Source organism: Flavicella sp., from assembly GCF_037132785.1.
Taxonomy (GTDB): domain Bacteria; phylum Bacteroidota; class Bacteroidia; order Flavobacteriales; family Flavobacteriaceae; genus Flavicella.
This window is the reverse complement of sequence record NZ_JBAHZZ010000055.1, coordinates 1-48,306: the sequence shown is the minus strand read 5'-3', so window position 1 is coordinate 48,306 and position 48,306 is coordinate 1. Positions and strand designations below refer to the sequence as shown.

At 33.1% G+C, this 48,306-nt stretch carries 52 protein-coding genes; 40 read left to right on the top strand and 12 right to left on the bottom strand.

From position 1 onward, the window contains the following. Nucleotides 1–135: 135 nt before the first annotated feature. The 6 genes from V5787_RS03570 to V5787_RS03545 all read right to left on the bottom strand — a co-directional run bounded on the left by V5787_RS03570 (nt 136) and on the right by V5787_RS03545 (nt 8,000). A complete protein-coding gene (locus tag V5787_RS03570) occupies nt 136–324 on the bottom strand; it encodes a hypothetical protein (RefSeq protein ID WP_336891902.1) in 189 nt (62 codons plus the stop codon). 268 nt (nt 325–592) lie between these two features. Further along, nucleotides 593–1,390, bottom strand: a complete 798-nt coding sequence (locus tag V5787_RS03565; protein ID WP_336891901.1) for a formate/nitrite transporter family protein — start codon at nt 1,388–1,390, stop codon at nt 593–595. A 26-nt stretch (nt 1,391–1,416) separates the two neighbouring features. Beyond that, nucleotides 1,417–2,166 carry a pyruvate formate-lyase-activating protein gene (gene pflA, locus V5787_RS03560; protein ID WP_336891903.1) on the bottom strand — a complete coding sequence of 250 codons (750 nt, stop codon included), beginning with the start codon at nt 2,164–2,166 and terminating at the stop codon, nt 1,417–1,419. 61 nt (nt 2,167–2,227) lie between these two features. After that, nucleotides 2,228–4,453, bottom strand: a complete 2,226-nt coding sequence (pflB, locus tag V5787_RS03555; protein WP_336891900.1) for a formate C-acetyltransferase — start codon at nt 4,451–4,453, stop codon at nt 2,228–2,230. Nucleotides 4,454–4,752: 299 nt separating this feature from the next. Further along, on the bottom strand, nt 4,753–7,113 hold the full coding sequence (gldG, locus tag V5787_RS03550; protein WP_336891899.1) for a gliding motility-associated ABC transporter substrate-binding protein GldG: 2,361 nt from the start codon (nt 7,111–7,113) through the stop codon (nt 4,753–4,755). Nucleotides 7,114–7,154: 41 nt separating this feature from the next. Next, on the bottom strand, nt 7,155–8,000 hold the full coding sequence (locus tag V5787_RS03545; RefSeq protein ID WP_336891898.1) for an SAM-dependent chlorinase/fluorinase: 846 nt from the start codon (nt 7,998–8,000) through the stop codon (nt 7,155–7,157). A gap of 143 nt (nt 8,001–8,143) precedes the next feature. On the opposite strand from V5787_RS03545, the gene V5787_RS03540 reads away from it, so the two are divergent. Further along, nucleotides 8,144–9,091: a PhoH family protein gene (locus V5787_RS03540; RefSeq protein ID WP_336891897.1), complete on the top strand. Its 948-nt coding sequence runs from the start codon at nt 8,144–8,146 to the stop codon at nt 9,089–9,091. Between the two features lie 103 nt (nt 9,092–9,194). Beyond that, a complete protein-coding gene (locus tag V5787_RS03535) occupies nt 9,195–10,148 on the top strand; it encodes a phosphoribosylaminoimidazolesuccinocarboxamide synthase (protein WP_336891896.1) in 954 nt (317 codons plus the stop codon). Between the two features lie 150 nt (nt 10,149–10,298). On the opposite strand, the gene rlmB is transcribed toward V5787_RS03535, so the two are convergent. The 4 genes from rlmB to V5787_RS03515 form a co-directional block, all read right to left on the bottom strand. Beyond that, complete coding sequence (gene rlmB / locus V5787_RS03530; protein ID WP_336891895.1) at nt 10,299–11,039, bottom strand: 23S rRNA (guanosine(2251)-2'-O)-methyltransferase RlmB; 741 nt, start codon at nt 11,037–11,039, stop codon at nt 10,299–10,301. A gap of 362 nt (nt 11,040–11,401) precedes the next feature. After that, the gene (locus V5787_RS03525; protein WP_336891894.1) at nt 11,402–12,832 is read right to left on the bottom strand and encodes a RagB/SusD family nutrient uptake outer membrane protein; all 1,431 of its coding nucleotides are present in this window, start codon (nt 12,830–12,832) and stop codon (nt 11,402–11,404) included. 8 nt (nt 12,833–12,840) lie between these two features. Beyond that, nucleotides 12,841–15,963, bottom strand: coding sequence for a TonB-dependent receptor (locus V5787_RS03520; protein WP_336891893.1), 3,123 nt, complete (start codon nt 15,961–15,963; stop codon nt 12,841–12,843). A gap of 181 nt (nt 15,964–16,144) precedes the next feature. Then, the gene (locus tag V5787_RS03515; protein WP_336891892.1) at nt 16,145–17,728 is read right to left on the bottom strand and encodes a POTRA domain-containing protein; all 1,584 of its coding nucleotides are present in this window, start codon (nt 17,726–17,728) and stop codon (nt 16,145–16,147) included. Between the two features lie 300 nt (nt 17,729–18,028). Here V5787_RS03515 and rpsL point away from each other — a divergent pair, with 300 nt between their 5' ends. From rpsL to V5787_RS03335, 36 genes are all read left to right on the top strand, one after another. Further along, entirely contained in the window at nt 18,029–18,403 is a 375-nt protein-coding gene (gene rpsL / locus V5787_RS03510) for a 30S ribosomal protein S12 (RefSeq protein WP_336891891.1), read from the top strand. Between the two features lie 64 nt (nt 18,404–18,467). Continuing rightward, entirely contained in the window at nt 18,468–18,944 is a 477-nt protein-coding gene (gene rpsG / locus V5787_RS03505; RefSeq protein WP_336891890.1) for a 30S ribosomal protein S7, read from the top strand. 3 nt (nt 18,945–18,947) lie between these two features. After that, nucleotides 18,948–21,071: an elongation factor G gene (fusA, locus tag V5787_RS03500; protein WP_336891889.1), complete on the top strand. Its 2,124-nt coding sequence runs from the start codon at nt 18,948–18,950 to the stop codon at nt 21,069–21,071. Nucleotides 21,072–21,086: 15 nt separating this feature from the next. Next, nucleotides 21,087–21,392 carry a 30S ribosomal protein S10 gene (gene rpsJ, locus V5787_RS03495; protein WP_336891888.1) on the top strand — a complete coding sequence of 102 codons (306 nt, stop codon included), beginning with the start codon at nt 21,087–21,089 and terminating at the stop codon, nt 21,390–21,392. A gap of 364 nt (nt 21,393–21,756) precedes the next feature. Next, nucleotides 21,757–22,374 carry a 50S ribosomal protein L3 gene (gene rplC / locus V5787_RS03490; RefSeq protein WP_336891887.1) on the top strand — a complete coding sequence of 206 codons (618 nt, stop codon included), beginning with the start codon at nt 21,757–21,759 and terminating at the stop codon, nt 22,372–22,374. Continuing rightward, a complete protein-coding gene (gene rplD, locus V5787_RS03485; RefSeq protein ID WP_336891886.1) occupies nt 22,374–23,003 on the top strand; it encodes a 50S ribosomal protein L4 in 630 nt (209 codons plus the stop codon). The genes rplC and rplD overlap by 1 nt, the downstream gene beginning before the upstream one ends. Before the next feature lie 7 nt (nt 23,004–23,010). Next, on the top strand, nt 23,011–23,301 hold the full coding sequence (gene rplW, locus V5787_RS03480) for a 50S ribosomal protein L23 (RefSeq protein ID WP_336891885.1): 291 nt from the start codon (nt 23,011–23,013) through the stop codon (nt 23,299–23,301). Between the two features lie 8 nt (nt 23,302–23,309). Continuing rightward, entirely contained in the window at nt 23,310–24,134 is an 825-nt protein-coding gene (rplB, locus tag V5787_RS03475; protein ID WP_336891884.1) for a 50S ribosomal protein L2, read from the top strand. 6 nt (nt 24,135–24,140) lie between these two features. Further along, nucleotides 24,141–24,422 carry a 30S ribosomal protein S19 gene (gene rpsS / locus V5787_RS03470; protein ID WP_336891883.1) on the top strand — a complete coding sequence of 94 codons (282 nt, stop codon included), beginning with the start codon at nt 24,141–24,143 and terminating at the stop codon, nt 24,420–24,422. Nucleotides 24,423–24,427: 5 nt separating this feature from the next. Beyond that, nucleotides 24,428–24,835, top strand: coding sequence for a 50S ribosomal protein L22 (gene rplV, locus V5787_RS03465; protein WP_336891882.1), 408 nt, complete (start codon nt 24,428–24,430; stop codon nt 24,833–24,835). A 12-nt stretch (nt 24,836–24,847) separates the two neighbouring features. Further along, nucleotides 24,848–25,564, top strand: coding sequence for a 30S ribosomal protein S3 (rpsC, locus tag V5787_RS03460; protein ID WP_336891881.1), 717 nt, complete (start codon nt 24,848–24,850; stop codon nt 25,562–25,564). A gap of 10 nt (nt 25,565–25,574) precedes the next feature. After that, nucleotides 25,575–26,003 carry a 50S ribosomal protein L16 gene (gene rplP, locus V5787_RS03455; RefSeq protein ID WP_336891880.1) on the top strand — a complete coding sequence of 143 codons (429 nt, stop codon included), beginning with the start codon at nt 25,575–25,577 and terminating at the stop codon, nt 26,001–26,003. A gap of 12 nt (nt 26,004–26,015) precedes the next feature. Continuing rightward, nucleotides 26,016–26,204 (top strand): 50S ribosomal protein L29, encoded by a 189-nt coding sequence (gene rpmC / locus V5787_RS03450; protein ID WP_336891879.1) that lies wholly within the window; start codon nt 26,016–26,018, stop codon nt 26,202–26,204. A gap of 12 nt (nt 26,205–26,216) precedes the next feature. After that, nucleotides 26,217–26,474: a 30S ribosomal protein S17 gene (rpsQ, locus tag V5787_RS03445; RefSeq protein ID WP_152285516.1), complete on the top strand. Its 258-nt coding sequence runs from the start codon at nt 26,217–26,219 to the stop codon at nt 26,472–26,474. Nucleotide 26,475: 1 nt separating this feature from the next. Continuing rightward, nucleotides 26,476–26,844, top strand: a complete 369-nt coding sequence (gene rplN / locus V5787_RS03440; RefSeq protein WP_336891878.1) for a 50S ribosomal protein L14 — start codon at nt 26,476–26,478, stop codon at nt 26,842–26,844. 11 nt (nt 26,845–26,855) lie between these two features. Beyond that, the gene (rplX, locus tag V5787_RS03435; RefSeq protein WP_336891877.1) at nt 26,856–27,164 is read left to right on the top strand and encodes a 50S ribosomal protein L24; all 309 of its coding nucleotides are present in this window, start codon (nt 26,856–26,858) and stop codon (nt 27,162–27,164) included. Nucleotide 27,165: 1 nt separating this feature from the next. Then, nucleotides 27,166–27,717 (top strand): 50S ribosomal protein L5, encoded by a 552-nt coding sequence (gene rplE / locus V5787_RS03430; protein WP_336891876.1) that lies wholly within the window; start codon nt 27,166–27,168, stop codon nt 27,715–27,717. 3 nt (nt 27,718–27,720) lie between these two features. Continuing rightward, on the top strand, nt 27,721–27,990 hold the full coding sequence (rpsN, locus tag V5787_RS03425) for a 30S ribosomal protein S14 (protein ID WP_336891875.1): 270 nt from the start codon (nt 27,721–27,723) through the stop codon (nt 27,988–27,990). A gap of 250 nt (nt 27,991–28,240) precedes the next feature. After that, nucleotides 28,241–28,639, top strand: coding sequence for a 30S ribosomal protein S8 (rpsH, locus tag V5787_RS03420; RefSeq protein ID WP_336891874.1), 399 nt, complete (start codon nt 28,241–28,243; stop codon nt 28,637–28,639). A gap of 15 nt (nt 28,640–28,654) precedes the next feature. After that, complete coding sequence (rplF, locus tag V5787_RS03415; RefSeq protein WP_336891873.1) at nt 28,655–29,200, top strand: 50S ribosomal protein L6; 546 nt, start codon at nt 28,655–28,657, stop codon at nt 29,198–29,200. A 17-nt stretch (nt 29,201–29,217) separates the two neighbouring features. After that, a complete protein-coding gene (gene rplR, locus V5787_RS03410) occupies nt 29,218–29,571 on the top strand; it encodes a 50S ribosomal protein L18 (protein WP_336891872.1) in 354 nt (117 codons plus the stop codon). A gap of 10 nt (nt 29,572–29,581) precedes the next feature. Then, nucleotides 29,582–30,106, top strand: coding sequence for a 30S ribosomal protein S5 (rpsE, locus tag V5787_RS03405; protein WP_336891871.1), 525 nt, complete (start codon nt 29,582–29,584; stop codon nt 30,104–30,106). Between the two features lie 11 nt (nt 30,107–30,117). After that, nucleotides 30,118–30,300: a 50S ribosomal protein L30 gene (rpmD, locus tag V5787_RS03400; RefSeq protein WP_336891870.1), complete on the top strand. Its 183-nt coding sequence runs from the start codon at nt 30,118–30,120 to the stop codon at nt 30,298–30,300. A gap of 14 nt (nt 30,301–30,314) precedes the next feature. Further along, nucleotides 30,315–30,764: a 50S ribosomal protein L15 gene (gene rplO, locus V5787_RS03395; protein ID WP_336891869.1), complete on the top strand. Its 450-nt coding sequence runs from the start codon at nt 30,315–30,317 to the stop codon at nt 30,762–30,764. Between the two features lie 14 nt (nt 30,765–30,778). Continuing rightward, entirely contained in the window at nt 30,779–32,122 is a 1,344-nt protein-coding gene (secY, locus tag V5787_RS03390) for a preprotein translocase subunit SecY (protein WP_336891868.1), read from the top strand. A 1-nt stretch (nt 32,123) separates the two neighbouring features. After that, nucleotides 32,124–32,339: a translation initiation factor IF-1 gene (gene infA, locus V5787_RS03385; RefSeq protein WP_093668881.1), complete on the top strand. Its 216-nt coding sequence runs from the start codon at nt 32,124–32,126 to the stop codon at nt 32,337–32,339. A gap of 11 nt (nt 32,340–32,350) precedes the next feature. Beyond that, entirely contained in the window at nt 32,351–32,467 is a 117-nt protein-coding gene (ykgO, locus tag V5787_RS03380) for a type B 50S ribosomal protein L36 (RefSeq protein WP_013621733.1), read from the top strand. 3 nt (nt 32,468–32,470) lie between these two features. Continuing rightward, nucleotides 32,471–32,845, top strand: a complete 375-nt coding sequence (gene rpsM / locus V5787_RS03375) for a 30S ribosomal protein S13 (RefSeq protein ID WP_336891867.1) — start codon at nt 32,471–32,473, stop codon at nt 32,843–32,845. Between the two features lie 12 nt (nt 32,846–32,857). After that, on the top strand, nt 32,858–33,241 hold the full coding sequence (gene rpsK, locus V5787_RS03370; RefSeq protein ID WP_336891866.1) for a 30S ribosomal protein S11: 384 nt from the start codon (nt 32,858–32,860) through the stop codon (nt 33,239–33,241). An 81-nt stretch (nt 33,242–33,322) separates the two neighbouring features. Next, nucleotides 33,323–33,928: a 30S ribosomal protein S4 gene (rpsD, locus tag V5787_RS03365; RefSeq protein WP_336891865.1), complete on the top strand. Its 606-nt coding sequence runs from the start codon at nt 33,323–33,325 to the stop codon at nt 33,926–33,928. A 20-nt stretch (nt 33,929–33,948) separates the two neighbouring features. Beyond that, on the top strand, nt 33,949–34,941 hold the full coding sequence (locus V5787_RS03360) for a DNA-directed RNA polymerase subunit alpha (RefSeq protein ID WP_336891864.1): 993 nt from the start codon (nt 33,949–33,951) through the stop codon (nt 34,939–34,941). Nucleotides 34,942–35,001: 60 nt separating this feature from the next. Then, a complete protein-coding gene (gene rplQ, locus V5787_RS03355) occupies nt 35,002–35,481 on the top strand; it encodes a 50S ribosomal protein L17 (protein WP_336891863.1) in 480 nt (159 codons plus the stop codon). A 168-nt stretch (nt 35,482–35,649) separates the two neighbouring features. Beyond that, nucleotides 35,650–36,747, top strand: coding sequence for a glutamine-hydrolyzing carbamoyl-phosphate synthase small subunit (gene carA, locus V5787_RS03350; RefSeq protein WP_336891862.1), 1,098 nt, complete (start codon nt 35,650–35,652; stop codon nt 36,745–36,747). 159 nt (nt 36,748–36,906) lie between these two features. Beyond that, on the top strand, nt 36,907–38,196 hold the full coding sequence (gene eno, locus V5787_RS03345) for a phosphopyruvate hydratase (RefSeq protein WP_336891861.1): 1,290 nt from the start codon (nt 36,907–36,909) through the stop codon (nt 38,194–38,196). Nucleotides 38,197–38,495: 299 nt separating this feature from the next. Then, nucleotides 38,496–39,782 carry a citrate synthase gene (locus V5787_RS03340; RefSeq protein WP_336891860.1) on the top strand — a complete coding sequence of 429 codons (1,287 nt, stop codon included), beginning with the start codon at nt 38,496–38,498 and terminating at the stop codon, nt 39,780–39,782. A 55-nt stretch (nt 39,783–39,837) separates the two neighbouring features. Next, complete coding sequence (locus V5787_RS03335; RefSeq protein WP_336891859.1) at nt 39,838–40,686, top strand: arginine deiminase-related protein; 849 nt, start codon at nt 39,838–39,840, stop codon at nt 40,684–40,686. Nucleotides 40,687–40,717: 31 nt separating this feature from the next. Here the strand turns inward: V5787_RS03335 and V5787_RS03330 are convergent, their stop codons facing one another. Further along, nucleotides 40,718–43,258: an ATP-dependent Clp protease ATP-binding subunit gene (locus V5787_RS03330; protein ID WP_336891858.1), complete on the bottom strand. Its 2,541-nt coding sequence runs from the start codon at nt 43,256–43,258 to the stop codon at nt 40,718–40,720. 259 nt (nt 43,259–43,517) lie between these two features. On the opposite strand from V5787_RS03330, the gene gyrA reads away from it, so the two are divergent. Further along, complete coding sequence (gyrA, locus tag V5787_RS03325) at nt 43,518–46,058, top strand: DNA gyrase subunit A (protein ID WP_336891857.1); 2,541 nt, start codon at nt 43,518–43,520, stop codon at nt 46,056–46,058. A 17-nt stretch (nt 46,059–46,075) separates the two neighbouring features. Continuing rightward, nucleotides 46,076–47,329: a tetratricopeptide repeat protein gene (locus tag V5787_RS03320; protein ID WP_336891856.1), complete on the top strand. Its 1,254-nt coding sequence runs from the start codon at nt 46,076–46,078 to the stop codon at nt 47,327–47,329. Between the two features lie 113 nt (nt 47,330–47,442). Here the strand turns inward: V5787_RS03320 and V5787_RS03315 are convergent, their stop codons facing one another. After that, nucleotides 47,443–47,985, bottom strand: coding sequence for a DUF4494 domain-containing protein (locus V5787_RS03315; protein ID WP_336891855.1), 543 nt, complete (start codon nt 47,983–47,985; stop codon nt 47,443–47,445). Between the last annotated feature and the right edge of the window lie 321 nt (nt 47,986–48,306).

Genomic DNA, 48,306 nt, shown 5'->3' with positions numbered 1-48,306 from the left:
AAACTAAAGGAAAATGAACCAAAAAATAGATCCATAACTAACATAAACAATGAAAATAAGAAAAAAAAATATAAATTTTAGATTTAAAAAGTCAAAATTGAAATCTAAAAATGAAAAGAGCATTATGCAACGGTCTTAATTTATCTCTAAAATAGCTTGCAAGTTTCTTTTGAGATAAATTTCATTTTCACTTTGTTCTTTTTGAATGTCTAGTTTTAAAAAAGAACCAAGGTTTTTAATAGAAATAATTTTATTGGAAGGAATACTTTGGGCGTAAGTAAACGAACTAAATAATACGCCAACTAGTATTAAGGAGAGTCTCATATTCCTGAATTTTTAATATAATGGTTTATAATTTTCGTGGGTAACCAAGGTAGTAAAAAACCAAACGAGTAAATTGAGAAAGAGGCTGAATTTTAGTGCAACCAGTGAGTTTTGTTCTAGGATGCTTTCATTGTAATTTTATAGATTGTTTGTTTTAAAATTTTATTGGTTTTCCTAGCTGTAGTTTTTTTAGTAAAAAACAAAATAGATCAAAATTTATATTTTAAGTTGTTGAGCATTAGTAAAAAAAATAGTTCAACTTAACCTTCTAGTTCGATTGTCTTATTCTGTTGGTTTTTCCAAAGAGATATCCATAAGGAAGTCCAACAAATATGGCTCCTCCAACTATATTTCCTAAGGTAGCAGGAATCAGATTGTCTATTAAAAAAGACATCCAAGTAATGTCAGCACCTTCAAAAATAGCCAATGGAATGAAAAACATATTTGCTATACTGTGTTCGAAACCTATGGTTACAAAAGCCATTACAGGTAGCCAAATTGCAATTATTTTACCAGTAACATCTTTTGCTGCCATTCCTTGCCAAACAGCAAGACAAACGAGCCAGTTGGCTCCTATTCCTTTGATAAATGTAACTAAAAATGAATGACTTGTTTTGCCTATTGCAATGTTGTAAACGGTATCTATATAAGGAGAACTGTTAACAATATGTGTTAAATAAGTGATCACATATGCGACAAAAATAGCTCCAATAAAATTTCCAAAATAGACTAAACTCCAGTTTTTAAGTACAGATTGTATACGCAGGGTTTTGGATAATACATTAGGGATGAAATATGCATTGTTTCCAGTAAAAAGCTCAGCACCTACGGTTACAACCAAAATTAGTCCGATTGGAAATGTAGCTCCAAAAAGGAATTTTGTGATTCCTGGATTACTTACAGCTATATCAGGTGACCCTCCTGCAACAATTATAGCTAGTAAACCTCCAAAAGCAATGTAAGCACCTGCTAAAACAGCAAGAACTATTGTTTTTTTTATTGGATATTTCCCTTTGAGTATTGTTATTTCATTGACAATATTTATAACTTCTTTTGGACTGTTCATTGTTGTATTTAGTTTCAGAAGACTTACTAATTGACTTTTACTTCTTTGAAGTATTCCTTCAAAATAGTTGCAGCCTCGTTAAGTTCTTCTTCAGTATTTTCTTTGATGTTATTTAATTGATACTCCCAACCTAAAGCGTCCCACTTGTGAACTCCTAATTTATGATAAGGTTGTAATTCTATTTTTTCTATTGTTTTGTAGTTTTTAAAATACTGACCCATAGCGTGTAATAATTCGGGTTTGTTTGTGATCCCTGGAATTAAGACATAACGCAGCCACATTTTTTTACCTGAAGCTTCTCTATATGCAGCAAACTTGAAAGTAGTTTCTTTGTTTTTTGCACCAGTCAAATACTGATAACCTTCTTCGGTCATATGTTTTATATCTAACATAACCAAATCGGCATAGTCATCTAAAAGTTTTTTTGTAAAATGATTTAGGATTCTTCCGTTTGTGTCAATATTGGTATTGATACCTTCTTCTTTCAAACGTTGAAAAAAATGAATCAATTCTTTAGATTGCAATAAAGGTTCGCCACCAGAGACGGTAACTCCTCCTTTTTTTCCAAAATAAGATTTCATGTGAATAGCACGGTTGACCAAATCTTCAATATTTTGTTCTTGTCCTCCATGCGTATCAATTGAATCTGGATTGTGACAATACAAACATTTTAATTTACAACCTTGTAGAAAAACGACCATTCTAATTCCTGGTCCATCATGAGTTCCAAAGGATTCAACGGAATGAACTCTTAATGTGTTTTCTTTTGTTTTGATAGTATATAATTATAATGAAGCTATTCGGTTGGGGTAGTAACCGAATAGCTAATTGATTGATTTACATAGATTCGTGGAACGATCTAGTAATAACTTCCATTTGTTGCTCTTTTGTCAATCGGATAAAGTTAACAGCGTAACCTGATACACGAATTGTTAATTGAGGATATTCTTCTGGATTTTCCATTGCATCTAACAAGGTTTCTTTGTCAAGTACATTTACGTTTAAGTGTTGTGCACCTTTATCAAAATAACCATCTAAAGTAGTTGCTAAATTATCAATTCTTTCTTCCTCTGTCGCTCCTAATGATTTAGGAACAATAGAGAATGTATTTGAAATTCCATCTTGAGAATCTTCGTAGTTAATTTTTGCTACTGAATTCAGAGATGCAATAGCTCCATTAGAATCACGTCCATGCATTGGGTTTGCACCTGGAGCAAAAGGAACTCCTTTTGCTCTACCATCTGGAGTTGCTCCTGTTTTTTTACCATAAACAACATTAGATGTAATAGTTAATACAGACATAGTAACAGCAGCTTCTTTGTAAACAGATAATTGTTTTAATTCGTTATTAAAATCAGCTACGGCATTTACAGCAAAAATATCAACTCTATCGTCATCATTTCCATATTTCGGAAACTCTCCTTCAATACTAAAGTCAACAGTTAAGCCCTCTTCGTTTCTAATAGGTTTTACTTTTGCGTATTTAATAGCAGATAAAGAATCGGCAACAATGGATAAACCAGCAATACCATATGCAATATTGATTATTGGATTGGTATCAATCAAAGCCATTTGAGCTTTTTCATAATAATATTTATCATGCATAAAGTGAATAATATTCATAGAGTCGTTATAAACCCTTGCAACTTCTTTCATGGCAATTTTAAAGTTAGCCATTGTTTTGTCAAAGTCTAAATATTCATCTTCACAAGTTTCTATTCCATCAACCATTTGAGTGCCTGAATTTTCACAACGACCACCATTGATTGCTAACAATAACGTTTTAGCTAAGTTGGTTCGAGCTCCAAAGAATTGAATTTGTTTTCCGATTTCTTGGAAAGAAACACAACAAGCAATTCCATAATCGTCAGAATTACGTGAGACTCTCATCAATTCATCATTTTCAAATTGAATTGAAGAGGTGTCGATAGATACTTTAGCACAATAATTTTTGAAATTTTGGGGCAATCCGTAAGACCATAGAACTGTAATATTTGGTTCTGGTGATGGGCCTAAGTTGTATAAAGTATGTAGGAAACGGAAAGAAGTTTTTGTGACTTTTGTACGTCCATCAGTAAACATTCCACCAATAGCTTCTGTTACCCAAGTTGGGTCTCCAGCAAATATTTCGTCATAAGCGGCCATACGTAAGTGACGCACCATTCTTAGTTTCATTACAAATTGATCGATATATTCTTGTGCATCCTCTTCAGTAATAGTACCTGCTTCTAAATCTCTATTGATATAGATATCTAAGAAAGAAGAAACATTACCTAAAGACATTGCAGCACCATCCTGTTCTTTAACGGCAGCTAAATAAGCCATATAAGTCCATTGTACGGCTTCTTGTGAGTTTTGAGCAGGGCGAGACAAATCAAGACCGTATTGGTTTCCCATGTTGATCATCGCTTTTAATGCTCCGATTTGCTCAGCTACTTCTTCTCTTAAGCGAATCACACTGTCACTCATTGGACCTGTGATGTTTTCTAAGTCAGCTTTTTTGTTTTCAATTAAGGTTGCGATTCCATATAATGCGATTCTACGATAATCTCCGATAACACGTCCACGAGCATAGTTGTCTGGCAGTCCCGTTAAAAAACCTAAAGATCTAAATTTTTTGATTTCTGATGTATATGCAGAAAAGACACCATCATTATGAGTTTTTACATATTTGGTAAACAATTCATTTACAGCATCACTCGGTGCAAGACCGTGTTCAGATAAAGCTTTTTGAACTACTTTATAGCCACCAAAAGGCTTCATAGCTCTTTTTAAGAGTTCATTGGTTTGCAATCCAACAATAGTTTCGTTTTCTTTATCGATGTATCCTGCTTCAAAAGAATCAACACCAGAAATAGTTTCTGTATCTACAGATCGTAATCCGTTATTTGACCTTTCCTCTTGAATTGCTGCCTTACAAATGTCCCAAAGTTTTTGAGTTTTTGTTGAAGGTCCCACTAAAAAATCGTGATTCCCAAAATAAGGACTAATGTTTTTAGATACAAAATCTTTGACCTTGATTTCTTTGTCCCAAATACCACTTTTAAATTCTATAACTTTCATATCAAATGTTTTTTAAGTCTATAAATTCACCTTTAATTATAGGTTAAAAGTACAACAAATACACATTAAACACAATTTGGTTTTTTTAGAAAAAGAGTAAATAGTATTCTTTATGTATTGATATTTTAAAGTAATGATTAAAAGACTGATACTATAGAGATGAATAAAACAATTGTTTCATTTCTTGAGATATTTTTGTCATATTTTGTGAGTTTTTGATAAAAAGACACATTTGACAACTTTTCTACCATTACAGGGTTTAAACCTGTGTTTTAGCAGGAAAACTAAAGCCTTAGCTGCTATAAAAGTGGTTTTCCGTAGATTTTTTTTCGGTAGTATAGGTATATGCCTCCGACAACAAATACAAATAAAAGAGGTAAGAGTAAATTTAGTATTTGCCAATATGTTTTATCTTGTGATATTTTGTTTTTGTCTAAGGTTTTAAGACTTATTTTTTTAGATCGAATAGAAATTAATCCAGTGTCATCTAAAAGGTATTCAATTGAGTTTAATAAAAATTCTTTATTTCCAAAGTATTCTTGAGTCCACTTATCGTGTCCTAGATCTAACGGCTTTCCTTTATGAACTTGATTCTTGCCAATATCTCCATCCGAGATTATAATCATTTTGGAAGGAATTCCAATTTCTTTTGGGTTTTCAATTTTTATGGGTTTAATCCTGTCTTTATAGGCTGAGGTAAAAGAACCTTCTAACAAAAGTCCAAGGATTTTATTTCCGTTTCTATAAGTTTTTGGGTCTGGATTTTCTATTACCGTATTCAACTCAATAATCGCTGGAATTTGAATTTCTTTTGAAAGTACGGAGCTTTGTAAAAGAACTGTTTTTTTGATGTTGTTTTGTAAAGTATCAATAGATGAAACAAAAGAAAATTTGACTGGACTGATATTATGAACTATCGGGTGGTTACTTATTGGAGTTACCAAAGGAGCGTAAAACCATAAAAAGTTTTCATAGTTTGTTTTGTTGCCTGTATTTCCTGTTGCCAGAGCTATTTTAGAGGCGTATAGGTCTTTTATTAGGTTTTGGTTGACTCTTGCCCCGTATCTAAAAAAAAAATCATCTAAATTAAGGTCTCTAGTGTAAGCAAGTGTTTTTCCGTTGCTGCGTAGGCTGTCCATTTCAGCATGTATGTTGTCGAGCATCCAAATTGACTTTCCTCCATTTAGTGTATATTGATCCAAAGCATATTTTTCTTCTTCAGAAAAAGCTTGGGTCGGTTTTGCAATTATCGCTAAGTTGTATGAATTTAAATATTCGATTGATTTTTTAGGACTCGTTTTTATGGAGTCTAAAGTGAATTTTGCTAAATGGTAATTTGTACTCAAATTTTCGAGTAGGCTATATAGGTAAATATCTTCTAGTTCACCGTTTCCAGTTAAAATAACGATGCTTTTCTCTTTTTTTGAACTTACTTTTTTTAAAGCACTTACAAATGCATATTCTAAATTTTGTATTGAATTTTCTAATTGTTTTTCTTGAGATTCTTTCATGTTGCTGTTTTTCAGCAAACTGATATTTTTTGTTTTGTTTTTATAAGTAACAGTAGCCCATGGAAGAATAATACTTTCAGAAATAACCCCGTTTTCTTCAATCGTAAGACGACTTGGTGCAAGTCCTTTTTTTATCAATTCAGGTAAATTGTCTTTTGGGTCAACAAAAAACACTTTTAAATTTTTATTAATCGCTTTAAGTTCTTCTAATAGTTGTTTGGCTTCAATTTGTAATCTTTTAAATTCAGGAGGAAAATCACCTTCTAAATATATTTTTAAGACTGCGGTTTCGTCTATTTTCTCTATAATGTCAATGGAAGCATTGGAGATAGTATATTTTTTATCTTCTGTAAGGTCAATTCTGTAAAGTAGTGTGGAACTCGCGACATTGACTATTGAAACAATGAGTATACTATAAAATAACCTATTCTTGTTTTTTTTCGTTGAAATACTAAAATAAGTAAGGTTTAAAAATAAAAAGGAAACAAGTACGAAAAATATGATGTCTCGTACATCAATAACACCTCTGGTAATACTGGTAAAATGTGTTAGCAGTGCAAGTGATTCTATATTATAAGAAGGGAGTAGAGCTGCGAATTCTTGAATTCCTGAGAATAAGAGAAATGAAAAGCAGATTGCCACTAGCAAGGCAATCAAAATACTTTTAGAGAGAGATGATACCCAAAGACCGATAGAGGTAAAGGCTGCTGCTAAAAACAATAATCCTATATAGGATCCAATTAGACTTCCAAATTCAATATTTCCAACAGGTGTTGCTAAATTATAAAGACTGTAAACATAAAATAAAGTAGGTAATAGCATTATAATAATGATAAAAACGGTAGCGAAGAATTTACCTAAAATTAGTTCCCAATCTGAAATTGGTTTTGTTTTAAGGATTTCTATGGTGCCTGTCTGAAATTCATCAGAAAATGCTTTCATAGTCAATGCAGGCACAACTAGTATAAACAGCCAAGCAGTGCTGTAAAAAAATTGACTGAGGTCTGCAAAGCCACTGTTAAAAATATTAGAATCGGTTTTTAGCGCCCATAACCATAACCAATTTAAGGTGAGAAACCCTGTAATAATTAGATAACCTACAAAGGATCCGAAAAATAAACGAAGTTCTTTTTTAAATAGGGCTAACATAAGATCTTATTTAGGTATTAGATTAGAGAACGAAAAAATGTTTAATTTATTCCTTCCTTATGGAATTCTATAGTAATGGAATCTCTATAGCTCAACCCAAGTAAGCTAGACGCTCCTCCTACCGTGGTTAAATTACTCTTATAAATGGCAATTTCTATAAAGCCAGCGGAGTTAAAAATGGCTAATTTATTTCCTTCATTTTGACGAAATTTAGAATCTTGGTTAAAGTCAACAATATCACAGTATTTATAATTTATTTTATTGAAAGAATACCGACTTGCGTTTAATTTAAATTCTCGTCCTTTTCCGATTTCTTTAAATAATTTTTCTGAAATATTGCTAATTACGTTTCCATAGTTATCAATATAAATAATATTTCCAGAGATAATTGATAAGTCTCTGGATACTTTTGGTTGCATTTCGAAAATTTTTTTATAGTTTTCCAATGGTTTTCCAATTACTTCTAAAGTTCCGCCACGAGCAAGATGAGCTGCAACTTGTACAAAAACATCCAATACAGAGAAATTAGATTCCAAACGATCGTGAATATTAATTTCTACAATCTTAGTTGGGATTATTTCTGAAGTAATCATTGATATCAAACCATTATCGGGACATACAAAATAATGACCATTTAACAATAAGGCAATATGTTTATTATCTTCGTTTAATTCAGAATCTACTCCAACAATATGGATGGTTCCTTCAGGGAAATTTTTATATGCGTTCTTTAAAATATATGCTGTTTCGGTAATGTTAAAAGGTGATATTTCGTGAGAAATATCAACAATTTTAGCATCTGAAATCATCGAATAAATAGCCCCTTTAACCGCACCTACAAAGTGATCTTTCGTTCCGAAATCTGTAGTTAAAGTTATTATGGACATTTATTCTGTGCTTGCTTTTTAAATTGAGTAATGTTTTGGAACTTCCTCTGAAAGTCTTAAACAAATTTATACAATTTTACAGGAATTAATAGTATTTTTAGAGATGAAAAATACAGGAGATATAAACATTAAATTACCAGCAATTGAACGAACGCATTATTAGTCTTTTAGAGATTGACCCATTGGAGTTTTTCGGTCATCAAGAGACAACGATTAAACAGTTAAGAGCTTATTATCCAAAACTTAAAATTGTGGTTAGAGGAGCCGAGATAAAAGCTTATGGAGAACCGATTATCTTAGATGAATTTGAGAAACGACTGGAAATGCTTGTGAAGTATTTTGAGAAATACAATAAGATTGATGAAAACACGATTGAACAAATACTGACCAATACAGGGAGAAAAGAAATTATTTCTTTAAAAGCAGACAGGGTATTGGTACATGGAGTAGGAGGGAAATTAATTAAAGCTCAAACGGAAAATCAACGAAAGATGGTATTAAAAACGGAAACAAATGATATGTTGTTTGCCATTGGTCCTGCGGGTACAGGAAAAACTTATACTGCTGTAGCCTTAGCAGTTAAAGCATTGAAGGATAAAGAAGTTAAAAGAATTATCCTAACGAGACCTGCCGTGGAATCCGGGGAGAATTTAGGTTTTTTACCAGGAGGAGTAAAAGATAAACTGGATCCATATATGCAGCCTTTATATGATGCCTTGAAAGATATGATTCCCTTTGAAAAATTAGATTCCTATTTAGACAAAGGTGTAATAGAAATAGCGCCATTGGCATTTATGCGAGGAAGAACTTTAGACAATGCTTTTGTGATTTTAGATGAGGCGCAAAATACAACTGCTGGTCAGATGAAAATGTTCCTTACAAGAATGGGGAAGAGAGCAAAATTTATCATAACGGGTGATCCTGGTCAAGTAGATTTACCTAGGAAACAGGTCTCAGGTTTAAAAACGTCTTTATTAGCTTTAAAAGAAGTAAAAGGAATCGCTCATGTCTTTTTAGACGAGAAGGATGTAATTCGTCATAGATTGGTAAAAGATATTATCAAAGCGTATAAAAATATTGAAACAGAATAATTAATACGGAAGAAAGTAAATAATTAGCTACGATTACTCGCTTAGAATTCTTTATTTTTGCCGCAAAATAAATTGATTTAATAGTATTAAGTAAATTACAATTATGATAACGACAATCAACGATACCAATTATAATTTCCCAGGTCAGAAAATGATCTATAAAGGAAAAGTAAGAGAAGTTTATACTGTAAATAATGACTTATTAGTGATGATTGTAACTGATAGATTGTCTGCTTTTGATGTAGTTATGTCCAAACAAATTCCTTATAAGGGACAGATATTAAATCAAATTGCTGCTAAAATGTTGGAAGCAACCAAAGATATTGTGCCAAACTGGGTAGTTTCTATACCAGATCCTAACGTAACAATTGGACATTCTTGTAAAACATTTAAAGTGGAAATGGTTATCCGAGGATATTTAACTGGGCATGCGTGGAGAGAATATAAATCTGGGAAAAGAGTTTTGTGTGGGGTTCCGATGTCAGAAGGAATGATTGAAAACCAGAAATTTGAAAATCCAATAATTACTCCCTCAACGAAAGCGGATCTTGGAGAGCATGATGAAGATATTTCAAGAGACGATATTTTAGCAAAAGGAATTGTTCCAGAATCTGACTACATGCAACTTGAGGCCTATACTTTTGCATTGTTTGCAAGAGGTACTGAAATAGCTGAGAATCAAGGTTTGATTTTAGTAGATACAAAATATGAGTTTGGTAAAACAGCTTCAGGAAAGATTGTTGTTATTGATGAGATTCATACACCAGATTCTTCTCGTTATTTCTACGCAGATAGATATGAAGAAATTCAAGCCAAAGATCAAAAGCAAAAACAACTTTCCAAAGAGTTTGTAAGAGAGTGGTTGCTAGAAAACGGATTTCAAGGAAAAGAGGGACAAGTTGTACCTGAATTGACTGAAGATAAAATTGAAGAAATTTCTAATAGATATATAGAATTGTACGAGAAGATAATAGGAGAAACTTTTGTTAAAGCAGATATTACTGATGTGACAGCTAGAATTGATAGCAATGTAAAGACTTATCTACATTCTATTTAACAATTGAAACTAAGTCATAAAAAAAACTCTAATAAAATTTAGAGTTTTTTTATTTTGTGATAGGTTCTTACTCTGCCAATTTTATTTTTATGTGAAATATGAATGAAAAAGAAATGAATTTAATACGTCATTTAAATGTTAAAAATGGTATTAAATACGTTGTCTTACTACCTCGTATAAAAAAGCACCACAGGCAACAGAAACATTTAAAGATCCAATAGTTCCTTTTAAAGGTAATTTAGCTTTTGCATCTACCATTTTTAATATAGAAGGGTTGATTCCTCTATCTTCTGATCCCATAATAATGGCAGTGGGTTTTTTGAGGTCTATGTCAAACAATAAGTCTTCTGTTTTTTCAGTTGCAGCGACTACTTGTATTTCTGCAGCTTGTAAAATAAATAAGGCATCTTTGATATGGTTTACTTTACAAATAGGAATATTAAAAGCCGCTCCTGCTGAGGTTTTTACCGTTTCAGCATTTACAGGTGCATTTCCTTGGTTTTGAATTATTATACCATGAACTCCTGTACATTCAGCAGTTCTAATAATTGCACCAAAGTTTCTTACGTCTGAAACTTGATCTAATAAGAGAAATAATGGACTTTCTTCTTTCTCTAAAGTCGCTTCTACCAATGCATCTAAATCATAGAAGTTAATCGGTGCAATTTGTGCTACTGCTCCTTGGTGATTTCCGTATTTAGATAGTTTGTCTAGTTTTTCAACGGGGACATAACTAAATGCGATACTGTTTGTTCTAATTTTCGTCATCAATTCATTCATCAAATGCCCAGAAATGTCTTTCTGAATAAACACTTTATCTATTGAGCTTTCGCTATTTATAGCTTCGATAACTGCTCTGAGTCCGAATATTTTTGACGTTTTTATTTCCATGACGCAAATGTACTGCTATTATTTGTAAAAAAAACCATCTTGCAAGGCTGCAAGATGGTTTATATATGTCACTTTATTTTGTATTCTATTGAAAATCTTCTGGAAATCCAGTATATCTATAACCACTTATTACATAAGTTTCATCTGCTGTTATGGTACTGTCTTAAGTAACAGAAGTTAAAGCTATAATCAAACTCTGCTTCTCCTGGTATTGTCCAACTATCTTCGTCAGTTTGGTAACTTGTAAAAGTTACTTTGCCACTATATAAAGTAATTTTAAATTTAAAACTGTTTAGTTGTTAAAAAAAATCTCCAAGACTAGTTATCTTGGAGATTTTAAACGTATTATTTATTAGAGGATATTATCTGTCAGTATTTATACTGTCATCTATATAGTCGTTTGCATCAATTTCTGCTTGTGGAATTTTTAAAAATAATTTTTTGTCATCTGCTTCTAAATCAGATTCAATTAACCTATGATTACCCGTTCTAGGAATAGCTCTTCTGAGACGCTTAGCATCAAACCATTCGACTCCAATTTCGCCATAAAGTTCTTTTCTTCTTTCTATAAGAATTTCATTTAATAACGCATCCCCGGTATTTGTTGATTTAACTGCTGAACTATCTCTGTTTAACTGAAGCGCATATAATAGGTTGTGCGCTTGGTCTTCGTTTGAATTTAACAGCGCCTCCGATTCAATTAAAATCATTTCTGATGTTCTCATTAGCGGCATGTCAGAATCAAATGCAAAAATAAACTTGGTTGTAGTTAAATACGTATAATCAGTAGGAGTGGTATTTTCGTATGTGTGTACAAATAAATTTCGAACATCAGTTTCTGAAAATAAATCAGCAAAATCTACGTTTATATATGTTCCAAAATAAGCTGGACTGTAATGATCAGTAAATGCATGTGGAGCAAGATAGTAATAATTGGACTGGTCGGAAGACTGAGGGCTGCCCCATATCCATTCAGAATTAGTAATGTCATCAAAACCGTTTCCATAACTAGCGGCATCCAAAACAGAATTTACATCACCTCCATATGCCATATTTGCAGCGTTAGCCGCACCTGTCATATTTCCTGTAACTAGGTAAACTCTTGCTAGTATTCCAGATGCTACACTTTGGTTTACATAAGACTTACCTAATCTGGTATCGTTTAAATTTGTAACGGCACTTGTTAAGTCCGAAATGATTAAATCATACATCTCAGTAAGTGTGCTCATTGGGTTACCTTCTAAAGATAGTTCAGTATAGATCGGTGGAGCCGGCAATGTAGCATCAAAGCTATAAGTATGTTGGAATTCCATTGCTAATTGGAAATAGAAAAATGCCCTAATTGTTTTTCCTTGTGCTGTTAATTCAGCTTTATCAGTATCAGGTAGTTCACTTAAAGTTACTCCATTAATTAAGCTATTTGCTTGATTAATCATAAAGTACGGATAATCCCAAGTAAAACCAACTCTACTATAAGTGGGCTCTCTATTGTCATTACTATAATCATAAAGGAACCAAGTAGGACCTTGAATAAGATCATTTCCTTTTACGGATCTAGCGAAATACATTGAGTAAATACCTCCGCAATCGGTTCTTTGATATCTTTCAAATTGAGTTCTGAAACTTCTTTGTATTCCAGAAAGAAAAGCCTCTGCTCCAACTCTTGTGCTGAATATCACTTCTTCGGTAACCGAACTTGTGGGTTTAGGGTCGTTTAAGAAATCATCACTACATCCAATTGTTAAAAGAGTAATGAAAATTAATATATTTGTTTGTTTAAAGTTAAATTTCATGTTTTTTTTTAAAATTTAATGTTAAGTCCCATAGAAATTATTCTTTGGTTGTAAGAACGATAGTTTGTTATACCAGAAACACTTTGTTCTGGGTCTATACCTTTATGACTTTGAAATGTTAGCAAATTGTCGCCTTGAAAGAATAGTCTTAAATTATTTATGCCGTATTTTTCAATTGCTGTTGTTGGTATGCTATATCCAATAGTTAAGGCCTTTAGCCTTAGGTAGTTGTTTTTGAACAAAAACCGATCAGAAGTTGAATTAAAATCATTTTGGGATGCTAAAAGTAATGGTATATCTGTTACGTCTCCTGGGTTTTGCCAACGAGTTGAAATGTCTGATGATGCTGTTTCACCAGGTCTATCAAACCCCCCCATTAAAGCTGCGTAATTTGAGTCGTAAATATAAGAGCCGACACTAAAATTTAATAGTAAGTTAAAATCAAAATCCTTATAAGTTAGGGAGTTTGAGAAGCCTCCTATGAAATCGGGTAAAGATGATTGTTCATTGTAGTTTCTAGTAGCATCAGTATAATTTGTAGTCGTTTCTTGTTTACCAGTTGGATTACCGTTATCATCTAAAATGTCTTTATACCACATGCCGTAACCAGTATCTGGGTCTACACCAGCCCACTCTCTAATGTAAAATTCATATAATGATTTACCTACTTCCCATCTTTTGGTGCCATTAATAAAAGATTCTTGAGTAAGTTCTGTAATCTCATTATTATCAAAGGACATATTTAAATCAGTAGTCCATATAAAATCTTTTTTATTAATTATAGTGACACCTAAAGATACTTCAATACCATAATTTTTAAGAGCTCCAACATTTGTTTTAATAGATTCATTACCTGTAGAAGGAGGAAGAGGTTGGTCGTAAATTAAGTCAATAGATTCTTTACTATAATAATCAATAGATCCTTTCAGTATATTGTTAAAGAATCCAAAATCAACTCCAATATTAGAAGAAACTACTTTCTCCCATGTTAAAAATTGATCGGCTACTTCTCCAAGAATTACACCAGTATTATCTAGTTCGTTATATCCTGTTTCATAAAGTGAAAGATAAGGGAAATAACCAATTCCTCTATTGTTACCTAATTCTCCATAAGATGCTCTTAGCTTAAGTAAATTAATATTGTCAATATCAGAGAAGAAATTTTCCTTTGAAATCATCCAAGAAGCTCCAACAGCATAAAAATCACCCCATCTAACATCTTCGGCAAACCTACTAGATCCATCAGTTCTAAAGGAAGCTTCAGCGAAGTATTTACTATCATAATTATAAGTAACCCTTCCTAGATAGGATTCTAAGGTTTCGTCTGTGAAGGAACCAGTCACCGCTTCAGGGGTGGTGCTTCCGTCTAATACAGATACATCTGGTAAGTAACCTACTCCTTGAGCCCCTAAATCATCATTATTTCTTTCGTATGCTTCATGAATCAAATCAACACTTATGTTATGTACTTCATTGAAAGTTTTAAGATAGTTAAGTGAGTTGATAATATTCTTAGTAGTTACAAAGTTTCTGTTTTGGGAAACCCTCCCACCAACAGATGAGGCATAACCGTATTCATTATGGATATACTCATAAGTATCAAAAATGTATTTCTCATAAGAAATTTGTGTTTTAAAACTTAAATCTTGTGTGAAGTTAATTTGTGCATATCCATTTAATGAAATATTGTCCCTGTTTTCTAAAATATCATAATTATAAAGCGAACCAACGATGTTTTCATTTGAGTATAAAGGCCTTGATCCATTCACTGATTGTTGATTATTTCCATAATCATAAATTTTATTTCCAGATGAGTCTAAAATTAACGATCCCGAAGCATCTCTTCTGTATAATGGGTAGTAAGAAGAAACATTGTTAATCCATTGGATAGTACTAGTGTAAGTCGTACCACTTTGAGTTGGAACAGTTGAACTAGAGGTTGAGTAGAATGAACTTAGACCTAGTTTTAACCAGTCATTTACTTGTGAGTCAATACTTAATCGAGTTGTAGTACGTTCAAAAGAAGATGTTTGAATAGATCCTTCTTGGTCTAAATAGTTTGCTGAGAAAAAATATGAAGTATTGTCATTACCCCCAGAAACACTTAAACTATGGTCTGTTCTTATTGCTGAGTCATTAAATAAATAATCTTGCCAATCCGTATCCCATAATTTGTCTGTTGTAAGAAGTTTACCATCTGTTCCAACAGGTGTTCCATTTCCATATGGGTCATATCCTAATTCTGTAACTAGCTCATTAGTGGCGTCTTGAGCAGCATCAGCAGCACTCATATCATTTACATAAAGATTAGAGTTTCTCATTGCTTCCCATGTAAATTCAGTAAATGTATCAGTATCTACTAGTTGATGATTATCAACAGCTTGATTTGCAAATCCAATTGAAGACCTAATATTTACTGTTGTAGGAGTGCTTAATTTTCCTCTTTTTGTATTTATAAGAATAACCCCATTTGATCCACGTGAACCATAAAGAGAAGTAGAAGAAGCATCTTTTAATACTGTCATTGATGCTATTTGATCGCTACTAATTGTATTCAAATTTCCATTAAAAGGAGACCCATCTACAATAATTAGCGGTTCAGCAGATGCGTTGATTGATCCGATACCACGAATTCTTATTACTGGGTTGTTCCCTGGCTGACCTCCTGCCTGAATAATATTAACACCTGATACGTTTCCTTGAAGAGCACTTACAACAGAAACAGCTTGTTGATTTTCAATCATATCTGATCCAATAGTAGATATTGCTCCTACAATTGCCTCTTTCCTCTGAACTCCGAAGGCAACCACAACGACTTCGTCTAAATTTTGCCTGTCTTCCTCCATTGTAATGATCATTGGGCTAGAGTTTTGTACTGTTTTTAGAACAGAGATCATTCCGATATAGCTAAATTCTAAGACTGTTCCAGTCCTAGCTTCTAGCGAGAAAAACCCATCAAAATTAGTTTGGGTTCCTGTGCTTGTGTTTTTAACAACAACAACAACCCCTGGTAATGGTCCTGTGTGGTCAGAAACAGTTCCTGTTACTGTGACTTTATTGTTTTGTGAATAAGAAAATTGAAGAACGAGCATAAATAAAAGCAACGTTATTCGGTGTAGTTTTTTTTTCATTTGATTGAATTTTTTTAAATTTTTAACATAAGTATAACTTTTTTATGATAAACTCCTTAAAAAACTATGTTTTGTTTTGTTTATAACTCATTTATTAACTTATGTTTTCTTAAAGGTAGTAATTATATGTCAAATGGTGGCTTTTTTTATGTAAAAAGCGTGTTTGGAGAAAAAATTGGTATTAAAACCAAGATGTGAGTTTGATGTGAAATATTCCTTGATTGAAGTCGAAAGGATTCTTGTTTGTTTTTCCAAAGGCATAATTTAAGTTGATAAAACCTCCTTTTGTTTTGTAGGCATATCCAAGTCCAAAACTGTATAATCTGTCAAATATATCGGTGTCATTGTTTTCTGTGATTGCAAAGTCGGTAAAAGTGTAGATGTATGATTCGTTTGATGTTAATAGGCGGTATTCTAAATTAGTGAAATTATAGGATGAGCTAAAGATACTTTGTTCGTAAAAACCTCGAATTGTATTAGCTCCGCCTATTTGAAAAAGTTCGTTGAGTAATAATTCATTTCCTTTTAAAAACTCTGTTCTATTACGTAAGTAGATACTGCTTTTTCTAGTAAGTGCCTCTGATAAACTTAGATCTAAATATAAATAATACTGTTGTGATGAGGTGTTCTGTGAATTTTTGATTCCAAGTCTTAGCGCAGAATCGATGGTGAAAATGGTTTTTTTATGTAGGAGGTTGTTATAACGATATAAAACTCCATAAAGATTTTTGGAAAAGGATTCAACGAGGTTGTTTGAATTGTTTTCTAAAAGATTTGATGAATTTTCAGAAAGATAGGTAACACCAATAGTATGTGACCTGTTTAGTGAATAATCAAAATCAATAATCAAGTCTATATTGACAAAGGTTGAATCTTGTTTGTATATTTCAAAGTTTATACTTGGACTTATAGGAGTGTTAAATATATATGGGGTTTTTGTTTTTAGTTTAAAGTGTTCTTGCTCGTTGCCATTGTTACTCCAGAAAAAAGCAAGTTGCTCTCCGTAATTAAAGCTGTTGTTTAATTCAATATCTAAATAACCATTAAATTGAAGTTTTCCATTTTCGCTATTTGTAAACCCAATAAGTCCGTCAAATTTGTTGGAGTTTTTTCTTTTTAAATAAAGGTATAATTGTGTAGAGTCTTTGGTAAATAAAACTTCTGGTTTTCTTGTTTCCGTAATGAAATTTAATGAGCTTAATGCAGTGCTTGTAGCGTTGATAGTTTGTTTATTGAATGTGCTGTTGGGTTTAAGATGAAGGTAGTGTTTTATGTATTTATGGGGGAAGTTGTTGTATCCTTTTAGAACAATCTTGTCGATATGTCTTTGGTAAGGAAGATTGATAGAGACATTTGCTACGAGCTGGTTTTCTTTGGTGCTAATATTTTTTAATTCAATTTCTGTAAAACTGTAACCGAGGTTCTCGTAAAATGTGTATAATTCGTTTATCGTTTGTGTCAATTGAGGGAATTCGATTAGCTTTGATTTGTTTTTGATCCATTGAGGTAATTTGATGTTAGAATCAAAAAGCAACCTAATTTCAGATGTTTTTGAGTTGAGACTTATAAAGCCATTATATAAGGAGTCGTTTTTTTTTAGGATATCTATATGATGAGTAAGGTATCCTTCGAGGTTTAATTGATTAGAAATCTGTTCAGTGTATTGTCTAATATCAATTAGGTTTTTGAATTTCTTTCTTTTGAAATAGTCCTTTGGTAGCGGCTTCTGTTTAAGAGTGTCTACTTGTATAAGTATGAAATTCAATGTTTCATTTTGAGCATGTGTATTCTGTGAAATAAAAAAAACAAAACTCAAAATAAGTAACAGAAAATTTTTCTTTGGAAGTTTAGGAGGTTTCAAATTATTGATTGGGATAAAATAGGATCAAATTTCATATGATAAATAGGCTAGATCAAAATTATTCAAAAATGACCAAATAGTCAAGAAAAACGAAAATATTAAAATTTAACTTGCTGGTATTTGAATAATTAGATTAAAGATGTATATTTGCACCCTCTAAAAAATAGAGATTTATAAAATAAACGCAATTTATAACATTTTAGTATGCCAACTATTCAACAATTAGTACGCAAAGGAAGAACCAAAAACACTAAGAAGAGTAAATCGGCTGCTTTAAATTCGTGTCCTCAAAGAAGAGGAGTATGTACACGTGTTTACACTACTACACCAAAGAAACCAAATTCTGCAATGAGAAAAGTTGCCAGAGTTCGTTTGACAAATGGTAATGAGGTAAATGCTTACATTCCTGGAGAAGGACACAATTTACAAGAGCACTCGATAGTATTAGTAAGGGGAGGAAGAGTTAAAGATTTACCAGGGGTAAAGTATCACATTGTTCGTGGAGCTTTAGATACAGCTGGTGTTGAGGGAAGAACTCAACGTAGATCTAAATACGGAGCCAAACGTCCTAAGAAGTAAATTTTTAATGTTCTCGGTTTGATTAAAAAAATCATTCAGTAACAAACAACAAACTCAAGAAAACATGAGAAAAAGAAGAGCCAAAAAAAGAGTTCTTTTACCGGATCCTAAATTTAACGATCAATTAGCAACACGTTTTGTTAATATGTTAATGTGGGATGGTAAGAAATCAGTAGCATTTAAAGTATTTTATGATGCATTAGAAATCGTAGAAGAAAAAAAGGGAGAAGAAGAAAAATCTGCCTTAGAGATATGGAAAGATGCGCTTTCTAATGTGATGCCTCAAGTAGAAGTGCGTAGTCGTCGTGTTGGTGGAGCGAACTTTCAGATTCCAATGCCAATTAGACCAGACAGAAAAGTTTCTATGGCAATCAAATGGATGATTTCATATTCTAGAAAAAGAAACGAGAAAACAATGGCTCAAAAGTTAGCAGGTGAGATTTTAGCTGCTGCAAAAGAAGAAGGTGCTGCTGTAAAGAAAAGAGTAGATGTACATAAGATGGCTGAAGCAAACAAGGCATTCTCACACTTTAGATTCTAAGAAATGGCAAGAGATTTAAAATTAACTAGAAATATTGGTATTGCTGCGCATATTGATGCGGGAAAAACCACTACAACAGAACGTGTATTGTATTATACAGGAGTTTCTCACAAGATAGGAGAAGTTCATGATGGTGCAGCTACAATGGACTGGATGGAGCAAGAGCAAGAAAGAGGTATTACTATTACTTCTGCAGCTACTACCTGTGAGTGGAAATTTCCTCTTGAAAATGATAAGCCTGTTGCTGATACTAAAGAATACCACTTTAATATTATTGATACTCCTGGTCACGTTGATTTTACTGTTGAAGTAAATAGGTCATTACGTGTATTGGATGGTTTGGTATTCTTATTTAGTGCGGTAGACGGTGTTGAGCCTCAATCAGAAACTAACTGGAGATTAGCTGACAACTATAAAGTGCCAAGAATTGGTTTTGTTAACAAAATGGACCGTCAAGGAGCTAACTTCACTAAAGTTTGTGCGCAAGTGAAAGAGATGTTAGGATCTAACGCTGTTGAAATCGTTTTGCCAATTGGTGAAGAGGATACATTCAAAGGTGTGGTTGATTTAGTAAAGAACAGAGCTATTATATGGCATGATGAAACTCTTGGGGCAACTTTTGATATCGTTGATATTCCTGAAGATATGTTGGACGAAGTAGCTGAAGCTCGTGCACGCTTAATCGAAGAAGTTGCATCTTATGATGAGAGCTTGTTAGAAAAATTCATGGAAGATGAAGATTCTATTACCGAAGAAGAAATACATTCTGCTTTAAGAGCTGCTGTAATGGATATGGCTATCATTCCTATGATTGCTGGATCTGCATTTAAAAATAAGGGAGTTCAATTTTTATTGGATGCTGTTTGTAGATATTTGCCTTCTCCGTTAGATAGACCTGCAATTTATGGAACAGATCCTGATACAGGTAATGAAATTTCTAGAAAACCTGATGTAAATGATGAATTTGCGGCATTGGCATTTAAAATTGCTACTGATCCTTTTGTAGGACGTTTAGCCTTTTTCCGTGTTTATTCTGGTCGTTTAGATGCTGGTTCTTATATTTTGAACAATCGTTCAGGTAAAAAAGAACGTATTTCACGTATCTACCAAATGCATGCAAACGAGCAAATAGCTATCGATTTTATCGAAGCTGGAGATATCGGAGCGGCAGTTGGGTTTAAAGATATTAAGACTGGTGATACTATGTCGTCTTTAAAAGCGCCAATTGTATTGGAATCTATGGATTTCCCAGATCCAGTAATAGGTATTTCTATTGAGCCAAAAACAAAAGGAGATATGGATAAGCTAGGAATCTCTTTAGGTAAATTGGCTGAAGAAGATCCTACATTTACCGTTAAAACGGATGAAGCATCTGGTCAAACAGTAATCTCAGGAATGGGAGAGTTACACTTAGAGGTTTTAGTTGATCGTTTAAAACGTGAGTTTAAAGTTGAGGTAAATCAAGGTGAGCCTCAAGTTGAATATAAAGAAGCTGTAACTAAATTAACGCAGCACAGAGAAACTTATAAAAAGCAATCTGGTGGTCGTGGTAAGTTTGGTGATATCTCATTTGAAATGGGACCTGTTGATGAAGACTTTGAAGGAGGCGGATTACAGTTTGTTGATAAGATTAAAGGCGGACGTATTCCTAAGGAATTTATTCCTGCTGTTGAAAAAGGATTTAAAGAGTCTATGCAAAATGGACCTTTAGCTGGATTCGTTATGGATTCATTAAAAGTTACTTTATTAGATGGATCTTTTCACGCTGTAGATTCTGATGCATTGTCATTTGAACTAGCTGCAAAAATGGGATACAGAGCTTGTGCTAAAGCAGCAGGAGCAAAAGTTTTAGAACCAATAATGTTGGTTGAGGTGTTAACACCTGAAGAAAACATGGGAGATATTGTTGGTGATTTGAATAGACGTAGAGGACAAGTAAACGATATGAGTGATCGTTCAGGCTCTAAGGTTGTTAAAGCAGAAGTGCCATTGTCGCAAATGTTTGGTTATGTAACCACATTGCGTACTTTATCTTCTGGTAGAGCTACATCTACAATGTCTTTCTCACACTATGCGCAAACGCCTAGTAATGTGTCGGAAGAAGTTATCGCAAAAGCAAAAGCATAATCTAAATTATATATCATGAGTCAAAAAATTAGAATAAAATTAAAATCTTACGATTATAATTTAGTAGACAAATCTGCTCAAAAAATCGTAAAAACTGTAAAGGCAACAGGAGCTGTTGTAAACGGACCTATTCCTTTGCCAACAAATAAAAAGATTTTTACGGTATTGCGTTCACCTCACGTAAACAAAAAGTCTAGAGAGCAATTTCAATTAAGTTCTTTTAAAAGATTATTAGACATCTATAGTTCTTCTTCGAAAACTATTGACGCTTTAATGAAATTAGAATTACCTAGTGGAGTTGAAGTAGAGATTAAAGTTTAATTTCTTACTTGACACAAAAAAAGCTATATCAATTTGATATAGCTTTTTTTGTGAAATATACTTTTTTTGATGTTTATAAAACCTGAAGAATTGTCTGGTTTTAGTTGAAGGCTAACTTGTTTTTTATGAAGAATTTTTAATTGTCTAAATATATTTAAAAGAATTTTTTTTTTCAGTATATATATTCTATATTTGCACCTCATAAAAAATAGGCGATTTGTAAGAAATTCGTGTAAGTACATGTCCGGAGCTGCGAGCGAAGGAAAAACGGTAAAAAATAGATTCAGAGCTGAAGATATTTTTGCTCTGTTTTTTTTGAAATAAATCAAGAGAATAATAATAATAATAATAATAATTAATAAAAATGTCTGGGTTAATAGGAAGAAAAGTCGGAATGACCAGCTTATTCGATGCAAACGGGAAGAATATTCCTTGTACGGTAATTGAATGTGGTCCTTGTGTAGTTACCCAAGTCAGAACTGAAGAAGTAGACGGTTATACCGCTTTACAGTTAGGTTTCGATGACAAAGCAGAGAAACGTACAACAAGTGCGTTAAAAGGTCACTTTAAAAAGGCTGGAACTACTGCTAAGAAAAAAGTCGTTGAATTTATAGGTTTTGATGAGGAGTACAAATTAGGTGATACTATAACAGTTGATCTATTTGAAGAAGGTGAATTTGTAGATGTTTCTGCAATTTCAAAAGGTAAAGGATTTCAAGGTGTTGTAAAACGTCATGGATTTGCTGGGGTTGGTCAAGCAACGCATGGTCAGCATAACCGTTTAAGAGCTCCAGGTTCTATCGGAGCAGCTTCATATCCAGCTAGAGTATTCAAAGGAATGCGTATGGCCGGAAGAATGGGTGGTGAAAATGTAAAAGTTCAAAATTTAAGAGTTTTAAAAGTATCTTCTGATAAGAATTTGCTTGTAGTGAAAGGGTGTGTTCCTGGACATAAAAACGCTTATATAACTATTGAGAAGTAATGAAAGTAGCAGTTTTAGATATTACAGGAAAAGACACAGGAAGACAAGTTGAGCTTTCTGATGCTATATTCGGTTTAGAACCAAACAAGCATGCTATCTATTTAGATGTTAAGCAGCACTTGGCTAATAAAAGACAAGGAACGCATAAGGCTAAAGAAAGAGCAGATATTGCTGGTTCAACTAGAAAGATTAAAAAACAAAAAGGGACTGGTACTGCTCGTGCAGGATCAATAAAGTCTCCTGTTTTTAGAGGTGGAGGTAGAGTTTTTGGTCCAAGACCAAGAAGTTATTCTTTTAAATTAAACAAAAATTTAAAGCGTTTAGCACGTAGATCTGCATTAAGTACACAAGCAAAAGATCAAAATATTGTTGTTGTTGAAGATTTTAATTTCGAAACAGCAAAAACTAAGAATTTTGCAACTGTATTAAAAGCATTTGGAGTTGAGAACTCTAAGTCTTTGTTTGTTTTAGGAAATGCAAGTAACAATGTTTATTTGTCTTCACGTAATTTGAAAAAGACAACTGTTATTATTGGCGATGAGTTAAGTACTTACAGAGTTTTGAATACAAATAAAGTGATTCTTTTAGAAGGAGCTTTAGAAGGAATTGAATCTAATTTAAGCAAATAGGGAAGAGATGAATATTTTAATTAAACCTATTATTACGGAAAAAGCAACTCAGGATAGTGAAACATTCAACCGTTACACATTCAAAGTTGCCATAGGAGCTAATAAAGTAGAGATCAAAAAAGCTATTGAAGCTAACTACGGAGTATCTGTAGAGAAAGTAAGAACAATGGTTTATCCAGTAACAAGAACACAAAAATTCACTAAGAAAGGTGTTGTTTCTGGTATGGATGGTCAATACAAAAAAGCAATCGTTCAATTGTCAGATGGTGAAGCAATTGATTTTTATAACAATATTTAATAACAGAGATGTCAGTTAGAAAATTAAAACCAATTACACCAGGTCAGCGTTTTAGAGTAGTCAATGGGTTCGACGCCATAACTACTGATAAGCCGGAAAAAAGTTTACTTGTTCCGAATAAAAGATCTGGAGGTCGAAACAACAGTGGAAAGATGACCATGAAATTCATGGGAGGTGGACACAAAAGAAGATATCGTATTATCGATTTTAAAAGAGATAAGAGCGGTGCTGCAGAAGTATTGTCTATTCAATATGATCCAAACCGTACTGCGTTTATCGCTTTGTTACAGTTTGCTGATGGAGAAAAGAGATATGTAATTGCTCAAGGGGGATTACAAGTAGGACAAAAGATTGAGTCAGGTTCTGGTGAAATAATCCCAGAAGTTGGTAACGCAATGCCTTTAGGAGAAATGCCTTTAGGAACTACAATTAGCTGTATCGAATTAAGACCAGGTCAAGGTGCTGTAATGGCTCGTAGTGCTGGTTCATTTGCCCAGTTAATGGCGAAAGATGGAAAGTATGTTACTGTGAAAATGCCTTCAGGTGAAACAAGATTAATTCTTGCAACCTGTATTGCAACTATCGGAGTAGTATCTAACTCGGATCATCAATTACTAGTATCTGGTAAAGCAGGTAGAAGTAGATGGTTAGGAAGAAGACCTAGAACTAGACCAGTGGTTATGAACCCGGTTGATCATCCAATGGGTGGTGGTGAAGGAAAATCTTCAGGAGGACATCCTAGATCTAAAAATGGTATCCCTGCAAAAGGATACAAGACTAGATCTAAGACCAAAGCGAGTAATAAATATATTATAGAACGTAGAAAAAAATAAAAAGATATGGCACGTTCATTAAAAAAAGGACCTTACGTATTTCATAAACTTGAGAAGAAAGTTTTAGCTAATGTAGAGGCAGATAGTAAATCAGTAATTAAGACTTGGTCTAGAGCAACTATGATTACTCCAGATTTCGTAGGACAAACAATTGCCGTACACAACGGTAGAGCATTTGTGCCTGTTTATATTACTGAAAATATGGTAGGTCACAAATTAGGAGAATTCTCACCAACACGTTCTTTTAGAGGGCATGGTGCAGATAGAAAAAACAAAGGTAAAAAATAGTAGGTATGGGAGTTCGTAAGAAAAACATGGCAGACCAACGTAAAGAAGGGAAAAAAACAATCGCTTTTGCAAAGTTGACTAACTGTCCTACATCACCAAGAAAAATGCGTTTGGTGGTTGATCTAGTAAGAGGTTTGGAAGTTGAAAAAGCTTTACAAATTTTGAAATTTAGTTCAAAAGAAGCATCAATCAACGTTGAGAAACTTTTACTTTCTGCAATTGCTAATTGGCAAGCGAAAAATGAAGAATCTAGCATCGAAGAAGCTAGATTGTTTATAAAAGAAATTTCTGTTGATAGCGCAGGTATGTTAAAAAGGTTAAGACCAGCACCACAAGGTCGTGCACATAGAATTAGAAAACGTTCTAATCATGTGACAATCGTGTTGGGAAGTAAGAATAATGCAACTAATTAATCGTAAGTAGAAATGGGACAAAAAACAAATCCAATTGGAAATCGTTTAGGAATTATCAGAGGATGGGAGTCTAACTGGTATGGTGGAAATGACTACGGAGATAAATTAGCTGAAGATGATAAGATAAGAAAGTACATTCGTGCTAGATTATTTAAAGCAAGTGTTTCTAGAATTATTATTGAGCGTACACTTAAGCTTGTAACCGTTACTATCACTACTGCTAGACCTGGTATTATTATAGGTAAAGGTGGAGCAGAGGTAGACAAGTTAAAAGAGGAACTTAAGAAAATTACGGGAAATGAAGTTCAAATTAATATTTTTGAAATCAAACGCCCAGAATTAGATGCTACTTTGGTTGCTTCTAGCGTTGCTCGTCAAATTGAAAATAGAATCTCTTACAAGAGAGCTATTAAAATGGCTATTATAGCTGCGATGAGAATGAACTCTGAAGGTATTAAAATTCAAATCTCTGGTCGTTTAAATGGTGCTGAAATGGCCCGCTCTGAACATTTCAAAGAAGGTAGAATTCCTCTATCTACTTTTAGAGCTGATATTGATTATGCACTAGTAGAAGCACATACTACTTATGGTAGATTAGGTATTAAAGTGTGGATTATGAAAGGCGAGGTTTATGGTAAAAGAGAACTATCTCCACTTGTTGGCTTAGAGAAAAAGCAAGGAGGTAAAGGTGGTAACTCTAAGAAACAACAACCTCGTAAAAGAAAATAAAACTTAAGAAATGTTACAGCCAAAAAGAGTAAAATACCGTAAGGTACAGAAAGCGAAAGGTAATATGAAGGGGAATTCTCAAAGAGGGAACCAACTTTCTAATGGAATGTTTGGAATCAAATCTTTGGATCAAAACTTACTTACATCTCGCCAAATTGAAGCAGCTCGTATTGCGGCAACACGTCATATGAAAAGAGAGGGGCAGTTATGGATTAAAATATTTCCAGACAAGCCTATTACTAAAAAGCCTTTAGAAGTACGTATGGGTAAAGGTAAAGGTTCTCCGGAATATTTCGTAGCAGTAGTAAAACCTGGAAGAATCTTATTTGAAGTAGGAGGAGTTCCTTTTGACGTTGCAAAGGAAGCATTGCGTTTAGCAGCACAAAAACTACCAGTTCAAACCAAGTTTGTAATTGCTAGAGATTATGATAACGCTTAATATCTAAGAGACATGAAACAATCAGAAATTAAAGAATTATCAGTTGCTGAGTTACAAGAAAAACTAGCAGTATTCAAAAAAAACTATACTGATCTTAAAATGGCACATGCGATTTCTCCTTTGGAATCTCCTTTGCAATTGAAAGTTATTAGAAAAACAGTTGCTAGAATTGCTACTGAATTAACTTATAGAGCTCAGTAAATACTAGAAAAGATGGAAAAAAGAAATCTTAGAAAAGAAAGAATTGGTGTTGTATCTAGTAACAAAATGGAGAAATCTATTGTTGTTGCTGAGGTAAAGAAAGTGAAACACCCGATGTACGGTAAGTTCGTTTTAAAAACGAAGAAGTATGTTGCCCACGATGAATTAAATGACTGCAATATTGGTGATACTGTAAAGATTATGGAAACTAGACCTTTAAGTAAATCTAAACGTTGGAGATTAGTAGAAATCCTAGAAAGAGCTAAATAATATGTTACAGACAGAATCAAGATTAAAAGTAGCAGATAATACTGGAGCTAAAGAAGTTTTAGTAATTAGAGTTTTAGGAGGAACTAAAAAACGTTATGCTTCTATTGGAGACAAAATTGTTGTTTCTATTAAAAGCGCAACTCCTAATGGATCTGCAAAGAAAGGACAAGTTCATAGAGCTGTTGTTATTAGAACTAAAAAAGAGATCAGACGTAAAGACGGATCTTATATCAGATTTGATGACAATGCTTGTGTATTGTTAAACGCTTCTGAAGAGATGACAGGAACACGTGTATTTGGTCCTGTTGCTAGAGAACTTCGTGATAGACAATTCATGAAAATTATATCATTAGCACCTGAAGTGCTTTAAAATTATAAAAAATGGCGAAGCTAAAATTAAAAACAGATGATAACGTTAGAGTTATTGCTGGTGATCAAAAAGGGAAAGAAGGGAAAATCACTCGCGTTTTTATTGATAAAAACAGAGCGATTGTAGAAGGTGTTAACTTAGTATCTAAACATACTAAGCCAAGTGCTCAAAGTCCTCAAGGAGGAATTGTGAAGAAGGAAGCTTCTTTAAATATTTCTAATCTTGCGTTGTTAGAAGACGGTAACGTAACGAAAGTAGGTTATAGGTTAGAAGAAGGAAAGAAAGTACGTTTTTCTAAAAAAACAGATAAAGCTATATAATATGACTTATATACCAAGATTAAAAGAAGATTATGGAACAAGAATTGTTTCTACCTTAAAAGAAGAGTTTGGATACAGTAATGTAATGCAAGTACCTGCGTTAGAGAAGATAGTTGTAAGTAAAGGAGTAGGTGCTGCAATTGCTGATAAGAAATTAATCGATTATGCTGTTGAAGAATTGGCTACGATTACAGGTCAGAAACCTGTAGTTACACTTTCTAAAAAGGATATTGCAACTTTTAAACTACGTAAAGGAATGCCAATTGGTGTGAAGGTTACGTTAAGAGGTGTTATGATGTATGAATTTTTAGATAGATTGATTACAGCTTCATTGCCACGTGTTAGAGATTTTAGCGGAATTAAAGCTAATGGTTTTGACGGACGTGGAAACTATACGTTAGGTGTAACTGAGCAAATTATTTTTCCTGAAATTAATATTGATAAAGTAAATAAAATTGGAGGAATGGACATTACATTTGTAACATCTGCTGCTACTGATAAAGAAGCTAAATCATTATTAACTGAATTGGGATTACCATTTAAAAAGAACTAAGATATGGCTAAAGAATCAATGAAAGCCCGTGAGGTTAAAAGAGAAAAGATTGTAGCTAAATATGCTGAGAAAAGGAAAGCTCTTAAAAAAGCTGGAGATTACGAAGGATTACAAAAGTTACCAAAAAATGCGTCTCCAGTGCGTTTACACAATCGTTGTAAATTAACAGGAAGACCTAAAGGCTATATGCGTCAATTTGGAATTTCTCGTGTTACTTTTCGTGAAATGGCTAACCAAGGTTTAATACCAGGTGTAAGAAAAGCAAGTTGGTAGATACCAATTTTAGTATAAAAAACTCTATTTCTGAATGAAATAGAGTTTTTTATTAATATTAAGTTTGCTTTTTCATAAGATATTATACATATTTTAGTATCTTTGCACGCTGTTATTTGCATGTCAATAATAGTATTTAGCGAAAATAATGGCTCTAAAGCCTTGTTTTTACTGAGAAAAACAGAATATAAATTGGTTTCAGGTTTTGTCTTAGAGTAAGACGAAAAACCGCTACCGCAAATTAGTATATATGTATACAGATCCAATTGCAGATTATCTTACTAGGATAAGAAATGCTGCTGCAACCGGACACAGAGTTGTGGAAATCCCTGCTTCAAACTTGAAGAAGGATATGACAAAAATTTTGTTCGAACAAGGTTACATTTTAAGCTATAAGTTTGAGGGCAAGACTGTTCAAGGAACTATTAAAATAGCCTTAAAGTATGATACTGAGTCAAAAGAGTCAGTAATTAAAAAATTAGAACGTATTAGTACACCAGGACTAAGACAATATGTGAAAGGGTCAGAGATGCCTCGTGTATTGAATGGTTTAGGAATTGCTATTGTTTCAACGTCTAAAGGTGTGATGACTAACAAAAGAGCGCGTAAAGAGAATGTTGGAGGAGAGGTTTTATGTCACGTTTATTAATAAAGAGATAGCATTATGTCAAGAATAGGAAAGAACCCAGTAGCAATTGCAGATGGTGTTACCGTAACTATCTCGGATAACTTAGTTACTGTAAAAGGGAAAATAGGTGAGTTGTATCAAGAAATTAAAGGTGGTATTACTGTAAAACAAGTAGGAAATACAATTATTATAGAGAGACCATCAGATTCAAAACCTGATAGAGCTAGTCATGGATTGTATAGATCACTTATTTATAATATGATTGAAGGTGTTTCAAAAGGATTTACTAAAGAGTTAGAATTAGTAGGTGTAGGTTATAGAGCTTCAAATCAAGGACAAAGGTTAGATTTAGCCTTAGGATTTTCTCATAATATTATTTTGGACATTGCTCCAGAAGTTAAATTAGAGACTGTTTCTGAAAAAGGAAAAAATCCAATTATTAAATTATCTTCTTTTGATAAACAATTAGTAGGTCAAGTAGCTGCTAAGATTCGTGGCTTCAGAAAATCGGAACCATACAAAGGAAAAGGAGTTAAGTTTGTTGGTGAAGTGTTAAGAAGAAAAGCAGGTAAATCTGCATAATTTATAGAAAATATATTATGGCATTATCAAAGCTTGAAAGAAGAATAAGAATTAAGTCTAGAATTAGAAAAGTTATTTCTGGAACTGCTGCAAGACCTCGTCTTTCTGTTTATAGAAGTAACAAAGAAATCTATGCTCAGATTGTTGATGACGTAGCAGGAACTACATTAGTATCTGTGTCATCTAGGGATAAAGGAGTTGACGCTAAAGGGACTAAGTCTGAAGTAGCTACTACAGTTGGAAAAGCTCTTGCTGATAAAGCAATTGCTGCAAAAATAGAAATAGTTTCTTTTGATAGAAATGGGTTTTTATACCATGGAAGAGTGAAAGCATTAGCTGAAGCAGCTAGAGAAGCTGGTTTAAAATTTTAAGAATTAAAGTATGTATCAAAAATATAAAAACATAGAAAGAGTTAAGCCTAGTGGTTTGGAGCTAGTTGATCACTTAGTTGGTGTTAACAGAGTTACTAAAGTTACTAAAGGTGGACGTGCTTTTGGGTTTTCTGCAATTGTTGTTGTAGGAGATGGAAACGGAGTTGTAGGTCACGGTTTAGGTAAATCTAAAGATGTTGCATCTGCAATTGCAAAAGCTATTGAGGACGCTAAGAAAAATTTAGTAAGAATTCCAATTATTAATGAAACTTTACCTCATGAACAAAAAGGTAAGTATGGTGGGGCAAGAGTTTTCTTGAAACCTGCATCTCATGGTACTGGTGTTATTGCTGGTGGAGCTGTACGTGCGGTATTGGATTCTGTTGGAGTACATGATGTATTGTCTAAATCTCAAGGGTCTTCTAATGCTCATAATGTTGTAAAAGCGACTTTTGACGCTTTATTACAATTGCGTAGTGCTCGTTCAATCGCTAAGCAAAGAGGTATTTCTTTAGATAAAGTTTTTAACGGTTAAATCGAAGTACGATGGGAAAAATTAAAATAAAACAAGTAAAAAGCCAAATCAGACGCGAAGGTTCTCAAAAGAAAACTTTAATAGCTTTAGGGCTGCGTAAATTGAATCAAGTTGTAGAGCATGATGCATCACCAACGATACTTGGTATGGTAAATAAGGTTAATCACTTAGTTTCTGTAGAAGAAATTAAATAAACAATATTCACGTAATGAGTTTAAGTAACTTACAACCCGCAGCTGGTTCAGTTAAAAAGGGTAAGAGAATAGCAAGAGGTGAAGGTTCTGGAAAAGGAGGAACTTCAACTAGAGGTCACAACGGTCAAAAATCACGTTCAGGATATTCAAGGAAAATTGGATTTGAAGGAGGTCAAATGCCATTGCAAAGACGTGTTCCTAAGTTTGGATTTACAAACATTAACCGTAAAGAGTATCAAGGGATCAACCTAGATAAATTGCAAGAGTTTTATGAAGCAGGTAAAATCACTGAAACAATTGATTTAACAAGTTTAGTAGCTTCTCGTTTGACTCATAAAAATGATTTAGTGAAAATATTAGGTCGTGGAGAGTTAAAAGCAAAGTTAAATATTACTGCACATAAATTTACTGCATCTGCCAAAGCGGCAATTGAAGCAGCAGGTGGAACAGCAGTAACTTTATAAGAAAGATTTAGTAAATGAAGAATTTTATAGAAACCTTACAGAACATTTGGAAAATTGAAGAACTTAGAAATAAGATTCTTTTAACACTTGGTTTAATGGCGGTTTACCGTTTTATGGCTCAAATTCCTCTTCCGGGTATTGATCCAACTCAGTTGACGGCCTTGGAAAATCAAGCAGGTGATGGTTTATTAGGTTTGTTAAATGCATTTACAGGAGGAGCCTTTTCTAGAGCATCTATAATGGCTCTTGGGATTATGCCGTACATTTCTGCTTCTATTGTAGTTCAGTTAATGGGAATTGCGGTTCCTTATTTGCAAAAGCTTCAAAAAGATGGTGAAAGTGGAAGAAAAAAGACGACACAAATAACACGTTGGTTAACTATTGGAATTACCTTAGTTCAGGGACCTGCTTATATTACTAATATGGCAGCTATTTTGCCAGAATCTGCTTTCGTTTCGGATGCAGTGATTGGTACTGGGTTTTTCTGGTTCTCATCTATGGTTCTTTTAATGGCTGGTACTGTGTTTGCAATGTGGTTAGGTGAGAGAATTACTGATAAAGGAATTGGTAACGGAATTTCGTTATTGATTATGATTGGTATTATCGCACGATTCCCATCGTCTTTTGCACAAGAATTAGCGTCTAAGACCGCTAGTGGAGGTGCAGGTGGTATCATGATGATATTATTAGAAATAGTAGTCTGGTTTTTAGTTATTCTCGCTTCAGTACTATTAGTGACGGCGGTTCGTCGAATTTCAGTTCAATACGCTAGAAGAACGGTAGTAGGAAATGTTAAGGATGTTGAAGGTACAAGACAATACATTCCGTTAAAGTTAAATTCAGCAGGTGTTATGCCTATCATTTTTGCACAAGCAATTATGTTTATTCCTGGAGCTTTCGCCCAGAAGGCAGAAGGTTCTTTCCAAGAAATTGGTGCTAGTTTTGCTAATATGAATGGATTAGGATATAATGTTTTATTTGCAGTATTGATTATTGTATTTAGTTATTTCTATACGGCGATCACAATTCCTACAAATAAAATGGCTGACGATTTAAAGCGTAGTGGAGGATTTATTCCAGGGATTAGACCAGGTCATGATACAGCGGAAAGATTGGATTCAATCTTATCACGTATTACTTTTCCAGGTTCATTGTTCCTCGCATTGTTGGCTGTTTTACCTGCGATTGCGGTTCAATTTGGGATTCAACAAAACTGGGCATTATTTTATGGAGGTACTTCATTGATCATTATGGTTGGTGTGGCTATCGATACAATTCAACAAATTAACTCTTACTTATTGAACAGTCATTATGACAGTTTAATGAAAGTAGGAAATAAAAGAAAATCATCACTGTAATATGGCTAAACAAGCTGCAATACAACAAGACGGAACAATTACTGAAGCATTGTCTAATGCAATGTTTAGAGTAGAACTTGAGAATGGTCATATCGTTACCGCTCATATATCAGGTAAAATGCGTATGCATTATATCAAATTGTTACCAGGCGATAAAGTGAAGTTAGAAATGAGTCCTTATGATTTATCTAAGGCAAGAATTACTTATAGATATTAAAACATTATACGATGAAAGTAAGAGCATCAATAAAAAAGAGAAGTGCCGAGTGCAAGATTGTGCGTAGAAAAGGCAGATTATATGTAATCAACAAAAAGAATCCTAGATTCAAACAAAGACAAGGGTAAGTTATGGCAAGAATAGCAGGAATTGACATACCAAAGAACAAAAGAGGAGTTATTGCTTTAACTTACATTTTTGGAATTGGTAGTACAAGAGCTAAACAAATTTTAGCAAACGCAGGAGTAGATGAAAGTATCAAAGTTCAAGATTGGACGGATGATCAAATTGGAGCTATCCGTGAACAAGCAGGAACTTTCACTATTGAAGGGGAATTGCGTTCAGAGACTCAATTGAACATTAAACGTTTGATGGACATAGGATGTTACAGAGGAATTCGTCATAGATCTGGTCTTCCATTAAGAGGACAAAGAACTAAAAACAACTCTAGAACGAGAAAAGGTAAAAGAAAAACTGTAGCTAACAAAAAGAAAGCTACTAAATAATAACTAGAAATTATGGCTAAATCAAATTCAAAAAAGCGTAAGGTTATTGTTGATTCTGTGGGTGAAGCGCACGTCACAGCTTCATTTAACAACATCATTATTTCTTTAACAAACAAAAAAGGAGATGTAATTTCTTGGTCATCTGCTGGTAAGCAGGGATTTAGAGGTTCTAAAAAGAATACTCCTTATGCTGCTCAAACAGCTGCAGAAGATTGTGCAAAAGTTGCACATGAAGCTGGTCTAAGAAAAGTAAAAGTATATGTAAAAGGACCTGGTAATGGGCGTGAGAGCGCAATCAGAACTTTACATAACAATGGTATTGAAGTTACTGAGATCATCGATGTAACTCCAATTCCACATAATGGTTGTCGTCCACCAAAAAGACGTAGAGTATAATTAAATTTAAATTAGATTAGGAACTAGGTTGTCGAAGGAGTTCGCCTTAATTCACAATCCCTGATTATAAAACAAAAAGAAATGGCAAGATATACAGGACCAAAAACAAAAATTGCTCGTAAGTTTGGGGAAGCTATTTTCGGAGATGATAAGTCTTTTGAAAAAAGAAATTACCCACCAGGACAGCATGGTAATGCAAGACGTAGAGGAAAGAAATCTGAATACGCAATTCAATTACAAGAAAAACAAAAAGCTAAATATTCTTATGGAATATTAGAACGTCAGTTTAGTAATTTGTTTAAGCAAGCATCTAACAGTAAAGGTATTACCGGTGAGGTGTTATTGCAATTATGTGAATCTCGTTTGGATAATGTTGTTTTCCGTATGGGGATTTCAAATTCTAGAAGAGGAGCTCGTCAATTAGTATCACATAGACATATTACTGTGAATGGGAGTATTTTGAATATACCTTCTTATTCTTTGAAACCAGGGGATGTTATTGCTGTTAGAGAAAAGTCTAAATCTTTGGTTATTATTGAAGATTCATTAACTGCAAATACCAATGTATACGAGTGGTTAACTTGGAATACAGACACGAAGCAAGGAACATTTGTTACTGTACCAGAAAGACTTCAAATTCCAGAGAACATCAAAGAACAATTAATAGTAGAGTTATATTCTAAATAATTTTTGACACCCGTTAAACTATGGCAATTTTAAATTTTCAGAAACCCGACAAAGTAATAATGATTAAATCTACTGATTTTGAAGGTAGATTTGAGTTTAGACCTTTAGAACCAGGTTTTGGTTTAACAGTAGGTAACGCATTGAGAAGAGTATTACTTTCTTCTTTAGAAGGATTTGCAATTACATCTTTGAGAAAAGAAGGAGTTGATCATGAATTCTCTACTATTGAAGGAGTTGTCGAAGATGTTACTGAAATTATCCTAAATCTTAAACAAGTACGTTTTAAAAAACAAATTGAAGATACTGATAGAGAAACAGTTTCTATTTCAGTTACAGGACAAGAGCAAATTACAGCTGGAGATATTCAGAAGTTTACATCAGGTTTCCAAGTATTAAATCCAGATTTAGTTATCTGTAACTTAGAAAGCAGTGTGAAGTTTGATATGGAAATCACTATCGAAAAAGGCAGAGGCTTTGTTCCTGCAGAAGAGAATAAAAAAGTAAATGTACCAATGGGAACTATTTTTACTGATTCTATTTACACTCCTATAAAGAATGTAAAATACTCAGTAGAAAATTTTCGTGTAGAACAAAAAACAGATTATGAAAAATTAGTTTTTGATATCGTTACTGATGGTTCTATCAACCCAAAGGATGCATTGACAGAAGCAGCTAAAATTTTAATTCACCACTTTATGTTGTTCTCAGATGAGAGAATTACATTAGAAGCAGATGAAATTGCTCAAACAGAAACATATGATGAAGAATCTCTTCATATGCGTCAATTATTGAAAACAAAATTAATTGATATGGATTTATCAGTTAGAGCGTTAAATTGTTTGAAAGCAGCGGAAGTCGAGACTCTTGGTGATTTAGTATCATTCAATAAAAATGACTTAATGAAGTTCCGTAACTTTGGTAAGAAATCTTTGACAGAATTAGATGAACTAGTTCATGTAAAGGGTTTGAATTTCGGTATGGACTTAAGTAAATACAAATTAGATAAAGATTAATCTTTCATAATTTGCTCCTCAATACTGAGTAGAGCAAGATGAAAGTATAAAACAAAAGTCATGAGACACGGAAAAAAATTCAACCACTTAGGGAAACAAACAGCGCATAGAAAGTCTATGTTATCTAATATGGCATGTTCATTAATTGAACATAAACGTATTAATACTACAGAAGCTAAAGCGAAAGCATTACGTCAGTTTGTTGAACCTATCATTACGAAATCTAAAAACGATACTACACATAATCGTAGATTGGTTTTTAGTGTTTTGAGAAACAAATATGCTGTAACTGAATTGTTTAAAGAAGTTTCAGTTAAGGTTGCTGATCGTCCAGGAGGATATGTTCGTATCATTAAGTTAGGAAACCGACAAGGAGATAATGCTTCTATGTGTATGGTGGAATTAGTTGATTACAACGATGTTTACAATCCAAATGGTGCTAAGAAGAAAAAGACAACTCGTAGAGGAAGAAAAAAAGAGGATGCTACTGTAGCTGCTGATACTTCGACTACTGAGGAAACTAAATCTTCTGAAGACTAAGATGTTATATCAATAACAATTAAAAAAAGGATAAACTAAATTTTAGTTTATCCTTTTTTTATATACCATAAGGTAATTTAAAGTGCATTGATTACCTTTGCACAACGAAAAAACACATTATAATTTTGAGTTGAAACAAAAGTTTTAACGAACGTTGATCTTATACTTATGAATTACAAGAATTTAAAAAGGGCAATTTTATTATTAGAAGATGGAACTATATTTGAAGGAAAATCCATTGGTATTGATGGAACTTCATTTGGAGAGGTTTGTTATAATACAGGAATGACTGGTTACCAAGAAATTTTTACTGATCCTTCTTATTCTAAACAATTGATGGTTACAACCAACGCTCATATTGGGAATTATGGGGTAAATGATGATGAGGTTGAGTCTGACGGAATTACTATAGCTGGATTGATTTGCCGTAATTTTAGTTTTCCTTATTCAAGAGAAAGATCTTCTGGTTCTTTGGAGGATTATTTAAAAAAGCACAATTTATTAACTATTACTGATGTCGATACCAGAGCTGTTGTAAGTTATATTAGAGATAAAGGGGCTATGAATGCTGTTATTTCTACGGATACGGATATTGAATCTTTAAAAGAAAAACTGAAGAGTGTTCCAAACATGGTAGGTTTAGATTTGGCTTCCGAAGTGTCAACGAAGGAGCCGTACTATTATGGTGATGAAAATGCTAAATATAAAATTTCAGTATTAGACTTGGGTATTAAAAAAAATATTTTAAGAAATTTCGCAAAAAGAGATTGTTATATTAAAGTTTTTCCAATTACTTCTAGTTTTTCTGACTTAAAGTCATTTAAACCAGATGGTTATTTTTTGCCTAATGGACCTGGAGATCCTGAGCCATTAAAAAATGCGCAAAAGGTAGCATCTGAAATTATTGAAAAAGATTTGCCTTTATTTGGGATTTGTTTAGGTCATCAAATTATTGGATTATCTCAAGGTATTTCGACAAAGAAGATGCATAATGGTCATAGAGGTATCAACCACCCAGTAAAGAATTTAATTACAGGGAAAGGTGAAATAACTTCTCAAAATCATGGTTTTGTAATTGATAGAGATTCATTAGAAGGAAATGATAAAGTAGAAGTAACTCATGTCCATTTAAATGATAATACAATTGCTGGTATTCGTATAAAAGATAAAAATTGTTTTTCCGTACAATATCACCCAGAAGCAAATCCTGGGCCACATGACTCCTCGTATCTATTTGATCAATTTATAGAAAACTTAAAAAAGTAATTTTCTTAACATTTTTTTTCATTATCGATGGTCAAATAAGTTGTAAATTGTTATGACTTACGAATACGATTTAGGAAATAAAGTATAATATAGTAAGAATTATATATGTGCTTTTGTAAATTGCATATAAATTAAGAATAAACTAAAAATAAAAATAAAATGAGCGTAATTATTAGCATTCATGCACGTCAGATTTTTGACTCGAGAGGAAACCCTACCGTTGAAGTAGATGTTATTACAGAAAGTGGAGTATTAGGTAGAGCAGCAGTTCCTTCTGGAGCTTCTACTGGAGAGCACGAAGCTGTAGAATTAAGAGACGGTGGATCTGATTTTATGGGTAAAGGTGTTTTAACTGCAGTAAATAATGTTAACACTGCTATTGCTGAAGAATTATTAGGATTCTCTGTGTTTGAGCAAAATTCAATTGATCAAGCAATGATTGATTTAGATGGTACTCCAAATAAATCTAAATTAGGTGCTAATGCAATTTTAGGTGTTTCTTTAGCAGTTGCTAAAGCAGCAGCAAATGAATTGAATCAACCATTATATCGTTATATCGGTGGAGTAAGTGCTAATACACTTCCTGTACCAATGATGAATATTGTAAATGGTGGTTCTCATTCTGATGCTCCAATTGCATTCCAAGAATTTATGATTATGCCTGTAATGGCAAAGTCTTTTTCTCATGCTTTGAAGATTGGAACAGAGGTATTCCATAATTTATCAAAGATTTTACATGATAGAGGTTTGAGCACTGCAGTTGGTGATGAAGGTGGATTTGCTCCAGCTTTTGAAGGAACAGAAGATGCAATTGAAACGGTATTATTAGCAATTGAAAAAGCTGGATATAAACCAGGGGAAGAAGTTATGTTAGCACTTGATTGTGCTGCGGCTGAATTCTTTGAAGATGGAAAATATAACTATGCTAAATTCGAAGGAGAAAATGGTGCAGTAAGAACTTCTGTGGAACAAGCTGATTATTTAGCTGAATTATCAGTTAAATACCCTATTATATCTATCGAAGATGGTATGGATGAAAATGACTGGGCAGGTTGGAAATACTTAACTGAGAAAATTGGTGATAAAGTACAATTGGTTGGTGATGATTTATTTGTTACTAATGTTGAGCGTTTATCTAGAGGTGTTGAAGAAGGTATTGCAAACTCTATCTTAATCAAAGTTAATCAAATAGGTACTTTAACTGAAACGATTGCTGCTGTAAATATGGCTAAGAATGCTGGATTTACTTCTGTAATGTCGCATAGGTCTGGTGAAACAGAAGATAATACAATTGCTGATTTAGCAGTTGCTTTAAATACGGGACAAATTAAGACTGGTTCTGCCTCTAGATCTGATCGTATGGCTAAATACAATCAATTATTAAGAATTGAAGAAGAATTGGAAGGTCAAGCTTATTATCCGCAGGATAAAGCTTTTAATTTTAAATAATTGTCTTCTAGAGAGATTAGAAACCGTTTCTTTTAAAGAAGCGGTTTTTTTATGCCTTTTGTTTTAGTTGTGATTATTGAACGTAGTTTTTAATTTTGTGTGTTTATATTATGATATTGTAAACATTTACCGAATAATGGTCCATTTACATTAACGTATTAGGGCTTAGGTGCTTTTATTTTGATGAATTCTTGAAAATAGGCTTTTTTATTTCGATTTTGTCTGTGGTAAAAACAATCAATTTTATGTAAATTTGCAACTCTTAGTAATTAAACCAAGGAAATAATATAAAAATAAACATGTCTGATACAGCTAAATTAATTGTAAACGGTAAAGAATACGAATTTCCTTTGTTAAGAGGAACAGAAAACGAATTGGCTATTGATGTAAAATCGTTAAGAGCAGCTACTGGAGGGCTTATAACTTTGGACTCAGGATATAAGAATACTGGGTCTTGTGAGAGTGCGATTACTTTTTTAGATGGTGAAAAAGGAATTTTAAGATATAGAGGTTATTCTATCGAAGAATTAGCTGAAAAATCTAATTTTCTTGAAACGTCTTATTTATTGATTTTTGGAGAATTACCTTCTTCTGCTGAGTTGAAAAAATTTCACGATGATATTTTAGCGCAATCACTAGTTGATGAAGATGTAAAAAAGATTTTAGATGGATTTCCAAAATCCGCACATCCAATGGGTGTGGTTTCAGCTTTAACAAGTTCTCTTATCGCATTTAATCCAGAGTCAGTGAATATTGAGTCTCGTGAAGATATGTACGACGCAATTGTTATGTTGCTAGCTAAGTTTCCTGTATTGGCGGCATGGACTTTACGTAAAAAACAAGGTTTGCCATTGGATTATGGTGATGTTCGTTTAGGTTATGTTGAAAACCTTTATAAAATGATGTTCAACAAGCCGAACGATATATTTGAAATCAATCCTGTTGTATTAAATGCACTAGATAAATTATTGATTTTACATGCCGATCATGAGCAAAACTGTTCTACTTCTACTGTAAGAATCGTCGGTTCTTCTCATGCTGGTTTATTTGCATCTATTTCTGCAGGGATTTCGGCTTTATGGGGGCCATTACATGGAGGTGCTAACCAAGCAGTAATTGAAATGTTAGAAGATATTAAAAGAGACGGTGGCGATTACAATAAATACATAGCCAAAGCAAAAGATAAAAATGATCCTTTCCGTTTAATGGGATTTGGACATAGAGTATATAAAAACTTTGACCCAAGAGCCAAGATTATTCAAGAAGCTGCTGAGGAAGTGTTGAATGATTTAGGAGTTAATGATCCTGTATTGGAAATTGCTAAAGGTTTAGAAAAAGTTGCTTTAAATGATGAGTACTTCAAATCACGTAACTTGTACCCAAATGTTGATTTTTACTCAGGTATTATTTACAGAGCATTAGGAATTCCTGTTGAAATGTTTACAGTTCTATTTGCGATTGGAAGACTTCCTGGATGGATTGCTCAATGGAAAGAAATGAGAGTTAACCATGAACCAATTGGAAGACCTCGTCAATTATATGTTGGTGAAACTTTAAGAGGTTTTACTCCTATCGAAAAGAGATAAATATTAATAGTATATTTAAAACCCATAGAGTTTCCTATGGGTTTTTCAATTTAATATGATGAATCTGATAAGTAATGCGTTTTTAGTAGTTCGACCTTTAGAAAAAAGAAATAAATTAATTGATGAGTACAACCTAATAATTGAAGGTTTAAGGAGTAAAGGAATAAATATTATTGAATTAACTTCTAAGGAACATCTTTTGAGTACTAAGTATTTGTGTTCAGGTCATTGGATTTCCTCCCTAGGAAAGGGAGTAGTAGTTGTTTATCCAATGTCTAGTTTGGGAAGACAGCAAGAAAGAAACGATTTGGTTTTTGATCTTCTAGGTAGAAAGGGCTTTAAAATTAATGATGTTGTAGATTTTACAGAAGCTGAAAATGAAGGTTTCTTTTTAGAAGGGACTGGGAGTATTGTGTTAGATCGATTAAATTGTGTAGCTTATGTAAGTGTTTCTAAATGCTCTGATGAAGAATTGTTTGTTGAATTTTGTGAAGAGTTGGAATTTACTCCTGTTATTTTTAGGTCTAGTTATTCAGATGGATTGGAAGTGCTTCATACTTCTAGAATTCTTACTGTGACGGAAAGTTTTTCTATTGTTGCATCTTGCATGGTGAAAGATAAAAAAGAAAGAAAAATGCTGTCTTTACAGTTAAAAAAATCAGGTAGAGATCTTATTTATATTTCTGAGCAACAAGTAGAAAATTATGTTACCGATATCAAACAAGTCAAAAACGATAAGGGAGATTCGTTTGTTGTAATGTCAAAATCTATTTTTGATAGTTTATATACTGATCAAAAAAACACTTTGGGTAAGCATGGCGAATTTCTAGTGTTTGATTGTCGTGAAATAGAAAGACAGGGTAAGCATAGTATAGGTTCTATCTTAAATGATATTTTTAGTTAAATAAAAAAAGAGCCTCAAAGGCTCTTTTTTGTTATGCTATTGTTTCTTTTTTTTTCTCTATTTTGACTGTGAGTTTATTTGTTTCCTTGTCGAGATCCATAATTATTGTATCTCCTTCTGTTAGTTTTGAGCTGACAATTTCTTCTGCTAGAGTATCTTCTACATATTTTTGGATTGCGCGTTTTAAAGGTCTTGCTCCGTAATTTTTATCAAATCCTTTTTCCGCAATATAATTTATTGCAGTATTACTTAGAGTAAGTGTGTATCCTAAATCTGAGACTCTGTCAAGAAGTTTTTTTAATTCGATTGTTATAATCTTATGAATATCATCTTTGTCAAGCGAATTAAAAATAATGACATCATCTATTCTATTTAAGAATTCTGGTGCGAACGATTTTTTAAGAGCATTTTCTATAATTCCTCTTGCATGGTCATCAGCTTGTTCTGCTTTAGAGGCAGTTCCAAAACCTACACCACCACCGAAGTCCTTTAGTTGACGGGCTCCAATATTTGATGTCATAATAATAACGGTATTTCTAAAATCTATTTTTCTCCCTAGGCTATCCGTAACAAACCCTTCATCTAAAATTTGCAATAACATATTGAAAACATCTGGATGTGCTTTTTCTATTTCGTCTAAGAGAACTACAGCATATGGTTTTCTTCTTATTTTTTCTGTTAATTGCCCTCCTTCTTCGTAACCAACATATCCAGGAGGAGCTCCGATTAATCTTGAAATAGAGAATTTTTCCATGTATTCACTCATGTCTATTCGAATCAAAGAATCGCTTGAATCAAATAACTCACTAGCTAATATTTTTGCTAATTGTGTTTTTCCAACCCCAGTGGAACCTAAGAAAATAAATGACCCAATAGGTTTATTAGGGTCTTTTAGTCCAATTCTATTACGTTGAATAGCTTTTACTACTTTAGCTACTGCATTGTCTTGTCCGATTATTTTACTTTTTATTTTTATAGGTAATTCTCCAAGTCTATTGCTTTCCGCTTCCGCTACACGATTTACAGGAATACCTGTCATCATAGATACAACTTCTGCAACATTATCTTCGGTTACGGTTTGCTTGTTCTCTTTAGAGTCCTTGTCCCATTGATCTTGAGCTGATTTTAATGCCGCCTCAATGTTTTTTTCGTCATCTCGTAACTTTGCTGCTTCTTCGTATTTTTGACGGTTTACAGCATTGGTTTTGTTTGTTTTAATCTCTTCAAGCCTGCTTTCTAATTCAAGAATTTGTTGAGGTACAACAATATTAGTAATATGAATTCTAGATCCAGCTTCATCTAAAGCATCAATTGCTTTGTCTGGAAGAAACCTGTCTGTCATATATCGATTTGTCAATTTCACACATGCTTCAATTGCCTCTGGAGTATAAATTACATCGTGATGATCTTCGTATTTTTCCTTGATATTGTGCAGTATTTGAACAGTTTCTTCAATAGATGTAGGTTCTACAATGATTTTTTGAAAACGTCTTTCTAGTGCTCCGTCTTTTTCAATGTTTTGACGATATTCATCGAGAGTTGTCGCTCCAATACATTGAATTTCACCTCTAGCTAAGGCTGGTTTTAACATGTTAGAAGCGTCTAATGATCCAGTTGCTCCTCCTGCTCCGACTATGGTGTGAATTTCATCGATAAATAAAATTATATCTTCATTTTTTCTAAGTTCATTCATCAATGCTTTCATTCGTTCTTCGAATTGACCACGGTATTTGGTTCCAGCAACTAAGCTAGCTAGGTCTAATGAGATGATACGTTTGTTGAACAATATTCTAGATACTTTTCTTTGCACGATTCTCAAAGCAAGTCCTTCTGCAATAGCGGATTTACCAACACCAGGTTCACCAATTAACATTGGGTTGTTCTTTTTTCTTCTGCTTAGTATTTGAGATACACGTTCAATTTCTTCTTTTCTACCAACAACAGGATCTAATTGGTCGTTTTCCGCCATAATAGTCAAGTCTCTACCAAAATTGTCTAAAACTGGAGTTTTAGATTTTGTAGGTGATTTCGTTTTTGACGATTGTGACTCAAATGGATTATGCTTGTTATCTGCGAAATCATCGTCTTGACTGTTTTCAGCAGTTGGTAATTCAGGAAGGTGATCGGTGTCATCGTTCAAATGTTTAAACATGGATTTAACATCATTATAATTGATTTCAAAATTGTTTAAAATTTTAGTAGTTGGGTCATTTTCGTTTCTTAAAACACAGAGTAGAAGGTGTGCTGTATTTACAGCATTATCTTGATATAGTTTTGCTTCTAAGAAAGTCGTTTTTAGTGCTTTCTCAGCTTGCCTAGTTAAATGTAATTTTTTCTTCTCTATATTTTGATTCACTGATGGCTCTGCTGGGTTCAGTGATTCTATTTTTTTCTTTAAATAATCTAGATTGATATCTAGAGATGTCATTATGTCAATAGCTTTCCCTTCAGCCTTTCTAAGAATTCCTAAAATTAAGTGTTCTGTGCCGATAAAATCATGGCTCAGTCTTAACGCTTCCTCTTTACTGTATCCTATAACATCCTTTACTTTTTGCGAGAAATTATCGTCCATAGTTTTTGATTTGATTAGGTAAATTTAGTAGAAATTTTCATAAGAAATTACAAAAACTTGTTTGTAATTAGCAAATAAAGCAATAATTAACATTTTCTTTTGGAAAAACACTGATTATCAGTTGAATATGTGGTGTTGGGAATCATGGTTAAATGTTGATAACTCTATTTAAATGAAAACACTGTATTTGTTGCCAAAAACAGTAAAAATTGTATCTTGCTATTCAGAAAAAAGATAACCTAAAACTAAATATATTTATATGGCAGACGGAGAAAAGTTGATACCTATTAATATTGAAGAACAAATGAAATCGGCATATATTGATTATTCAATGTCGGTAATTGTTTCGAGAGCATTACCAGATGTTAGAGATGGTCTAAAACCCGTACATCGTAGAGTGCTATTTGGGATGCATGAATTGGGTATTAAAGCAACTGGATCTTATAAAAAATCAGCTAGAATTGTTGGAGAAGTATTAGGGAAGTTTCATCCTCATGGAGATACTTCTGTTTATGATGCGATGGTTCGTATGGCTCAAGATTGGAGTGTTCGTTATTTAATGGTTGATGGACAAGGAAATTTTGGTTCTGTTGATGGGGATAGTCCTGCAGCAATGAGATATACCGAAGTTCGAATGAAAAAAATATCTGAAGATATGTTAGCAGATATTGAAAAAGATACTGTGGACCATAAGTTAAACTTCGATGATACTTTAAAAGAACCAACCGTTTTACCAACTCGAATTCCAACATTATTGGTCAATGGGGCTTCTGGTATTGCTGTGGGAATGGCTACAAATATGCCTCCACATAATCTTACAGAGGTGGTTAGTGGTACGATTGCTTATATAGAAAATAGAGATATAGAAATTGATGAATTAATGCAATACATCAAAGCTCCTGATTTTCCTACGGGAGGGATTCTTTATGGCACTGAGGGAATTAAAGAGGCTTTTCATACAGGGAGAGGTAGAATAATTATGCGCGCCAAAGCGACTTTTGAAGAAGTTAAAGGACGAGAATGTATTATTGTTACTGAAATTCCATATCAGATTAATAAAGCAGAAATGATTAAGAAAACTGCTGAGTTGGTCAATGAAAAAAAATTAGATGGAATTGCAAATATCCGTGATGAGTCTGACAGAACTGGAATGAGAATTGTTTATATTTTAAAGCGTGATGCAATTCCTAATATTGTTTTGAATAAATTATTTAAATATACATCACTTCAAACTTCGTTTAGTGTAAATAATATTGCATTAGTAAACGGACGTCCTGAAATGTTGAACTTAAAACAAATGATTCATTATTTTGTTGAACATCGACATGAAGTTGTTGTTAGAAGAACAGAATTTGAATTAAGGAAAGCTGAAGCAAGAGCCCATATCCTTGAAGGTCTTATAATTGCTAGTGATAATATTGATGAAGTTATTGCACTTATCAAAGGGTCTGATAATGCAGATCAAGCTCGTGTTAAATTGATCGAAAGATTTGATTTGACAGAAATTCAAGCGAAAGCTATCGTTGAAATGCGTTTGCGTCAATTGACAGGTCTTGAGCAAGATAAGTTAAGAAGTGAATATGATGATATTATGCTTTTAATTATTGATTTAAAAGATATTTTGGCTAGTGAGATTAGAAGAATGAATATCATAAAAGATGAGTTAATTGACGTAAGAAGCAAATACGGTGATGAGAGAAGGTCTCAAATTGAATTTGGAGGTGCTGACATGAAAATTGAAGATATGATTCCTGATTCTCAGGTAGTTGTAACTATTTCTCATGCGGGCTATATAAAGAGAACATTACTATCTGAATACAAAACTCAAAATAGAGGAGGTAGAGGACAGAAAGGAGTTTCTACTAGAAGTGAAGATTTCTTAGAGCACTTATTTGTTGCGACTAATCATCAATATATGATGTTCTTTACTCAAAAAGGAAAAGTATTCTGGATGCGTGTTTATGAAATCCCAGAGGGAGGAAAGGTAGCGAAAGGACGTGCCTTACAGAACTTAATCAATATCAAAAATGATGATAAAGTAAAAGCATTCTTAGTGACTCAAGATCTGAAAGATCAGGATTATATCAATAGTCATTATATTATTATGGCAACTAAAAAAGGTCAGGTTAAAAAGACCTTATTAGAGCAGTATTCTAGACCTAGAGCAAATGGTATTGCCGCAATTACTATTAAAGATGGTGATGAATTGTTAGAGGCAAAACTTACTACAGGTGACAGTCAAGTAATGTTAGCTTTAAAATCAGGTAAATCAATTCGTTTTGAAGAAGAGAAAACACGGCCAATGGGACGTGGAGCTTCTGGAGTTAGAGGTATTACCTTAGCTCATGAAAATGATGAAGTTATTGGAATGATAGCCGTGAATGATATGGAAAGTAACATTCTAGTTGTTTCTGAGAAAGGATATGGGAAACGATCTAAGCTTGAGGATTATAGAATTACAAACAGAGGAGGGAAGGGTGTTAAAACTTTAAACATTTCTGAAAAGACAGGAAATTTAGTGGCTATTAAAAACGTGAATGATGAAGATGACTTAATGATTATTAATAAGTCAGGTATTACAATACGTCTTGCTGTAGGAGGCCTTAGGGTTATGGGTAGAGCTACGCAAGGTGTAAAGTTGATCAATATCAAAGGAAAAGATTCTATTGCAGCAGTAGCCAAAGTGATGCATGAAGAGGAAGTTGAAGATGCAGACGTTGTTGATACTGATGAGGCTACAGGGACTATTGATACTGATGAAGAAAATAACGGAGAAATAAATCAAAATTCGAAAGAATAAATATAAATTTTTAACTAATGAAAAATAAATTATCCCTACTGATTATGCTAGCACTTAGTGTATCAGTTTTTGCTCAGAAAAAAGAATTAAAAGAAGCAGAAAAATCTTTAAAAAAGAAGGAGTATACGGCTGCAATAGAGCAATTGAAAGTTGTTGAGCCTCTATTGGAAAATGCCAAAGACAAACTGAAACAAAAATACTACTATTTGAAAGCAAAGTCTATTTATGGTGATGGTGAAAATAGAGAAAACACCAAGTCAGCAGCTATAGCTTTCAAAGAACTAATTGCTTTTGAAAAGAAAATAGGTTCTGATAAGTACCTTAATGAATCAGAGGTTTTTTTGAGTGATTTTATTCAAGAAACTGCAAAGTCAGGGTCAGAATCATATGGTGATAAAAACTACAAGCAAGCAAGTATTCAATTTGAAGAGGTTTATATGTTTAGTAAAAAGGATACTTCTTTTTTAGACAATGCAGCTCTGTCTGCTTATTACGATAATGACTATGATCGTTCGATCATGTTGTATAAGAAATTATTGGAATTAGAGTATACAGGGATTTTTAAGAAATTTAGAGCTAAAAATGTTGTGGATAATGAATACTTGAATTTTGGAACTAAAGTAGAAATGGACAGACAGGTTCTTATGAAGGTAGCTATAGAGCCAGAAGTTATTATGACTAAATCAAGAACTGGAGATATAGCAAAAAACATTGCGTTGAGTTATATCGCAAAAGGTGATGATCAGGCTGCATTAGATGCAATTGCTAAGGCGAAAAAATCTTTCCCGAATGATTATACACTCGTTATAAGTGAAGCAAATATTTATTATAAATTAGGGGATAATGAAAAATTCTTAGCAGGTTTAAAAGAAGCGATATCTATTCAGCCCAATGACCCACAATTGTATTATAATGTTGGAGTTATTACCTTAGAAGAAGGATATCTTGAAGAATCATTAGAGTCATTTAAAAAAGCGGTTGAATTAAAACCAGACTATGCAGATGCTTACAATAACATAGGTGTCGTAATCTTGGAAAAAACAAAACCGATAATTGATGAAATGAATGAAAACTTATCAAACTTTAAAAAGTACGATGAACTTTATTTAAAACAAAAAGAGGTATATAAAGAAGCATTACCTTACTTTGAAAAATCTTTAGAGTTGCAACCTAATAGCGAAGGGACTTTGAATACTTTGGTTGGTTTGTATGAACTTCTTGAAATGTATGATAAACAAAAAGAAACAACAGCAAAGATAGATTCTTTATAAGAACAGAAACTGTTTTCAATATAAAAATAGCCCAGTGTGATATCACTGGGCTATTTTTATTTTAGATGATGTGTTACTCGGGTTATTTATTATTGAAAATCTACCATCGTTGATTAATCCTGAATCTCTTCTTTCTCATTTATAGCGTTTTCGTTGTTTCCTTCAAAAGAATCATTTGGTTCTAGTGGGCGTAGATTTTCAGGAACTTCTTCGTTTAAAGGAGCTTCTTTTTCTCCGTCGTAATAAGGGAATACATCTAAAATAGGAGACTCTACCACACTTGGAATTTCAAAATTACTAACAGTATCAGCTAAGCTTGCAGCTAAAATATCGTAAGCATCTTTTACATCGTTTGCTTGTACAAGTATATAAGAGTTTGCTCTTTTTTCAGAACCTTTTTCTTCATCTAAAGTAATACAAGATAATTTGCATTTAAACCACCTATCTCCTGCTTCATTTGGACAGATTTCTGCAAAGTTTGCTACTTTGATATTTGTGATTTTAAACTCAGTAGAGATGTACTGAACCATTTCTTCATTTACTCTTGCTTCGGCTTCTGTAAAAGACATAGCGTCAAATAAATAAGGTTGGTTGAATGTTTTTACTCTGTCATCTTCGTCAATTCGGCTATATTTTATTTTACATTCGTACCACATAGTTATTTGATTTTTAATTAATTTTTTGAAGAACAAATATAATCTTTTGACTTAGATAGTTTGAGTAACAAAGCTAAAATATTTATAAAGAAGGTGTTTATAATTACCACTCAGGGAAGACTCACACTTTTATTAACCTCTCATCTATATATCGTTAGTTTTACGCAGCATATTTTATTCTGTGATGTTTAAAATATTTGACTACCCTTTTGCTATCATTTTGAAGTGTTTTCATGTGATTTTCTAAATTTTCCTTCATCTTTTCTTGTGTCTTAGGAGGTGGTTTATCAGAGAGTCCATATTTTAAATCGGAGTTAAGAT

Coding starts and splice junctions, on each gene's coding strand:
- V5787_RS03570 (WP_336891902.1), bottom strand. CDS start 324: ATGAGACTCTCCTTAATACTAGTTGGCGTATTATTTAGTTCGTTTACT.
- V5787_RS03565 (WP_336891901.1), bottom strand. CDS start 1,390: ATGAACAGTCCAAAAGAAGTTATAAATATTGTCAATGAAATAACAATA.
- pflB (WP_336891900.1), bottom strand. CDS start 4,453: ATGAAAGTTATAGAATTTAAAAGTGGTATTTGGGACAAAGAAATCAAG.
- gldG (WP_336891899.1), bottom strand. CDS start 7,113: ATGTTAGCCCTATTTAAAAAAGAACTTCGTTTATTTTTCGGATCCTTT.
- V5787_RS03545 (WP_336891898.1), bottom strand. CDS start 8,000: ATGTCCATAATAACTTTAACTACAGATTTCGGAACGAAAGATCACTTT.
- V5787_RS03535 (WP_336891896.1), top strand. CDS start 9,195: ATGATAACGACAATCAACGATACCAATTATAATTTCCCAGGTCAGAAA.
- rlmB (WP_336891895.1), bottom strand. CDS start 11,039: ATGGAAATAAAAACGTCAAAAATATTCGGACTCAGAGCAGTTATCGAA.
- V5787_RS03525 (WP_336891894.1), bottom strand. CDS start 12,832: ATGAAATTTAACTTTAAACAAACAAATATATTAATTTTCATTACTCTT.
- V5787_RS03520 (WP_336891893.1), bottom strand. CDS start 15,963: ATGAAAAAAAAACTACACCGAATAACGTTGCTTTTATTTATGCTCGTT.
- rpsL (WP_336891891.1), top strand. CDS start 18,029: ATGCCAACTATTCAACAATTAGTACGCAAAGGAAGAACCAAAAACACT.
- rpsG (WP_336891890.1), top strand. CDS start 18,468: ATGAGAAAAAGAAGAGCCAAAAAAAGAGTTCTTTTACCGGATCCTAAA.
- fusA (WP_336891889.1), top strand. CDS start 18,948: ATGGCAAGAGATTTAAAATTAACTAGAAATATTGGTATTGCTGCGCAT.
- rpsJ (WP_336891888.1), top strand. CDS start 21,087: ATGAGTCAAAAAATTAGAATAAAATTAAAATCTTACGATTATAATTTA.
- rplC (WP_336891887.1), top strand. CDS start 21,757: ATGTCTGGGTTAATAGGAAGAAAAGTCGGAATGACCAGCTTATTCGAT.
- rplD (WP_336891886.1), top strand. CDS start 22,374: ATGAAAGTAGCAGTTTTAGATATTACAGGAAAAGACACAGGAAGACAA.
- rplW (WP_336891885.1), top strand. CDS start 23,011: ATGAATATTTTAATTAAACCTATTATTACGGAAAAAGCAACTCAGGAT.
- rplB (WP_336891884.1), top strand. CDS start 23,310: ATGTCAGTTAGAAAATTAAAACCAATTACACCAGGTCAGCGTTTTAGA.
- rpsS (WP_336891883.1), top strand. CDS start 24,141: ATGGCACGTTCATTAAAAAAAGGACCTTACGTATTTCATAAACTTGAG.
- rplV (WP_336891882.1), top strand. CDS start 24,428: ATGGGAGTTCGTAAGAAAAACATGGCAGACCAACGTAAAGAAGGGAAA.
- rpsC (WP_336891881.1), top strand. CDS start 24,848: ATGGGACAAAAAACAAATCCAATTGGAAATCGTTTAGGAATTATCAGA.
- rplP (WP_336891880.1), top strand. CDS start 25,575: ATGTTACAGCCAAAAAGAGTAAAATACCGTAAGGTACAGAAAGCGAAA.
- rpmC (WP_336891879.1), top strand. CDS start 26,016: ATGAAACAATCAGAAATTAAAGAATTATCAGTTGCTGAGTTACAAGAA.
- rpsQ (WP_152285516.1), top strand. CDS start 26,217: ATGGAAAAAAGAAATCTTAGAAAAGAAAGAATTGGTGTTGTATCTAGT.
- rplN (WP_336891878.1), top strand. CDS start 26,476: ATGTTACAGACAGAATCAAGATTAAAAGTAGCAGATAATACTGGAGCT.
- rplX (WP_336891877.1), top strand. CDS start 26,856: ATGGCGAAGCTAAAATTAAAAACAGATGATAACGTTAGAGTTATTGCT.
- rplE (WP_336891876.1), top strand. CDS start 27,166: ATGACTTATATACCAAGATTAAAAGAAGATTATGGAACAAGAATTGTT.
- rpsN (WP_336891875.1), top strand. CDS start 27,721: ATGGCTAAAGAATCAATGAAAGCCCGTGAGGTTAAAAGAGAAAAGATT.
- rpsH (WP_336891874.1), top strand. CDS start 28,241: ATGTATACAGATCCAATTGCAGATTATCTTACTAGGATAAGAAATGCT.
- rplF (WP_336891873.1), top strand. CDS start 28,655: ATGTCAAGAATAGGAAAGAACCCAGTAGCAATTGCAGATGGTGTTACC.
- rplR (WP_336891872.1), top strand. CDS start 29,218: ATGGCATTATCAAAGCTTGAAAGAAGAATAAGAATTAAGTCTAGAATT.
- rpsE (WP_336891871.1), top strand. CDS start 29,582: ATGTATCAAAAATATAAAAACATAGAAAGAGTTAAGCCTAGTGGTTTG.
- rpmD (WP_336891870.1), top strand. CDS start 30,118: ATGGGAAAAATTAAAATAAAACAAGTAAAAAGCCAAATCAGACGCGAA.
- rplO (WP_336891869.1), top strand. CDS start 30,315: ATGAGTTTAAGTAACTTACAACCCGCAGCTGGTTCAGTTAAAAAGGGT.
- secY (WP_336891868.1), top strand. CDS start 30,779: ATGAAGAATTTTATAGAAACCTTACAGAACATTTGGAAAATTGAAGAA.
- infA (WP_093668881.1), top strand. CDS start 32,124: ATGGCTAAACAAGCTGCAATACAACAAGACGGAACAATTACTGAAGCA.
- ykgO (WP_013621733.1), top strand. CDS start 32,351: ATGAAAGTAAGAGCATCAATAAAAAAGAGAAGTGCCGAGTGCAAGATT.
- rpsM (WP_336891867.1), top strand. CDS start 32,471: ATGGCAAGAATAGCAGGAATTGACATACCAAAGAACAAAAGAGGAGTT.
- rpsK (WP_336891866.1), top strand. CDS start 32,858: ATGGCTAAATCAAATTCAAAAAAGCGTAAGGTTATTGTTGATTCTGTG.
- rpsD (WP_336891865.1), top strand. CDS start 33,323: ATGGCAAGATATACAGGACCAAAAACAAAAATTGCTCGTAAGTTTGGG.
- V5787_RS03360 (WP_336891864.1), top strand. CDS start 33,949: ATGGCAATTTTAAATTTTCAGAAACCCGACAAAGTAATAATGATTAAA.
- rplQ (WP_336891863.1), top strand. CDS start 35,002: ATGAGACACGGAAAAAAATTCAACCACTTAGGGAAACAAACAGCGCAT.
- carA (WP_336891862.1), top strand. CDS start 35,650: ATGAATTACAAGAATTTAAAAAGGGCAATTTTATTATTAGAAGATGGA.
- eno (WP_336891861.1), top strand. CDS start 36,907: ATGAGCGTAATTATTAGCATTCATGCACGTCAGATTTTTGACTCGAGA.
- V5787_RS03340 (WP_336891860.1), top strand. CDS start 38,496: ATGTCTGATACAGCTAAATTAATTGTAAACGGTAAAGAATACGAATTT.
- V5787_RS03335 (WP_336891859.1), top strand. CDS start 39,838: ATGATGAATCTGATAAGTAATGCGTTTTTAGTAGTTCGACCTTTAGAA.
- V5787_RS03330 (WP_336891858.1), bottom strand. CDS start 43,258: ATGGACGATAATTTCTCGCAAAAAGTAAAGGATGTTATAGGATACAGT.
- gyrA (WP_336891857.1), top strand. CDS start 43,518: ATGGCAGACGGAGAAAAGTTGATACCTATTAATATTGAAGAACAAATG.
- V5787_RS03320 (WP_336891856.1), top strand. CDS start 46,076: ATGAAAAATAAATTATCCCTACTGATTATGCTAGCACTTAGTGTATCA.
- V5787_RS03315 (WP_336891855.1), bottom strand. CDS start 47,985: ATGTGGTACGAATGTAAAATAAAATATAGCCGAATTGACGAAGATGAC.